General features: G+C 62.3%; 64 protein-coding genes, 1 tRNA gene, 1 pseudogene and 1 riboswitch (1 of these 67 cut by a window edge). Of the genes and pseudogenes, 30 read left to right on the top strand and 36 right to left on the bottom strand.

From position 1 onward, the window contains the following. The 4 genes from AC1DZP_RS09530 to AC1DZP_RS09515 all read right to left on the bottom strand — a co-directional run. Positions 1–252: the beginning of an ABC transporter ATP-binding protein gene (locus AC1DZP_RS09530; protein ID WP_477301823.1), read on the bottom strand. The gene continues 528 nt to the left of window position 1, outside the view; the window shows 252 of its 780 coding nt (coding positions 1–252); its start codon is at positions 250–252; its stop codon lies beyond the left edge, outside the window. Beyond that, on the bottom strand, positions 249–1,004 hold the full coding sequence (locus tag AC1DZP_RS09525; RefSeq protein ID WP_095091792.1) for an ABC transporter permease: 756 nt from the start codon (positions 1,002–1,004) through the stop codon (positions 249–251). Before AC1DZP_RS09525 ends, AC1DZP_RS09530 begins: the two co-directional genes overlap by 4 nt. A gap of 99 nt (positions 1,005–1,103) precedes the next feature. Continuing rightward, on the bottom strand, positions 1,104–1,712 hold the full coding sequence (locus AC1DZP_RS09520) for a YkoF family thiamine/hydroxymethylpyrimidine-binding protein (protein ID WP_095091410.1): 609 nt from the start codon (positions 1,710–1,712) through the stop codon (positions 1,104–1,106). After that, a riboswitch (TPP riboswitch) is annotated at positions 1,703–1,816 on the bottom strand. Its footprint overlaps the gene before it by 10 nt. Before the next feature lie 104 nt (positions 1,817–1,920). After that, positions 1,921–2,841 (bottom strand): LysR family transcriptional regulator, encoded by a 921-nt coding sequence (locus AC1DZP_RS09515; protein ID WP_457151271.1) that lies wholly within the window; start codon positions 2,839–2,841, stop codon positions 1,921–1,923. Between the two features lie 145 nt (positions 2,842–2,986). Here AC1DZP_RS09515 and AC1DZP_RS09510 point away from each other — a divergent pair, with 145 nt between their 5' ends. Further along, a complete protein-coding gene (locus AC1DZP_RS09510) occupies positions 2,987–3,724 on the top strand; it encodes an SDR family oxidoreductase (protein ID WP_457151272.1) in 738 nt (245 codons plus the stop codon). Positions 3,725–3,777: 53 nt separating this feature from the next. Here AC1DZP_RS09510 and msrA read toward each other — a convergent pair whose 3' ends face one another. Further along, positions 3,778–4,296, bottom strand: a complete 519-nt coding sequence (msrA, locus tag AC1DZP_RS09505; RefSeq protein ID WP_457151273.1) for a peptide-methionine (S)-S-oxide reductase MsrA — start codon at positions 4,294–4,296, stop codon at positions 3,778–3,780. Between the two features lie 135 nt (positions 4,297–4,431). Then, a complete protein-coding gene (locus tag AC1DZP_RS09500) occupies positions 4,432–5,976 on the bottom strand; it encodes a glycosyltransferase family 39 protein (protein ID WP_457151274.1) in 1,545 nt (514 codons plus the stop codon). 195 nt (positions 5,977–6,171) lie between these two features. Between AC1DZP_RS09500 and AC1DZP_RS09495 the strand changes: the two genes are divergently transcribed. After that, positions 6,172–6,879 (top strand): hypothetical protein, encoded by a 708-nt coding sequence (locus AC1DZP_RS09495; RefSeq protein WP_477301820.1) that lies wholly within the window; start codon positions 6,172–6,174, stop codon positions 6,877–6,879. Positions 6,880–6,996: 117 nt separating this feature from the next. Here the strand turns inward: AC1DZP_RS09495 and AC1DZP_RS09490 are convergent, their stop codons facing one another. The 5 genes from AC1DZP_RS09490 to AC1DZP_RS09470 are packed head-to-tail and all read right to left on the bottom strand — an operon-like array spanning position 6,997 to position 8,644. Further along, complete coding sequence (locus AC1DZP_RS09490) at positions 6,997–7,320, bottom strand: hypothetical protein (RefSeq protein WP_095091790.1); 324 nt, start codon at positions 7,318–7,320, stop codon at positions 6,997–6,999. Beyond that, positions 7,320–7,505 carry a hypothetical protein gene (locus AC1DZP_RS09485; RefSeq protein ID WP_477301818.1) on the bottom strand — a complete coding sequence of 62 codons (186 nt, stop codon included), beginning with the start codon at positions 7,503–7,505 and terminating at the stop codon, positions 7,320–7,322. The genes AC1DZP_RS09490 and AC1DZP_RS09485 overlap by 1 nt, the downstream gene beginning before the upstream one ends. After that, complete coding sequence (locus AC1DZP_RS09480) at positions 7,490–7,711, bottom strand: hypothetical protein (RefSeq protein WP_477301816.1); 222 nt, start codon at positions 7,709–7,711, stop codon at positions 7,490–7,492. The genes AC1DZP_RS09485 and AC1DZP_RS09480 overlap by 16 nt, the downstream gene beginning before the upstream one ends. 1 nt (position 7,712) lies before the next feature. Beyond that, the gene (locus tag AC1DZP_RS09475) at positions 7,713–7,937 is read right to left on the bottom strand and encodes a hypothetical protein (protein ID WP_477301814.1); all 225 of its coding nucleotides are present in this window, start codon (positions 7,935–7,937) and stop codon (positions 7,713–7,715) included. Beyond that, the gene (locus AC1DZP_RS09470) at positions 7,937–8,644 is read right to left on the bottom strand and encodes a glycoside hydrolase family 108 protein (RefSeq protein WP_477301812.1); all 708 of its coding nucleotides are present in this window, start codon (positions 8,642–8,644) and stop codon (positions 7,937–7,939) included. Before AC1DZP_RS09470 ends, AC1DZP_RS09475 begins: the two co-directional genes overlap by 1 nt. Before the next feature lie 81 nt (positions 8,645–8,725). Between AC1DZP_RS09470 and AC1DZP_RS09465 the strand changes: the two genes are divergently transcribed. Both AC1DZP_RS09465 and AC1DZP_RS09460 read left to right on the top strand, forming a co-directional pair. Continuing rightward, positions 8,726–9,799: an acyltransferase family protein gene (locus tag AC1DZP_RS09465; protein ID WP_477301810.1), complete on the top strand. Its 1,074-nt coding sequence runs from the start codon at positions 8,726–8,728 to the stop codon at positions 9,797–9,799. A gap of 531 nt (positions 9,800–10,330) precedes the next feature. After that, positions 10,331–12,313, top strand: a complete 1,983-nt coding sequence (locus tag AC1DZP_RS09460) for an acyltransferase family protein (protein ID WP_477301808.1) — start codon at positions 10,331–10,333, stop codon at positions 12,311–12,313. A 2-nt stretch (positions 12,314–12,315) separates the two neighbouring features. Here the strand turns inward: AC1DZP_RS09460 and AC1DZP_RS09455 are convergent, their stop codons facing one another. The 3 genes from AC1DZP_RS09455 to AC1DZP_RS09445 all read right to left on the bottom strand — a co-directional run bounded on the left by AC1DZP_RS09455 (position 12,316) and on the right by AC1DZP_RS09445 (position 16,566). Next, a complete protein-coding gene (locus AC1DZP_RS09455) occupies positions 12,316–13,503 on the bottom strand; it encodes an acyltransferase family protein (protein ID WP_477301806.1) in 1,188 nt (395 codons plus the stop codon). Between the two features lie 35 nt (positions 13,504–13,538). Beyond that, a complete protein-coding gene (locus AC1DZP_RS09450; RefSeq protein ID WP_477301804.1) occupies positions 13,539–15,653 on the bottom strand; it encodes an SGNH/GDSL hydrolase family protein in 2,115 nt (704 codons plus the stop codon). A 499-nt stretch (positions 15,654–16,152) separates the two neighbouring features. After that, a complete protein-coding gene (locus AC1DZP_RS09445) occupies positions 16,153–16,566 on the bottom strand; it encodes a hypothetical protein (RefSeq protein WP_477301802.1) in 414 nt (137 codons plus the stop codon). 513 nt (positions 16,567–17,079) lie between these two features. Here AC1DZP_RS09445 and AC1DZP_RS09440 point away from each other — a divergent pair. Then, complete coding sequence (locus AC1DZP_RS09440; protein WP_477301800.1) at positions 17,080–17,646, top strand: hypothetical protein; 567 nt, start codon at positions 17,080–17,082, stop codon at positions 17,644–17,646. Positions 17,647–17,844: 198 nt separating this feature from the next. Here AC1DZP_RS09440 and AC1DZP_RS09435 read toward each other — a convergent pair whose 3' ends face one another. The 7 genes from AC1DZP_RS09435 to AC1DZP_RS09405 form a co-directional block, all read right to left on the bottom strand. After that, positions 17,845–18,534, bottom strand: coding sequence for a hypothetical protein (locus AC1DZP_RS09435; RefSeq protein ID WP_477301798.1), 690 nt, complete (start codon positions 18,532–18,534; stop codon positions 17,845–17,847). Further along, positions 18,534–19,037, bottom strand: coding sequence for a hypothetical protein (locus AC1DZP_RS09430; RefSeq protein WP_477301796.1), 504 nt, complete (start codon positions 19,035–19,037; stop codon positions 18,534–18,536). Before AC1DZP_RS09430 ends, AC1DZP_RS09435 begins: the two co-directional genes overlap by 1 nt. Positions 19,038–19,040: 3 nt before the next feature. Further along, positions 19,041–19,748, bottom strand: a complete 708-nt coding sequence (locus AC1DZP_RS09425; RefSeq protein ID WP_477301794.1) for a hypothetical protein — start codon at positions 19,746–19,748, stop codon at positions 19,041–19,043. A gap of 259 nt (positions 19,749–20,007) precedes the next feature. Beyond that, a complete protein-coding gene (locus AC1DZP_RS09420; RefSeq protein WP_477301792.1) occupies positions 20,008–22,467 on the bottom strand; it encodes a phage tail protein in 2,460 nt (819 codons plus the stop codon). Continuing rightward, positions 22,467–23,087: a phage connector family protein gene (locus AC1DZP_RS09415; RefSeq protein ID WP_477301790.1), complete on the bottom strand. Its 621-nt coding sequence runs from the start codon at positions 23,085–23,087 to the stop codon at positions 22,467–22,469. The genes AC1DZP_RS09420 and AC1DZP_RS09415 overlap by 1 nt, the downstream gene beginning before the upstream one ends. A gap of 331 nt (positions 23,088–23,418) precedes the next feature. After that, positions 23,419–24,408: a Coat protein gene (locus AC1DZP_RS09410; RefSeq protein WP_477301788.1), complete on the bottom strand. Its 990-nt coding sequence runs from the start codon at positions 24,406–24,408 to the stop codon at positions 23,419–23,421. 42 nt (positions 24,409–24,450) lie between these two features. Next, positions 24,451–25,362, bottom strand: a complete 912-nt coding sequence (locus tag AC1DZP_RS09405) for a hypothetical protein (protein WP_477301786.1) — start codon at positions 25,360–25,362, stop codon at positions 24,451–24,453. Positions 25,363–25,825: 463 nt separating this feature from the next. Between AC1DZP_RS09405 and AC1DZP_RS09400 the strand changes: the two genes are divergently transcribed. Next, entirely contained in the window at positions 25,826–26,032 is a 207-nt protein-coding gene (locus tag AC1DZP_RS09400; RefSeq protein WP_477302211.1) for a DUF7674 family protein, read from the top strand. An 8-nt stretch (positions 26,033–26,040) separates the two neighbouring features. On the opposite strand, the gene AC1DZP_RS09395 is transcribed toward AC1DZP_RS09400, so the two are convergent. Continuing rightward, positions 26,041–26,613 (bottom strand): hypothetical protein, encoded by a 573-nt coding sequence (locus AC1DZP_RS09395; protein WP_477301784.1) that lies wholly within the window; start codon positions 26,611–26,613, stop codon positions 26,041–26,043. Between the two features lie 313 nt (positions 26,614–26,926). On the opposite strand from AC1DZP_RS09395, the gene AC1DZP_RS09390 reads away from it, so the two are divergent. Continuing rightward, entirely contained in the window at positions 26,927–27,247 is a 321-nt protein-coding gene (locus tag AC1DZP_RS09390) for a YMGG-like glycine zipper-containing protein (protein ID WP_095091384.1), read from the top strand. A 150-nt stretch (positions 27,248–27,397) separates the two neighbouring features. Here AC1DZP_RS09390 and AC1DZP_RS09385 read toward each other — a convergent pair whose 3' ends face one another. Further along, positions 27,398–27,721 (bottom strand): Bbp19 family protein, encoded by a 324-nt coding sequence (locus AC1DZP_RS09385; RefSeq protein ID WP_477301782.1) that lies wholly within the window; start codon positions 27,719–27,721, stop codon positions 27,398–27,400. Continuing rightward, positions 27,718–29,505: a portal protein gene (locus AC1DZP_RS09380; RefSeq protein WP_477301780.1), complete on the bottom strand. Its 1,788-nt coding sequence runs from the start codon at positions 29,503–29,505 to the stop codon at positions 27,718–27,720. Before AC1DZP_RS09380 ends, AC1DZP_RS09385 begins: the two co-directional genes overlap by 4 nt. 311 nt (positions 29,506–29,816) lie before the next feature. Here AC1DZP_RS09380 and AC1DZP_RS09375 point away from each other — a divergent pair, with 311 nt between their 5' ends. Further along, positions 29,817–30,434, top strand: coding sequence for a class I SAM-dependent methyltransferase (locus AC1DZP_RS09375; RefSeq protein ID WP_477301778.1), 618 nt, complete (start codon positions 29,817–29,819; stop codon positions 30,432–30,434). Between the two features lie 277 nt (positions 30,435–30,711). Here AC1DZP_RS09375 and AC1DZP_RS09370 read toward each other — a convergent pair whose 3' ends face one another. Next, complete coding sequence (locus AC1DZP_RS09370; protein ID WP_477301776.1) at positions 30,712–31,281, bottom strand: hypothetical protein; 570 nt, start codon at positions 31,279–31,281, stop codon at positions 30,712–30,714. A gap of 139 nt (positions 31,282–31,420) precedes the next feature. Here AC1DZP_RS09370 and AC1DZP_RS09365 point away from each other — a divergent pair, with 139 nt between their 5' ends. Then, positions 31,421–31,792 carry a nuclear transport factor 2 family protein gene (locus tag AC1DZP_RS09365; RefSeq protein WP_477301774.1) on the top strand — a complete coding sequence of 124 codons (372 nt, stop codon included), beginning with the start codon at positions 31,421–31,423 and terminating at the stop codon, positions 31,790–31,792. Between the two features lie 261 nt (positions 31,793–32,053). Here AC1DZP_RS09365 and AC1DZP_RS09360 read toward each other — a convergent pair whose 3' ends face one another. The 4 genes and pseudogenes from AC1DZP_RS09360 to AC1DZP_RS09345 all read right to left on the bottom strand — a co-directional run bounded on the left by AC1DZP_RS09360 (position 32,054) and on the right by AC1DZP_RS09345 (position 34,612). Next, positions 32,054–32,809: a phage terminase large subunit family protein gene (locus AC1DZP_RS09360; RefSeq protein ID WP_477302209.1), complete on the bottom strand. Its 756-nt coding sequence runs from the start codon at positions 32,807–32,809 to the stop codon at positions 32,054–32,056. 219 nt (positions 32,810–33,028) lie between these two features. Next, a pseudogene (locus tag AC1DZP_RS09355) lies at positions 33,029–33,746 on the bottom strand (terminase large subunit domain-containing protein); the annotation flags it as partial. Then, the gene (locus tag AC1DZP_RS09350) at positions 33,688–34,095 is read right to left on the bottom strand and encodes a hypothetical protein (protein ID WP_477301772.1); all 408 of its coding nucleotides are present in this window, start codon (positions 34,093–34,095) and stop codon (positions 33,688–33,690) included. The gene AC1DZP_RS09350 and the pseudogene AC1DZP_RS09355, both read right to left, overlap by 59 nt. Further along, a complete protein-coding gene (locus AC1DZP_RS09345) occupies positions 34,088–34,612 on the bottom strand; it encodes a hypothetical protein (RefSeq protein ID WP_477301770.1) in 525 nt (174 codons plus the stop codon). The genes AC1DZP_RS09350 and AC1DZP_RS09345 overlap by 8 nt, the downstream gene beginning before the upstream one ends. Positions 34,613–35,205: 593 nt before the next feature. Between AC1DZP_RS09345 and AC1DZP_RS09340 the strand changes: the two genes are divergently transcribed. From AC1DZP_RS09340 to AC1DZP_RS09325, 4 genes are all read left to right on the top strand, one after another. Further along, positions 35,206–35,475, top strand: a complete 270-nt coding sequence (locus AC1DZP_RS09340) for a hypothetical protein (protein ID WP_477301768.1) — start codon at positions 35,206–35,208, stop codon at positions 35,473–35,475. A 116-nt stretch (positions 35,476–35,591) separates the two neighbouring features. Then, a complete protein-coding gene (locus AC1DZP_RS09335) occupies positions 35,592–35,897 on the top strand; it encodes a hypothetical protein (RefSeq protein ID WP_095091377.1) in 306 nt (101 codons plus the stop codon). Positions 35,898–35,980: 83 nt separating this feature from the next. Beyond that, positions 35,981–36,292, top strand: coding sequence for a hypothetical protein (locus AC1DZP_RS09330; RefSeq protein WP_477301766.1), 312 nt, complete (start codon positions 35,981–35,983; stop codon positions 36,290–36,292). A gap of 170 nt (positions 36,293–36,462) precedes the next feature. Further along, the gene (locus AC1DZP_RS09325; protein WP_477301764.1) at positions 36,463–36,816 is read left to right on the top strand and encodes a hypothetical protein; all 354 of its coding nucleotides are present in this window, start codon (positions 36,463–36,465) and stop codon (positions 36,814–36,816) included. A gap of 112 nt (positions 36,817–36,928) precedes the next feature. Here AC1DZP_RS09325 and AC1DZP_RS09320 read toward each other — a convergent pair whose 3' ends face one another. Beyond that, a complete protein-coding gene (locus AC1DZP_RS09320) occupies positions 36,929–37,366 on the bottom strand; it encodes a VOC family protein (RefSeq protein WP_477301762.1) in 438 nt (145 codons plus the stop codon). Positions 37,367–37,457: 91 nt separating this feature from the next. Beyond that, complete coding sequence (locus AC1DZP_RS09315) at positions 37,458–37,931, bottom strand: DoxX family membrane protein (protein ID WP_477301760.1); 474 nt, start codon at positions 37,929–37,931, stop codon at positions 37,458–37,460. A 219-nt stretch (positions 37,932–38,150) separates the two neighbouring features. On the opposite strand from AC1DZP_RS09315, the gene AC1DZP_RS09310 reads away from it, so the two are divergent. From AC1DZP_RS09310 to AC1DZP_RS09290, 5 genes are all read left to right on the top strand, one after another. Beyond that, entirely contained in the window at positions 38,151–38,342 is a 192-nt protein-coding gene (locus AC1DZP_RS09310; protein ID WP_477301758.1) for a hypothetical protein, read from the top strand. Positions 38,343–38,380: 38 nt separating this feature from the next. Beyond that, positions 38,381–38,665: a DUF3606 domain-containing protein gene (locus tag AC1DZP_RS09305; RefSeq protein ID WP_245331371.1), complete on the top strand. Its 285-nt coding sequence runs from the start codon at positions 38,381–38,383 to the stop codon at positions 38,663–38,665. 102 nt (positions 38,666–38,767) lie between these two features. Next, complete coding sequence (locus AC1DZP_RS09300) at positions 38,768–39,211, top strand: GFA family protein (protein ID WP_477301756.1); 444 nt, start codon at positions 38,768–38,770, stop codon at positions 39,209–39,211. Positions 39,212–39,338: 127 nt separating this feature from the next. Continuing rightward, positions 39,339–39,575 (top strand): DUF982 domain-containing protein, encoded by a 237-nt coding sequence (locus AC1DZP_RS09295; protein WP_477301754.1) that lies wholly within the window; start codon positions 39,339–39,341, stop codon positions 39,573–39,575. 14 nt (positions 39,576–39,589) lie between these two features. Then, the gene (locus AC1DZP_RS09290) at positions 39,590–39,835 is read left to right on the top strand and encodes a DUF982 domain-containing protein (protein ID WP_477301753.1); all 246 of its coding nucleotides are present in this window, start codon (positions 39,590–39,592) and stop codon (positions 39,833–39,835) included. A 21-nt stretch (positions 39,836–39,856) separates the two neighbouring features. Here AC1DZP_RS09290 and AC1DZP_RS09285 read toward each other — a convergent pair whose 3' ends face one another. The 3 genes from AC1DZP_RS09285 to AC1DZP_RS09275 form a co-directional block, all read right to left on the bottom strand. Next, positions 39,857–40,147, bottom strand: coding sequence for a hypothetical protein (locus tag AC1DZP_RS09285; RefSeq protein WP_477301751.1), 291 nt, complete (start codon positions 40,145–40,147; stop codon positions 39,857–39,859). 156 nt (positions 40,148–40,303) lie between these two features. Continuing rightward, positions 40,304–41,380, bottom strand: coding sequence for a sensor histidine kinase (locus AC1DZP_RS09280; RefSeq protein ID WP_477301749.1), 1,077 nt, complete (start codon positions 41,378–41,380; stop codon positions 40,304–40,306). A 154-nt stretch (positions 41,381–41,534) separates the two neighbouring features. After that, positions 41,535–41,738 (bottom strand): hypothetical protein, encoded by a 204-nt coding sequence (locus AC1DZP_RS09275; protein WP_477301747.1) that lies wholly within the window; start codon positions 41,736–41,738, stop codon positions 41,535–41,537. 106 nt (positions 41,739–41,844) lie between these two features. Here AC1DZP_RS09275 and AC1DZP_RS09270 point away from each other — a divergent pair, with 106 nt between their 5' ends. From AC1DZP_RS09270 to AC1DZP_RS09240, 7 genes are all read left to right on the top strand, one after another. Beyond that, entirely contained in the window at positions 41,845–42,138 is a 294-nt protein-coding gene (locus AC1DZP_RS09270) for a hypothetical protein (RefSeq protein ID WP_477226866.1), read from the top strand. Between the two features lie 136 nt (positions 42,139–42,274). Beyond that, positions 42,275–42,565, top strand: a complete 291-nt coding sequence (locus AC1DZP_RS09265; RefSeq protein ID WP_477301745.1) for a hypothetical protein — start codon at positions 42,275–42,277, stop codon at positions 42,563–42,565. Positions 42,566–42,685: 120 nt separating this feature from the next. Next, positions 42,686–42,759, top strand: a tRNA-Gln gene (locus tag AC1DZP_RS09260). Positions 42,760–43,554: 795 nt separating this feature from the next. Further along, entirely contained in the window at positions 43,555–44,811 is a 1,257-nt protein-coding gene (locus tag AC1DZP_RS09255) for a glycosyltransferase family 2 protein (RefSeq protein WP_477301743.1), read from the top strand. An 11-nt stretch (positions 44,812–44,822) separates the two neighbouring features. Next, entirely contained in the window at positions 44,823–45,869 is a 1,047-nt protein-coding gene (locus tag AC1DZP_RS09250; protein WP_477301741.1) for an HlyD family secretion protein, read from the top strand. A gap of 1,238 nt (positions 45,870–47,107) precedes the next feature. Continuing rightward, positions 47,108–47,482, top strand: a complete 375-nt coding sequence (locus AC1DZP_RS09245; protein WP_477301739.1) for a CHAP domain-containing protein — start codon at positions 47,108–47,110, stop codon at positions 47,480–47,482. 130 nt (positions 47,483–47,612) lie between these two features. After that, positions 47,613–47,915: a CbtA family protein gene (locus AC1DZP_RS09240; RefSeq protein WP_477301737.1), complete on the top strand. Its 303-nt coding sequence runs from the start codon at positions 47,613–47,615 to the stop codon at positions 47,913–47,915. A gap of 210 nt (positions 47,916–48,125) precedes the next feature. Here the strand turns inward: AC1DZP_RS09240 and AC1DZP_RS09235 are convergent, their stop codons facing one another. Further along, positions 48,126–48,953: a DUF4344 domain-containing metallopeptidase gene (locus AC1DZP_RS09235; RefSeq protein WP_477301735.1), complete on the bottom strand. Its 828-nt coding sequence runs from the start codon at positions 48,951–48,953 to the stop codon at positions 48,126–48,128. 384 nt (positions 48,954–49,337) lie between these two features. On the opposite strand from AC1DZP_RS09235, the gene AC1DZP_RS09230 reads away from it, so the two are divergent. The 5 genes from AC1DZP_RS09230 to AC1DZP_RS09210 all read left to right on the top strand — a co-directional run bounded on the left by AC1DZP_RS09230 (position 49,338) and on the right by AC1DZP_RS09210 (position 52,801). Next, a complete protein-coding gene (locus tag AC1DZP_RS09230; protein ID WP_477301733.1) occupies positions 49,338–49,517 on the top strand; it encodes a hypothetical protein in 180 nt (59 codons plus the stop codon). Next, complete coding sequence (locus tag AC1DZP_RS09225; protein WP_477301731.1) at positions 49,514–49,798, top strand: hypothetical protein; 285 nt, start codon at positions 49,514–49,516, stop codon at positions 49,796–49,798. Before AC1DZP_RS09230 ends, AC1DZP_RS09225 begins: the two co-directional genes overlap by 4 nt. A gap of 1,498 nt (positions 49,799–51,296) precedes the next feature. Further along, positions 51,297–51,833, top strand: a complete 537-nt coding sequence (locus AC1DZP_RS09220) for a DnaJ domain-containing protein (RefSeq protein ID WP_477301729.1) — start codon at positions 51,297–51,299, stop codon at positions 51,831–51,833. A 279-nt stretch (positions 51,834–52,112) separates the two neighbouring features. After that, entirely contained in the window at positions 52,113–52,316 is a 204-nt protein-coding gene (locus AC1DZP_RS09215; protein ID WP_477301727.1) for a hypothetical protein, read from the top strand. 278 nt (positions 52,317–52,594) lie between these two features. Then, on the top strand, positions 52,595–52,801 hold the full coding sequence (locus AC1DZP_RS09210) for a hypothetical protein (RefSeq protein WP_457155303.1): 207 nt from the start codon (positions 52,595–52,597) through the stop codon (positions 52,799–52,801). 79 nt (positions 52,802–52,880) lie between these two features. Here AC1DZP_RS09210 and AC1DZP_RS09205 read toward each other — a convergent pair whose 3' ends face one another. Next, a complete protein-coding gene (locus tag AC1DZP_RS09205) occupies positions 52,881–53,120 on the bottom strand; it encodes a hypothetical protein (protein WP_095091359.1) in 240 nt (79 codons plus the stop codon). Positions 53,121–53,273: the final 153 nt, after the last annotated feature.

The following is a 53,273-nucleotide window of genomic DNA, read 5'->3' as shown; positions in this document are numbered from 1 at the left end:
CGGCATCAGCGCGTCACGCTGCGGCATAAAGGCGAAATGCCTGCCGTGGTCGTCGAGCGGCGTGCCGTCGAAGAACATCTCGCCCTCGCCGTGCTGCGCGCCGGTCAGAAGCTGGAACAGCGTCGACTTGCCAGCGCCCGACGGCCCGAGCATGGAGACGAATTCACCGGCACCGACGCTGAGCGAAATGTCGGCGAGCACGTCGAGCCGGCCAAATGCCTTGCGCACATGCCGCAGTTCGAGCCGGCTCATCGCCACGGCCCCGTCCCGGCGGGGTGCTGGCCGGCGGCCCGTTCCCAGGGCATGGCAAGGCGCTGCAGGAGCACCGTCAGCCCAAACAGAGTGAGCGTGAGCGCGGCGCTGACACCGACGGCGGCCAGCACCAGATCGGGGCGGAAATTGTTCTTGGCGTTGAGCATGTAGATGCCCAGCCCCTTCGCGGCACCGGCATATTCGGCGAAGATGGCGCCGACCACGGCATAGGTGATGGAGATCCTCAGGCCGGCGAAGAAATAGGGCAGCGCCGAGGGCAGTCGCGCCAACAAGAAGACGCGCCAGCGCCCTGCCCCCATGGCGCGCAGCATCTGCCCGATCTCGGCCTCCGTCGCCTCGTAGCCCTGCACCAGCGCCACCAGCATCGGAAAGAAGGTGACCAGCGCCACCAGCATGATCTTGGGCATCAACCCGAAGCCGAACCACAGCACCACCAGCGGCGCGATCGCCACCAGCGGCAAGGTCTGGCTGACAATGAAGACGGGAAACAGCGCACGCCGCAGCGGCCGGAAGAAGTCGACCAGCATCGACAGCGCAAAGGCCGCGCTGAGCGAAAAGGCAAAGCCGATCAGCGTGGCCCGGATGGTCGGAATGGCATTGTCGACCAGCGCTTCGCGATTGAGCATCGCCTGCTCGAACACACGCGAAGGCGCCGGCAGTGTCGTCGACTTGATGCCGGAATAAGTGGCATAGAGCTCCCAAGCCAGCAGCAGCAACCCGACCGAAATCATGGCCGGTGCTGCCTTGACAAGAAGGCTCGCGATCGGGCTCGAAGCGGCTGATGATGAGACCACGGGCATAACCTTTGACGGGGTCGCGAATGCGGCCGCTCAGCTGGCCGACGGGCTGTTCGCCGAGACCGTGACGTCGAGGGTTACGTGGCCGGCGCCTGGCCCGAAGCGGCAGAAGGCTTCGTCCAGCGCCGAAAAGATCGCGCCGGCATCCCCGCGCAATTTCGTGCAGAAATGCTTCGAGCGCTCATAGACGCCGGACTGCTTGAGAAAATCGATGCAGCCATAGATCTCTTCCATGTGGTCGTCGGTGCCCATCACATAGAGCGAGAACTGCGCTGCCGCCGGCTGGCCGGTCAAAGCCGCGCCACGCACCGCGGCGATTGCCGCATCCTTGCGCGGGCCGAGGGGGCCGACAGGCCCACCAAGCGCATCGGAACGGCAGATCGGATCATCTGGCTCGCCAGGGCAGCCGCGCGAGATGGTGGCTGACAACACGCAATGTTTGCCGCTGCGTGCCGCCGCCACGAACAGGTCTCGCATCGCCGGAAACAGCACTTCGGGCGGCCCGACCAGCAAGGTCGAGATGTCGTCGGTCTCGATCCTGAGCCGATCGCGGTAGGGGTCGAGCCCATCCAGCGCGCCAAGGATGACGCCGACGAAATCGTCGGCCATGGGATATAGGGAAATCTGTGCGCCTGAAAACATCGCCCGCCTCGCTCCGCTGGTATTACCCAGATCAGCTTCTAGGGTCTGTGGGCTTGCCGCCCCCTTCTCAGCCCCGACCGTACGGAGCACCCCTGTGGATGCGCGGGTTAAAGCACCATTCGAGTTGAAGCGAAAGCCGTTTTTTTGGTGTGCTCCTCCAAAAGCATTGCGCCAGGCCTGCGAAACCGGACCGTCGAGCGACAAACTTTCAACCAACAGGCGTTGTCTGGCGCCCAGTATGCGCATGGCGCAGGAAATCGACGAAGGCCCGTACGGTTGGTGCTGTATGACGCTGCTTCTGATAGCAGAGGAACCAACCGGGAAAGGCCGCGCACCAATCATCCAGCAGCGACACCAGCTTGCCGGCATCGATCAACGGGCGCACGAGGTCTTCAGCCCAAAAGGCGATGCCGACGCCCTGCACGGCGGCGGCAATCGCCATGTCGCGGCTGGAGACGACAAGCGGACCATTGACCACGACCGAGAACCATTCGCCGCCTCTGGCGAATTCCCATGCGTAGGGCCCGGCACTGCCCGGCCGGCGCCAATTGATACAGCGGTGCTGGAGCAGATCGGCCGGTGCCGACGGCGATCCGTAACGGGCGATATAGTCCGGCGAGGCCACGGCGAGTTGGCGCTGCGTGCCGCCAAGCGCCACCGCGACCATGTCAGCTTCGAGAAATTCGCCGAGCCTGGCGCTGACATCATAGCCGGCCTCGACAATATCGACGGCGGCATCGTCGATCGTCACATCGAGCACGATGTCCGGCCATACCTCATGAAAACGGCCAAGCAACGGCTCCAGATAGGTGGCGGCGGCAACGCTGGGCATATGGACGCGCAAGACGCCGGCCGGTGTGTCGCGCAAGGCCGTCGCATCGCCGACCGCCGCCTCCATCTCGGCCATAGCCGGCGCGAAGCGCGCATGCAGGCGCGCGCCGGCTTCGGTCAAGGAGAGGCTGCGGGTCGTGCGGTTGAGCAGGCGCAGGCCAAGCCGCGTTTCGAGCTGACGGATCGTCTGGCTGAGCGTCGACGCTGAAATCCGCAGATCCTCAGCGGCACGGGCGAAGCTGCCATGCGCCACGACAGCGGCAAAGGCTTTCAGCTCGGCATAGTCGCTACCTCGCATTATGCCAGATTCTCCAATGAGTATGATGGCATCCTATCGCATTTTCGGTATGGCTTCTGCTGCCTAGCTTGAGGACATGCCTCGAACGGCTGCAATCATCGGCATCGAGCACACCTGAATTTCCCTCTGAGCAGGAGCAACGAACATGCAGAAACTCAACGGAAAAATCGCTTTGGTGACCGGCGCCTCCTCGGGCATTGGCGCGGCAACCGCGCTGGCGCTGGCGGAGCAAGGTGCTGTCGTCGCCATCGCGGCGCGACGTCGGCAGCGTCTCGACGACCTGGCGGCACGCATCCGCGACAACGGCGGCGAGGCCTTGGCCATCGAGACCGACATCACCGACGAGGCGCAGGCCACAGCCATGGTCCGGCGCGTGCTGGAAAGCCATGGCCGGCTGGACCTGCTGTTCAATGTTGCCGGTGTCGGCGTCGCCGCCCCCTTCCAGAACACCACCACCCGCGAATACCGGGAGATGGTCGACCTCAACATTCTGGGTCTGCTCTACACGATCAACGCGGCGCTGCCGTCAATGAAACGGCAGGGATCAGGCCACATCGTCATCGTTTCGTCGGGCACCGGCCGCTACATCCACCCGTCGGTGGTCTATTCCGGCACCAAGCATGCGGCCAGCGCTATCGCCGAATCACTGCGCCGCGAAATCGGCAAGGACGGCATCCGCGTCACGGTGATCGAGCCGGGCGCGGTCAGGACCGAGTTCACCGCCAATATGCGCGACGATGTTCGGCTGGCTGTCGAGCAAAGGTTGGGCGACATGGAGCAACTGGAGAGCGAGGACATCGCCGCCGCCATGCTCTTCGCGGTCTCGCAGCCACCAAGGGTCAACGTCAATATCCTGACCCTCTATCCGACACAGCAGGCTTGATTCGCGACGGCGGCAAGGTGTGGATCGGGGCCTTGGCCCCGATCCTGTAAACCCTACGAAACCGCCTTCTCGCGAACCGGCAGCTTCCAGCCCGGCCTGACGAAGTGGCAGGTGTAACCGTTGGGGTATTTCTCCAGATAGTCCTGATGTTCAGGCTCGGCTTCCCAGAAGGGACCGACCGGTGCGACCTCGGTGACGACCTTGCCCGGCCACAAGCCAGAGGCGTCGACATCGGCGATGGTGTCTTCGGCGATGAGCTTCTGTTCATCGCTCGTGTAATAGATCGCCGAGCGATAGCTCATTCCGACATCGTTGCCCTGCCGGTTACGGGTCGTCGGATCGTGGATCTGGAAAAAGCGCTCCAGCAGCGTGCGATAGCTGATGACGGCCGGATCGAAATTGATCTCGATGGCCTCGGCATGGGTGCCATGGTTGCGGTAGGTGGCATTGGGCACATCGCCACCGCTGTAGCCGACACGGGTGGAGATGACGCCGGGATAGCGCCGTATCAAATCCTGCACGCCCCAGAAACAGCCGCCGGCAAGCACTGCGCGTTCGGTCGAAGTCGCCATATCACGTCTCCTCAAAAAGCAATTCCAGGAAAAATGCGTAGTGGTTTTCCGTCTGGAATTGCGCAAAAAGCAAGTTGGATCTCCCCATAAATGGGCATTGTCTCTTGCTTCGTCCAGCGGACCGCCCGACCTGCTTCAGTTGCCGGGTTGGGCGAGGCTGTCGATCACACTCGGCAGCTGCGGCGCGCCGGGCGGAACGGCGGCAAAGCTGATCGCCATCGGCGGCGCCTTGAGCGACCAGTCGAAGAGAACGGTTTTGACCGGCAGTTTGCCAAGCCACGCCTGCAGATAGGGTGGCACGTCGCGCCCGGGCCAGACCAGGAGTATGCCGTGATCGCGCAGCCGCTGCTTGGTGATCCAGGGGGCGTACTGCATGTTCAGCTCGGTGAAGATCGACGGCTTGTCATAAGCATTGAGGCCCGCCAGCGGCGCAACAATGTTATGGCCGCCGACGATGTCGAGCCGACCGGGCGTCGCCGCGTGCCAGACGGCTTCTGCCTCATCCGAGATCTTCTGCGCCGGCCAGCAGACGGCGTCCATGCGCCCACGCAGATTGCATTTCGTCCAGCGGATGCCCGCATAGGCACCAGATATGCCGATGATGCAGATGAGCGCGCAGATTACCAGCTTTCGCATCTCGACGGCGCCGAGACGGTGGCCCAGGAAGGCGAGCGCCACGACGCCTGCAAGATTGTACATCGGCGCGCCCCAGGCCTCGCCTGTGCCGGTGAACAGGGACGCCACCATGATGAGGATCGCCGGGCCAAGTCCCATCCACAAGAGATAGACGAGCGTACCGCGCCCGACCGGCTCTTGCGGCGGGGGCGAGCGCCGAAGCAGCCCGGATATCGCCAGCACCAGAAAAAAGCCGCAGAGTCCGGCCGCCTGGACGCCGATATAATAAAAGCGGGAGCGATGCGCCATCACCCACTGATCGCGCCAGGCGGCGTAGGTCAGCGGCAGGAAATCGACGCGGTAGAGCTCGATGGCCAGCGGCGCCGCGACAGCGACGAAAACCGCAAGCCCAAGCCATGGCCAAGGCGTGGCGAGCCGGCTGCGTGCCCGCGCGTCGGACAACAGCCAGATCGCGCCAAACAGCAACAGCAGGCCGGTCGAGAACTTGGCGTAGAGCCCGACGCCCGACACCAGTCCGAGCGCCAGCCACCAGATCGGCCCACCGCCGCGGCCCGCACGCCACAACAGCCAGCAGATAGCGGCCCAGAAGGGCATCTGCGCGTAGTCATGATTGAACTGCGGGGTCGGCCAGCCGAAGAAATAGAGCGACGGCATCAACAGCACGGCGGCCAGCGCACGCCTCTGCCCGAGCATGTCGCGGGCCAGCAGATAGACCAGGACGAACGTCGCCGAGATCGTCAACTGCGCCACGAGATATTGCGGCCAGCGGAACGATCCTGTCAGGAGATGGCTGGTCTCGAGCAGCCATGCCGGAAGTTGCGGATGCTTGTAGGTCAACAGCACCCATTCGCGTCCCCACATAAAGCCTTCGACGACATCGTTGGGCGGTGAGACGTTGATAAGCGCCGGTGCCACCGTCCAGCACAGGATCTGCATCAGGCACAAAAGCGCCAGCAGGTGCCATGGATGACGGATCAGACTGGACAAAACCGATGGGGAATCGACGCCGGCGGCGGGCAATCCCGCCGGCACCAAGTGATCCATGGATCCATCTATCCCCACCATGCGGCGCTTAAATCACATAGTCCGGTTTGACGAACAGCCCCAAAAATCGAAGCTTACGAAAAAGTATAGCTGTGTGCCATTGCAGCACCAAGATCGGGCAGGAGCATCGGCGCTCCTCTCCCCAGGCAGGACAGCGTTGCACGTCTGACCCTGTCTGAAAAAATCCGGGTCCCGATGCGCCACCACCATGCCGTCATCCACTACCGTGCGCTCGACTTCTGGATGGCGCGTGCGGCCGTCCTCGTCATCATCTGCCTGCAGCTTCTGGTCATCAACAACCTCTTCTTCGGGCCGCGCTGGCTGGCGCCGGCGCTGGAAGCCGCCCTGCTGCTGCCCTTGTCGGTGGCCACGGCCTGGACACAGGTCGCCACAAGAAAAGCGGTCGAGGATCACGAATGGCATGCGATCGGCCAGTTTCGCGTCATGATCCGCAGAACGGCCCTGACCATGACCGCCATCATCAGCGTCATGAATTGCGGCTCGCTGGTCCTGCTGGTGCGAGCCTTGCTGGAGGGGCACGCCGGCAACAGCGGCACGACGCTGTTGATCGACGCGCTCAACATCTGGGTGACCAACGTCATCGTCTTTGCCCTGTGGTTCTGGAGCACCGACCGGGGCGGGCCGCCGACCTGCGGCCTCGTCAAGCTCGCGCAGGCTGATTTCCTGTTTGCGCAGATGACGCTGAACGACCGTGATCTCCGCGATTGGCTGCCCGGCTTCGTCGACTATTTCTTCCTCGCCTTCACCAATGCGACAGCCTTCTCTCCGACCGACACGCTGCCACTCAGCCAACGCGCCAAGCTGTTGATGATGGCCGAGGCCATGATCTCGCTGCTGACCATCGCGCTGGTCGCGGCACGCGCCGTCAACATCCTTGCCTGATCGGGCCGGAACGCAAAAAGGCCCGCCACCTTGCGGCAGCGGGCAGGCTCTGGAGTGCTAGGGATCAACCAAGCATAGGGTCAACGAGCGGCGGAGGGGTTGGTTGCCGTTTGCGGTTCACTCCTGCACCCCCGGCTTGAACCTGCGAACGACAAACTCGAACAGGATGTCCGAGATCCACATGGCGCAGACGCCGATCAGGAAAGCCGCGGCAAGCGTGGTGGTGTCGTCGGCGGGGTCGGGCATCGGCAGGCCGGCGATCCTGACATAGGACACCACCGGCAGCGTCAAATAGGCCGCGGCAAGCGCGCCGCAGATCGGCGAAGCCACCATTTCGCGCAGCTTGTAGCGATGCCGCGACAGCGCCCGCAGGACGCCACCGGCAAGGCCGGCGGCGACGACCGGTCCCTTGATGCCGAGCAGGTCGAACAGATCGTGCATCACGACCTCCATCCACAAAGCGCCTGGCCCTTTTCATTGTGCGCCAGGATCGCCGCCACCGTCGCGCCGGAAAGGGTCGCCACTTCTGCCTTTGCCGGCCGGATGGGATGCTCGACCGCGCAGAACGACCCGCCAGCACTTGCGCAGCCGGCCAGCAGGAGCGAGAGCACTATGATCTTGACCATTTCGCCAGCCTCCCCCTGTTGTCGTCCGGCGTCCGGCCGGCAACGGCGTCGTCGATCTTCTGGGCTTGGCGGCGCGCCGCGGCGTCGGCGGCATCCTGCCTGCCCTTCTGGCTGGCCTTGCCTTTGGCGTAGGCCGTCCAGAGACCGGCGAGCGCGGCACCCATTGCAAGCAGATACGGCCACAACTGGCCAAGGAGCGCTCCCATCTCATTTCTCCTCGACCGGCGGCGGCGGCGCGACCATGCCGAGCGGACCGTCACGCACCGCGTTGATGATGATCTTGGCAAGGGCAATGGCGCCGCTGATCTGAAGCGCGGTGCGATCGGCGACGCCGAACATCGTCCAGTCGAAGCCGACCAGGGCGCCACCGCAGATGATCGCGATCAGCGTATTGAGCAGATTGTGCAGCGCGTTGGTGTTGAGGAATTTCATCAAAAGAGGCTCCCGAAAAGATCGGTGACGTGCTGCCGGAAGGCCGCGAGCGCTCCGGCAATGAGGACGAGGATGCCGGTCGCGGCAGCAGTCTTGACGGCCGGCGGCACGGGCTGGGCCGCCCGCGCCCCGCCAATGGGCTTTTCGACGCCGGGCGACGGCGCGGCCGGCACAGGCGCCGGCGCGGTCACAGGTGCCGCCGACATCAGCAAGGCCTGAGCCCGCACCGACGCGACGCGATCGGACCAGCCGCGGCCGAATGTTGCCCATGTCGGCAGCCGTTTGAGAAACGCCAGCCGCGCATCGCAAAGCCCGTCGATGGTGACGCCGGCCGGCCTTGCCCTGGCCGCGGCAAGGGTGGCCGGCCCGATCCGGCCATCCTGGGCGACGCCCAGGGCCGCCTGCAGGGTCTTCGCCGCCCTGCCCGGGCCGCTGTTCACGGCGAAATCGAACACGGCGCAGTCGACCCCGCCGGGCAATTCGGCGCCGAGCACCGCATCCCAGTAGTAGCGGCGGAAGACGGTAGCGACCTGCTGGTCGCTGATCTTGCGCAGGTCGGCCTTGGTGGCATTCGCCTTCACATAACGGCGGAAGTTGGCGAGCGTCACGCCCTTCATGGTGGCGCCGCCGGGGTCGACTGGATTGTCCGACCACCCGCCTTCCGATTTCAAGACGAGCGCAAGCGCCCGCGCAAAGTTGCGGTCCATGGCAGTTCCTTTCCGCCCTCTCCGGGCAGGTTGCTGAGTTTTGGAATTTGGCTATAGTTGGCGCAGGACGAGGGAAATAACTTGCTGAACAACAATGCGCGAATATTCGCGCTCGATGGGCTGCGCGGCATCGCCGCGCTGTCAGTCTTCCTTCAGCATTTCGCGACCGACACACCCTGGCATCCCCTCACCTTTGCCTGGTGCGGGCTCATCGGCGTTGAACTGTTTTTCGTGCTGTCCGGGTTTCTGATGGGCAGGAAGTATTCGACTGCCCCAATTTCAGGCTCGGCGGTGATCGACTTCTGGGTCAAGCGCGCGGCGCGCGTCCTTCCACTGTTCTTGATCTGCGTGACGGCAGCCTATGCCTGGCTTTTGCTGACAGGTCGTGGCCAGCCTTTTTACGGGTTGAAATGGGATGGATGGTGGCACCATTACGTTTTCTGGGCCGGCCAATCCGTGTTCTGGACGATCCCGAGAGAGATCCAGTTCTATCTGGTTTTTCCGCTGATCTGGTGGATTTGCCAGCGTCTGGGCAATGCTGCCAACTTCCTGCTGCTCGCGGCGGCGGCCATTCTCCTGGGAGCCGCTATCGGCACGCCCGTTCTCATGCAGGCCGCCCCTCTGTTTCTCGCCGGCGTCGTTGCCGGGCGTATCGAGCTTGAGCCGGACAAGTCGTACGATGTCCCATTGGTTGCGCTGCTGGTCCTCTACGTCTTGTCCTGGCCTGGCATGATCGATGTCCTGGAATTGCCAAGATCCCTTTTCGGCGGCACGCTGTACCTTGTCTATCTGCCTTCTCTCGTCCTGGTTTCGACAGCCTCCCCGCTTGCCCAGCGCCTGTTGGGGCGGGGCGTGCTGAAGTGGTATGGCGACATCTCCTATTCCCTCTATCTGCTCCACCTGCCCATCCATGTCGCGCTCAAGATGTGGACGCCAATTTCGCTTTTGCCCAAACCCATCTGGTTCGGGCTGACATTGATCGTTGTGACGATCGCCAGCTACTGTTCATTCCGCTACGTCGAGACGCCGCTGCGCAGACGCATATCGCGCCTGGCGCCCAAGCCACCGGCGCCTCAGCAACCGGTTGCCAATGGCGGTGTTCGATCCGGCCAGCCAGCACCGGAGGAAGCCTTGGGGGCGCCGGCGCTCACATAGCGGCGGACGTTGGCGAACATCACACTTGGATGGAACAACTCGGGTTGGGGAAATACCACTCTGAACCCGAAACGCTCGGCGAGTGGTCCAGTCACTCGGCCGGCTGGATTGTCGAAACCCTGACGCGCATTCCGATCAAGGCATTGCAGACCCTGTCCAGAAGCCACCGCTCGACGCGGCAAACCGGCCCCTGTCCATGGACTGGCTGCCGGCCCTTTCTCCAACGGTGTAGATGATGAAGCCCGAAATAACGAAGAAGATGTCGAACGCCGCCAGGCCCGAAATTGTAGATGTAAGGCGTTGTCCAGTGCCCCCGCGTCGGCATGAAGGGGTGAAGCACACGACTGACCAGGACCATCAATGACGCGACGGCGCGCAGGACCTGGACGTTCCGATAGTGCATAGCCCCGAAGTCTCCAAAGCCATCCTCTATCGGCGGCTGCCGGGCAATTACAGCATCGCACCACCGCCCGATGCGATGACAAGGTCATTGCGTTGGGGATTGGGGATTATCAGCACCCGGAAGGCGCAATGGATTGCCTGGAATATGGCCTTCGCGTAGAGACGATTTCTATGAATCAAATGGTAGAAGCCAAGTCGACCACGGATATTGGCAGCAGGTCGGATCATCGTTCAGATATCGACGTCTTGCGGGCGATTGCGGTTGCTGCGGTCGTGCTGTTTCATCTCGGCTGGACGACGGTTAGCGGCGGATTTGTTGGCGTTGATGTCTTCTTCGTAATCAGCGGATATCTGATATCACGCATCATCTGGACTGAGAGCGCGCAAGGTCGGTTCTCACTCAAGAATTTTTACGCTCGGCGCGCTCGCCGGCTGTTGCCAGCCCTGTTTGCAACCATCATCGTCACCTTCGTCGTCGCCGCTTTTCTGTTCATACCGGAGCAATTCCAGGACCTGTCGAGGTCAGCGATATTCTCTCTGCTTGGACTGGCCAACGTCGATTTCTGGATGCAGTCAGGCTACTTCGATTCCGGCGCAATTCTGAAGCCGCTGCTTCACATTTGGACGCTCGCCGTTGAATTGCAGTTCTACGCGTTCTGGCCCTTCCTCATCGCCATGGCCGTTCGAAAAAGCTATTGGGTGGCCTTCTCTTTGATCGCTGCAGCCTTCGCTGCATCACTTGCGGGTTGCCTGTGGATGATGGGGTACGATCCGACGGCAGCCTTTTTCCTCGTCCCATTCCGCGTCTGGGAGTTCGCTGCAGGCGGGCTGGTGTTTCTTACCGAGAGACGGCTGTCGAAAGTGTATGCGGACCTGCTCTATGTCGTGGGGCTGGCCGCGATCCTGTTTGCCATCTTCGGCTATTCAGGACGGACGGCTTATCCTGGCGTTGCCGCTCTCGCGCCCGTCCTGGGCGCGGCATTGATGCTGCTCGGCGGTCAAGGCCGGCTGGCAAGACAGGCTCAGTTCAGACCGGCTATCTACCTCGGCAAGATCAGCTATTCGGTCTATCTGGTTCACTGGCCGCTGGTTGTCTTCATGGTGTATAGATTTGGCGCCTTGGAAGTGTGGCAGATCCTCGCCTCGCTTGTTGCAACGTTGGCCCTTGGCGCAGCCAGTTACCATTTCATCGAAGTGCGCTATCGCAAGCCGCGCCCGTTGAAGTTGGGGAAGACGTTGATTTTCGCCTGCCTCACTGCCGGCTTCATGGCAGCCGCCACAGAGAGCTGGGCGACAGATGGGTGGGTCTGGCGGATGCCTGCTGCATTCCGTAATGCTTATGTTTTGGACCTGAGAAAAGAACACACATACACCTTTTCGAACTCCACTCCGTTGCTGACACCGCACGATTTCAAAACCACCAAAAGGCATCTTCTGATCATTGGAGACTCTCAGGGAGCGGATATCATTAACCTGCTCGTTGAGACTGGCGCGGCAAAACAATTCGAAATTATCTATCGCCAACTCGATTGGCGGTGTGGCGTACCGACCCTCCCTGTCGACCTGTCTGACAGGTATTGGAAATCAATAAACCCGTTTGCTGCAGCAGTTATGAAACCCTGCAACGAAGCGTACTCACTCATCCGGTCTACACCGGCATCGCTAGAGCATGCCGATCTGGTGATGATCGCGCTGTATTGGCAAGATTTCGCATTTCCATACGTCCAGACTTCGGTTGACGAAATGCGATCCCAAACAAGCGCTCCAATCTACGTTGTCGGCAGCAAAAATTTCACAGGCAGCAGCCTTCAGTTGCTTAATAAGCACGGCACCTTTGCAGGCATCGACGAGTACGCATTCCGAGAAATCAGCCCCGTGGCTAGAAAGATCGACACTTTCCTCAAGACGCTATCGCACGTAAGTTATATCGATCCGTTGGTTGCCGTATGCCCGCATAACCAGTGCGAAATATTTACCGACAAATCCGCGCCGGTTTTTTGGGATAGCATGCATTGGACGAAAGCCGGTGTGCAACTTATAGCGGCCAAGAACGGCGTAGCCATCTTCCCGTTTCTCGACACAAAGCAGGCGGCCGGCAAGAACTCACCCTAGGGTTAGGCGGCGACAGGCACTGCCGGCCTCTCGAGCTTGACCCCATCAATCTCGACACGCTTTTTGCCGGCGCGTCGCGAGGCAAAGCGTTTGCCCCATTCATTGGTCCAGTTCTCCCATGCGTGGAAAGTCAGCGTTGCGACCGGGACGATACACAGTAACGATATTGAGAGCGCAAGCGCATAGGCCTGAAGTTCGCTGAGCCCTGAGTGCCGAAGCCGTCCGAACAACGGAAAAAGAGCAGCAATAATCGGACCATGCACTAGGTAGACCGAATAGCTGATATCGCCTAGCCATCTCGTTGCCGCGTTGACCAGCGGCTTGATGGGGAACAGGTAGAGCCCAACCAGCAGGCAAAAAAACATCGGCCCTTGCCAATAGATAGCCGGGCCAAATGGCACCCTACCCGTGACAATCACATAGAACTGAAGCGGCACGGACGCCAGCAGGACGGCGCCGATCGCCCGTCTATGGGTCCATTCGCCGGCAATCTGAACCACATGAAACGCGATGATTCCGAACATGAACATCGGCGCCAGGTCAAATATCGATTGACGAATGTAGATGCCCGGGTCTGCCACTAGATCCCCGATGACCGAGCGAAAGACCGTGGCCACGACGAGCGCAATGACAAGCGCTCGGATCGCCAAGGTTACACTTTTGGTCTTCGCGTAAATGAAGGGGAACACCAGGTAGAACGCCATCTCAACACCAATCGTCCAACCCGCAAAGATGATGGAGGTCTGGTAGCCACGGCCTGGGATGAAGTTGAAAATAAACGTCAGGTTCGCCAGGATCGTTTTGAGATTGTAGGGAAGGCCGGCCGGGTTCCACCAATACGAAAAGATTACGACGGCATAGAACAGCGGAGCTATCCGAAAAAACCTCCGCAGCATGAAGCCGAGATATGGCCTCTGTTCGTTGTCGTGCTTCGGCATTGTGAGACAGAGGGAAAAGGCGCTCACAAGGAAGAACAGATTGACGCCCATGACGCCGCTTCGGACTAATGTTTCCGGCCACCATGAAAGCACAAAGCGCGGATTGGGCATCAGCGCGACGTGAGCCATCACGACCCACAAGGCGGCTATACCACGCAGCGCGCTGAGGTAGGGGAAGCGGTCCGACTTGCCCGGCGTCATTGTTTTTCCCAGATCGACCCACCGCCAAACCGTGATGTCCCTGCCGTACATGGATTAGAATTTCGACGCAAGATCACCGCCGGGCGCTAATGCTCGATGTCGCGAAGGTCGGTGACGATGATGGTTTTGCCTGCGCCGTTCGCGCGCGCCCCCATGAAGCCGCCAAGGTATGGCCCGGTGAGCGCCACGGTGCCAAGGCTGGCACCGCTGACGAAGACTTGAAGGTTAGACGTACCGGCCGCAAGGATAAGCCGCCATTGGCGGGCCACACCGCTAAAATCCACGGCGTTAAGAGCGGTCGTTGCGTATGTGGCGGCGCCTGTCAACTGGTAGACGTTGACGAAGCCGGAGGCATCCAGTCCGACGCCGACTCCCATACGGGCTGTAAGGGGGCCAGCACCACCAGAGGCTACTGTCGTGACGCCGTACAGGATGAATTGAGTGTCCTTCGCCATGTTTGAGTTGAAGGTGATGTCGAGCCCACCCGCTGCAAAATGCGGCGAGATCAGGAGATCGTCTTCAATGAAGGCGCTGTCTGGACCGGCCCCATAGTGCGTAATCGTCTGCAAGGCGCGATCCCTCCAAAGGTCACGGCTTTGCGCACCTCCGACGAATGCCTTCTTGGTTCTCGTCCTTCTCGATCTAACGTAGCTAAGGCCGAGGGAGGCTGTCCCGCCACCGGATGCCATGGTGAGCAGATGGAGCCCAACGGGAACGTCCCGCGCGATGCACACTTCGTGATCATGCACAAAGTCACCGCCAAAAGCGGCTGTCGACAGTTGGTTGATACCACCAACCGACACTTGATCCCAAGCGACGTCAACACCGTTCTTGCCGCCAGCCCAGATGGGATAGGCGATGCAGATGTCTAACCCCGGCACGTCGACGCGCACCGCAACCTTGAGGCTCTTGGCGTGGTCTATGGCGTCCGAGATTAACTGGAAGCCTGTCCGTGTGGCCGGCGCAGGGAGGGGCGCATTCGCTGGATCGATGGTAACGGCTCCCTCGATGGTCGATATAAACTGTTCAGGACCAGCAAGACCAGCATGAGGATGCAAGAAGGGGGTCGCCATCTGTAAGCCAATAGCCCGATAGGTGATTACCGTGGGGTGGCATCCATCCGGCACAAGGTCCGACACGCGGTAGCGGCCAGTGCGCACCCATGAGTTGATCAGGTCGTAAACCTCGATGAGAGGCGCATCGGTAGCCAGTGCCACGTCCCGCATGATCTGAACGTAGTTCTTCAGTCGGTTTGCCTTGTCGGGCGTCCCCAAGGCGGCAATAGCAAACATCGGATTGGGCGTCTGCAGGATCGGAATTTTGCCGTACTTGATGCAAGCATTGACAAATGTCAGCAGGTTTTTCCGATATTGATCCGGTGTGGTCGGGGGTATGTTCTGGCAGTCATTGATGCAGTGATTACAGATGACGATCTCCGCAGTGCTGACGGCCATCTTGGCTTCGAATGTTGAGCCGGAACCATCGGTGCCCTCAAGCATCTGCTGTGAACGGGAACCGCTGACCGCACGATTGGTGACCGTAACGGCAGAGCTAAAATAGTAATCCCGCAGCACGGATTGCAGCTTGTCCGGGGCGGGCTGTGGAGTAATCCCTCCAAGACCGCTGTCAACACCGAGCATAGTGCTGTCCCCAAAGCACTCAATCTGTGTGGACACGCCGTTCCACATGTCAACGGCCTTTGCCGCCAGCGCGGCCTTTGCGCCGCCGTAGGCAAGCAAAATGTTATTGTCCACATAGGCTTTGACGCTTTGCTGTGTGGGCACTTTTTGATCGCTGTTTGAGTGCATGTCATCTTCATCGACGATGTCAGATTTCAGCACCGGATCGGCATCCCCCGTAATGCTGAGGCTGGTAGTGCCGATGACTGGGTCGACAGTGTTAAACTGGTACGTTTTCGCGCCGTTCCCCGACCCCAGTTGCACGTAGACAGTGGTCCCCTTCTGCATAGTCCGCGACGTGCGCGCGTCAGCTGCGCGGTACCATACGCCTTCGCTGGCCGTGTAGATGCCATTGGTTGATTGGTCTGTTTGGTGGGTCACCAGCACCCGGTCGCCGACCTCGGTCAGCACGCCGTCGATGGTCTTCAGACCCGACAAGATGATGTTGCCCGTTGTTGCCAGGCGCACGGGTTCGCGTTCGCCGGTCAACAGGCGAACGGCGGCAGTTGCAGGTCGGGCCATAGGGCTTGCTCCATGAAAAAAGCCCCGCGAAAGCGAGGCTGTGAACATTGCGGATTGTGTGGCGGTTCAAATGCGGCCTGGCCCTGCTTTGAAACAGCCTGGCCCGGAATTACCGTGACAGTGCACTCAAGTCCGTTCGGCCGTCATTGTGTGCAGGCGGGAAGGCGAGGCAGCCGCCGAAATGAAAATTGCCGGGCGCCGATGCAATTAGCATACGCTTTATTAGTTCCGGAAAATTTTAACGAATCGTTGACCGCGCTGTCCCAGAATAGGACGGCGCGGTCAACCCCAACCGGACTGCGCCGGCGGCTCCGGCACACAGCGCCCCCCGCACTGTCGGAGCCGCTACTTACACTCCCTAATATACCAGCGATGGTTGAATCAACTGTTACCGCACGTGCTTTCCACGGCCCTTTCCCGATCGTTAAACTTTGATGGAACGCCGGGATTGGCTTGCCACAGCGGTCCCAGAGCCTTGCACAACCTCACTTGCGGAATTCTAGCGTGAGCGCATGGCGATGCTGTCCGCGCCCACCAAGTCGCCCAGCGCGTCGTCCGACAGGCAGCAGGACAGCACGATAGGATCGGCCCCTATCACCGGATCGGAAGTTTCGAAGGCATAGACGAGATGGGACGAGATCGCGCCTTGCCGCACGTACACCGTGGTGCTCCTCTGCAAGGTTCGCGGGTTGCGCGCGTCGGCTGCGCGAGGCCAATGGCCTTCGCTCACCATATATATGCCGTTCTGCGTCGCGTTCGTCTGGTCCTTGACAAGCACCCGGTCGCCGACTTGGACCGCCATCGCATCGATGGTCTGCAGGCCATAGAGGGCGACGTTCGCGGTGGTGGCTAGGCGCACGGGTTCAAGCTCGCCGGCCAACGGGTGAAGGGCGGCGGCAGCAGGATGGGCCACAGGCTTGCTCCATAAAAAAAGCCCCGCGAAAGCGAGGCTTCAGATGTGAGATTTCTGGCGACTAGCGCGGATGTGCGACGCCCCTTGCACGACGAGCATCCAAAGCGCCCGACCAGGTCCCAATGTATGGAACCGTGATCGGGGCCGAGTCTGTCGATCAGCACCTGGACGTCGAGCTTTGTCGACTTGCAGCATGCCGGTTGTCCGCAATTGACATACATTCTTTCGCGAGCGGCCAGGGTGTCGGCGAGGGTTTTGGACATGGCGAGCTCCATTGAGGGTCGCCGCAACAGGATTATATTCCTCACGTCGATGGTTGCTGGCAACGCTGAATCGTTTCCGGGCAACCAAAATCTCTTCTCGCTAGAGGGCATGTGGGACTTTGGTCCGAAAGATTGGCGGATTAGGTCTTATCTGCCCCCGGCAACAGTCTTATTCCACCATTTCCCGAAAAATTCAGGAAGAATCGAACAACTGTCGGCGTTGCCTCCAAGTTAGCAAAGGAGGACCATCATGCAGAAATTGACTTCAAGCCGGGTCATCTGGTTCGCGTTGCGTGCCTCAACCGCATTTGCCTTAACAACAGCTCCCTATCAACTCAGTCTTCACTCCGTTGCCAAGATCGAGCCTGCGGCAGCCTACGCCAAGGGCGAAGGCGGCGGTGGTGGTGGCGGCGGCGGAGAGGGCCACGGCGGCAGCTCCGGCTCCGGTGGCAACTCAGAATCCGGTGGTGGCGATGACGGCGGGAATTCCGGATCTGGTGGCGGCGATGATGGCGGTGGCGACGACCATGGTGACGACGATCACGGTGCCGACGATCACGGCGCCGATGACCACGGTGCCGATGACCACGGTGCCGATGACCACGGCGCCGACGATAACGGCCATCATGAACAAGAGCACGTGAACGCCGCTGGCGACAAAGTCGAGGTGGAAGGCAATAAGATCGAGGTCACTCATCCGGACGGCACCAAGGAAGAGATAGAAAACGGCATGCTTGAGACGAAAGATGCATCGGGCCGCACCATCGTCGAGCGCGCGGCTACCCCTGCCGATTTTGCCCGCCTGCAGGGGCTATGAACTAACCTCTGTCGAGGCGAGGCTGCGACAGCTTCGCCTCGCGATCAGAGCAGCCGGGCCATAGGGCTAAAATTAGTGGCGCGACCGCTTTGGTTCCGTTGCCACGGCGCGTCGATTAGACCGCTGATAGGCATAGTTGCGCGGTTTCTGATGTGCCCATAAGAAGACACCAGCCCATCCATCCTTGCCACATAGACCTCACGAGGCGTCTCCATCGCTAGGCCATTCGGCTGCGCCAAACCGGACAAGCGCTTTTGCCGTGTTGCTGCGCCAGGCAGCGTCGGCAGCTTGCCTATTGGCAGGGTTGCCCATCTTGGCGATCAGATTGAGCCCGCTCTGGAGGATCGACTCGAATGTGCTGGCGTCAGCGGGGTCGCTCTGCGCGATAGCCCTGAGCGAGGCATCCTGCACTGCGCTCCACTCGGCCAGCTCATAATCATCACGCCGCCCTTGCTGCCTTGTGGCCATGCGCAGCGAGCCGGGCGCGCGCATCGCCTCCTTCTGGCTGGCGAAAGCGGCGCGCTGGCTCTCGGGCATGGTCGGCAAGGCATCGTCGAACAGCGTGTCGAACAGGCCTGGTTTGACCACCCGGCCGGTGCGCGGATCGACCTGGCCGTACATGGCGTCATGCAGGCCGCTGCCATCGGCCGGCGCATTGGCCGTCACCTCGTCTTCCGCCTGCGCGATGCGGCCGTTGAAGCGGCGGCGCGCGATCTCGGCGTCGAACGCGTCCTGCCGCTCTTTCATCTGCCGGTAGCGCTCGGCGACGGCGGAAAGCTCGTCGCCAAAACCCTGCATCGCCCGGCCGACCGGCGAGCCGTTCGGGTATTGCACCGCATTGCCGGTCTCGAGCCGGCGCTGGGCTATTTGGAGAGGAATGGTCGCCATCAGTAGAGACCCCCGGTGGAAAAGCCGCCCGGTGGCGGCGGGAAGGCGCCCTTGCCGAAGGTCACCGCCTTGGTCGGGTCGTAGAGGCCGGAGAGGCTCGATCCGAGGCTGCGGCCCGCATTGAAGATCGACGCCGCCACCGCCTGCTTTCCGGAAAAGCGCGAAATGGCACCTTGCGTACCGAGATTGTTCTGGCGCAGCAGCGAGCTGTACTGGATCGCCTTGAGGTCGAGCTGGCCCTGCCCGGCGTTGGCCGCCAGCACCTCGGCCGGCGAGCCGGCCGTGCCGACGCCGGAAGCGCCGGCCAGGGCGCGCGCCTGCGCCTGCAGGAGATCCTGCTTGTGGCGCTCCTGGCCCTGTTCGAAGGCGGCGCTTTGCGCGTCGGCCCGCGCCTGCTGCTCGTAGGCCCTGGCTTGGGCGTCGGCCATCTGCTTCGATTGCCGGCCCTCGGCCAGCGCGCCGCCGACCGAAAGAGCGGTGCCGAGAAGAGCGAGTGTGCACATGGTTCAGCCTCGTTCGCCCAAGGGTTTGGTTGCGGGAAGGAATTGGCTTTTGACGCCACCGGGACGCCTGACGTCGGGGGGCCTGACTTCGGGACGCTTGACCGGCGCGCCGAGCGCCGGGCGCGGGTCGAGCGCGCCGCCGGGGCTGAGGAAGGTCAGCAGGAGCCTGTCGGCCTGCAGCGCCGGCCGGCTGAGCCGGGCGGGTGCTGCGGCACGCGGCCCGGCCATCGCGGTGCGGCGGGTGGTGGTCAGGTTCACCTTCAAATCGGCGACGCCGGCAGCGTCGAACAGGCCGTTGGCGGTGGCGATCGCGCGGGCCAGCGCATCGGCCTCGAACAATTGCTGGCGCAGCTCTTCGACCAGCCGGTGGACGCAGCGCCAGCGCTCGCCGAGCAGGGCCGCCCTCGCCTTGATCTCGTCGCCAAGCGCTGCGATGTCGGCGCGGGCTTCGCTCTGCGCGACCTCCGCGCGGCGCTTGCCGGCGGCGTCGATGGTCTTTTCCAAGAGCGCGATTGCCGCGTTGCAGTCGTCGAGCGCGGCGCGCGCGGCGGCAAGGTCGCCATCGCCGAACACCGCGCGGTCCTCGGCTTGCGCCAGCTCGGCCCGGCGGCGACGCGCGTCGTTGAGGTCGGTGTCGAGCAAGGCGATGACGGCAGCGAATTCGGCAGCCGTCCGCGCCCTGCCGAGTTGCTCGGCATGGGGGGATGTCATGGGGAGGTCCTTTTGGGGGAGTGAGGGGGCGATCCGCGAAGCGGAAAGGATCAACGCCGACGGGACAGCACCCCCCTCTGGCCTGCCGCCATCTCCCCCGCAAGGAGGGAGATTGGCAGTTCAGGCGTTGCCGCTGCGCCTACAACGTTGGCGATTGGCGAAGGCAGGGGTGCCGTCTGATCTCCCCCCTTGCGGGGGAGATGGCCGGCAGGCCAGAGGGGGGTGGGCGGGAATGCAACCTTCGGCTTGCGCCTCGCCGCTAAGGCTCCGCGTCGAACACCGGCGTGAAGGCGCGGATGGTGCAGGGCGTCGGGTTGACGTGGCGGATCCTCACCCTTCCCTGCCCTTCCCAGCTGTCGTCGATCGGCACCTCGACATTGCCGGTGAACAGCGTTGCCCCGCCGTCCGGCGCGACGATCGAGGGCACGCGCACCGGCTCCCAGCGGCCGCGCATGAGCGATTGCACTTCGAGCCCCGTTGTGTCGGTCTCGAGCAGCGACAGGATCACCTTCGCCACCTTCTTGCGGCGGCCGATGATCGAGCCGTCGCGGCCGCCGACATCGAGCTCCAGCGTGTCGGCGCTCGCCGCATAGGGCAGGCCGAGCTGCCATTTGGCGGATGCGGCCGACCCCGGCGGCAAGGTCACGGTGCCGCCGCTGCTGACGGTCAGGCCGCGATAGACCTTTGTGCCGGCCAGTACATCGACGGACTGGCCGGCGAGATGTAGCGCGCCGCCCACCGTGGTCACCGCCGCGCCGGAATAGGTGAGGCCGCAATCGACCTCGAAGGCGTCGGCGATAGCGCCATACTCGAAGGGCGCGGTCTTGATCTCGATGAAGCGCCTGGTGGCGCCGCCAATGGTGCGCTTGACGACCAGCCAGAGATCGTCGTTGCCGTTCTGGCCGGGCGTCACCACAGCACTTTCGACAAGCGCCCGTCCCAATCCGCCGAAGTCGCCGCCCAGGCGATGCCGGTGCATGCCTCGGACTTCCTGCGATGGCTGATGGGTATAACCGCCAAGCTCGCCATTGCCGAGCGGGAACCACAGCAGGGGATCGGGGTCGGTCTGGAAGGCCAGTTCGACAACGCCAAGCTTTGGGATATGCTCGGAGATCTGGCCGACATCATCGGAGGTGAAACGGCTCTGCGCGGTCTGCGTCAGCTCGGCGATCGATTTGCGCGAGCGGGTGACATAGAGGAACGACTGGCCGGCATCGACCGGACGGATGCGGGCGCAGCCGAAGGTGCGCGAACGCCGGTTCTTGAACGAGGTCGGCGTCAGCGCCTCGTCGATGCCCGAGCCCGACAGGGCCCGCACGCCGCCCGACGTGCCGATCAGCAGCGCGCCGTCGGATTCGGCGATCCAGACGATGTCGTTGGCCTGGCCTCCGCCGGCCTGCACGAACTCCAGCGCGTCGTCGTCCTTCTCGCCGAGCGCGAAATTGTCGAAATCGCCGGTGGCCGAGGCATAGACCGAGAATTTCCGGCTGAAGGCCAGGCGTTCCTCGTAGAGCGAGCCCGACTGGACGTACTTGCCGGGAACGAAGGTACCGAGCCGCCAGCGGGTGATCGGGCCGAGGTCAGGCAGAGCGAAGCCATAAAGCTGGATGGTGACCACGGTGGTGCTGGTGCGGGCGATGATCTTGGCCCAACGCCAGCGCCCGTCCGAGCCGAACAGGCGGACAGCGCGGCCGACATCGCTGGCCTGGAACCCGGTGCCGCCATTGATGCCGACGGTGGAGGAGGCCGTCAGGTTGAACGGCGTCTGGCTGGCGGCGGCGCGATTGAAGGTCAGTTCGGCGAAGTCGACATCGGTGGCGCCGTCGATCGCCTTCCAGGTGAAGCGATGGTATTCAAATCCGGTCTTGTTGACGAACTCGTAGAAGCGGGTTTCACCGGCGTTCCAGGCGATCTCGCTGGTTCGGGTGTCGAGCGCCACCCATGTCGTGCCATTGTTCGACCCTTCGAGCACCCAGTTCGTCGGCGTCCTGTCCTGGGTGCCGCCCGAGCGTGCGGTCAGCGTGTAGTTTTCGACGATGACCTGCGCGCCGCCGGCCGTGCGGTAGGTGACGGAACCGGTATCACCGACAGTGCCGACGTGGCTGACGCTGTCCTTGTCGAACACTTTCCAGGCGTCCACGGACCCGCCAAAGCCCGACACCGTGCCGCTTGGCGCAGCGTTGGATGTCATCGGCGGCGTCAGCGAACCGTAGTCGGACGGGACCAGCGCCGTCGCCGTGGCATTGATCGGGTCATAGGGACCGTCGAGGAACTGGTAGTCGCTCAGGGCCCATGCGGTCTGCGCGGTGCGCGTCAGCACCTTGGTCGGATAGGTCTCATGGGTGATCCACATCTGGTCCGCGGATTGCACGAACTGGAGGTTGAACAGGTCGGCCTCGAGATACGGCGTCACCACCTCGACCGTGCCGACGCGGGCGCCATAGGCGTACACGCGGATGTAGAGGTCGCCGAATTCGAGCGCGTAGGCCTGGTTGGCCGAAAAGATGAAAGGGATCAGCCGCGTCTTCTTCGTCGAGATCTTCACCTCGCCGGCAAAGTAGGTGCCGCCGCGCTTGCGGATGCCGCCATGCGGCAGCGTGACGAAGTTCTCGCATTTGGCCAGTGCCGCCCGATAGAAATCGAGCGAGGCGCGTGCGTGCAGGCGCGGCGAGATCTCACCGCGGGTGAAGACGTCCTGGACCGGATAAAGCGTCGTCATCAGCGCAAGATCCCGCTGTCGCCGGGCGCGACCCGGTTGTCGCCGCGCTGGTACGCCCAGGACGCGGTGTAGGAGCGGCCGCCGCGCTGGATGGCGCTGGCGTTGAGCGCGGCGTCAAGCGCCCGGTCATAGGCCGAGCGGGCTATGTCGATCAGGCCCGACTTGTGGGTCAGCGGATGCGCGACCTTGATGGCGAGCGCCGCCACCAGCACTTCGGTGAACAGCGCGTCCCAGTCGTTCGGATCGGTGAGGTTGGCGACATAGCGGATCGCCAGCGGCCCGGGCTGGTCGCTGTAGATGAGGTCAGCCTCCTGCCGCCACGAGATTGGCACGCCATCCGGTTCGCCATTGCGGGTCGGCGGCAGCGGCCGCAGGCAGTCGGCCGGCAACTCGTAGGCGAAGTTCAAGCTGCTCACGTCGCCGCCAGTGTCCGAGCCCGCCACCGTGGCGCGCAGGATCGCGAACACCCAGGCATATTTGGTCAGCTCCGCCTCCCGCGTCAGGTCGAAATGCAGGTTGATGAGGCGCGCAGCCTTGACGTCCTGGTCGAGACTGTCGATCGGCGCCTCGTCGAGCACGGCAAGCGCCATGTTGGCGATATCGAGTGGGGTGATGGCCATGGGGTCAGCGCCTCCGTGAACGGGGTTGATGGGGATATCTTCGGGAATGAAAAAAGCCGCTGCGAAGCGGCTTGGAGATCGGATGGCGATAATCAGAGATCGCGCTCGACGGCGCCCCCCTCTGGCCTGCCGGCCATCTCCCCCTCAAAGGGGGAGATCGGATGTCACGCCGGCCTTCGCCAATCTCAAACGTTGACGAAGACGCCCGGCTTTGAAACTGCCAATCTCCCCACTTGTGGGGGAGATGGCCGGCAGGCCAGAGGGGGGCGCGACGGAACGCAGCTTTGGAAAGGAGCGGGCGCAACGCCCCCGCCCCTCATCCTCGGCCCGATCAGGCCTCGGTCGTCTTCAGCGCAATAAACGTCATCGCCTTGACGCTCGACGCGGTGCGGTCCCAGTTGGCCGCCAGCGCCAGTTCCGCATCGGTGGCGAATTCGCCGGCCGAGGCGGCGTCGAGGAAGCGGGTGCCGGGAACATGCGGCACGAAGTGCCTTCGGCCGACCATTTCGGTGACGCCGCCGCCATGGCCCTGGCGCGGCTTGCGGTCGAACTCCAGCGGCCCGCCCTCGGTGTTGACCGGCAGTTCGTTCCACAGGATCGCCTTGTCCTTGAACATGAACGCGGTGTAGACGCCGGTCACCACCGGAATGTCGTCGTCGACGACGGCGCGCAGCCCCATGTAATAAGGGATCAGCGGCCCGCCCTGCTGCGAGGACGGCACATAGTCGATGAGGTCGGCGAGCTTCAGCGCCTTCATCTGTTTGGAGTGCATCCAGATCGTCTTGAACTTGTCGGCGCGGTCGCCCATCAGATAGGCGGCCTCGATGATGTCGGTGTCGACAATGGAGGCCCCGGTGGTGCGCACCAGATCGCCGCCGTCATTGGCGATGTTGTCGGCGACGACGCCTTTCAGGATGCCGAGCAAGGTCAGCTTGTTGGCGCGCTGCCAGTACTCGGTCTGCCGCTTGACGATCAGCTTCTGCGGATCGTCTCCCGCCAGGATCGAGGTCAGGTCCGGAACGCCCCACGCCTGGGCACGGACATTGCGGGCGGCGACCTCGCGACGCGAGCCGATCTTCTTCATCTCGATCGAATCGGCCGGATCGTCATTGACCGGCTCGGACGGGTCGTTGCCGAGATCCTTCCAGCCGGGCATGTCGACCGAGCGGCCACCCATAGACAGTTTCGAGGCGATGGCCGGGTCGGAAAACAGGATTCCGGCCTGGTAGATTTCGAGTGATTGGACATGTTCCTCGAACGCATATTGCGCATAGACGGAGGGAACGATCGCGTCCGCGATACGGGTGTAGGCATCTGCCATTTTTCTCTTCCTTTTGCGTTGGTTAGCGGTGATCTCTCAAAGTCAGCGAGGATTATTCGGCATCCACCGATCCGGGTCCTCACCGGCTTCGCGGGCCAGCCTCCGGGCACGGGCGGGGTCGCTTTTGACGAGGGCTGAAATCGCCGAAATGTTGCGTTCGCCGGCGGCGTTGCGCTTGAACGGATTGGCTCCGCTGAAAGCAGCACTGCCGTCGATCGTGTCTTCCGTGAACATCGCCTCGCCGATGGCGTGGAACGCCTTGGCGATCTGCGGATCGGTCAGCGCCCCGTCAGGCAGAAGGATGCCCTTCGCCTTGTAGGCGTCGACCAGACCGAGCTTCTTCATCGCCCGGTTGGCGACCTCGAGCCTCCGGCGAAAGCCGTCGCTGTCGGTCGGCCCCCAGTCCCTGACAAGGTCGTCATGGGTGGCCTCGACCGAGCGGGCGAGCGCGATCTCCTGTGCTTTTGCCTGCTCGGCCATGTAGCCGACGAACTTGTCGTGATAGGCCTGCGCGGTCTTCGGCGAGGCGCCGGCTTCAACTGCCCAGGCCTTGGACGCCTGGGCGAGCTCGTCCGAATAGGCGAAATTTTCCGGCAACCCTTCCGGGCGCCGGTACTCGACCTTTTCGGACGAGGTGACCGGACGCATCGCCTCGGGCAGCCGGGCATGAAACCGGTCCCAGTCTTCCCGGGATGCGTCGGGCTGGGGAATGCGCAGGCTCTCACCCTGCTGCCGCTCCAGCTCCGCATAGGATGTGAAAACCCGATCGAGGCTTTCAGGCTTGGTCCAGCCCTTGGTTTCAGCGAGCTTGCGGTTGCCTTCGGAAAGACCGTCAAACCAACTTTGGGCGACAGGCGCGGCGGACCCGTTGTCCGCACCTGCCGGTGACCATGCCGGGTTGCCCGCCGGCTGCGCACGCGCCGCCACGGACCCGGCGTCTGCCAGATCTGTCATGTGATGTTCCCTTCTTCTCCTTCTCCCTCTGTGGGAGAAGGTGGATCGGCGCGAAGCGCCGAGACGGTTGAGGGTTGTTGGAAGAAATGAGGCGTTGGAGTTTCCGCGTTCATACGCGACCAAGAGGCAAAGGGCGTTGCCAAGCTGGAACACCCCTCATCCGACCGAGCTTCGCTCGGCCACCTTCTCCCACAGGGGCAGAAGGGGAAGACCTTGCAAGCCGGATGACTTGGGGCGACAACGAACACATGCCCGCTAAGGACGGAACTCCTGATTTCACTTTCGACGGCTCGAACATGTTCGGGCCGCTCTTGCTTGCAGAGCCGTCATTTCGTGACGAATGGGACACGTTCCTGAATCAGTGGGGCGCTGAAGCGGAGAAACCGCAGTACCTCGCCTTGTCGCAGTTGGCGCACCACCTGATCGACAAACTAGAGGCCAAAGACACCAACCGCTCGACGCCATTTTTGATGTCGTCGAGCAATGGATTGTTGGAGGCAACCGCTCTGTGCGGGAGGCAGCGATTGTCGGACTGCTCGAAGACCTGCAGAACCAAGGCCTGCATCGAACCACCAGCCCCGACGACTTCATGTCATGGCTGCGGCCGCAGTCCGCCATCTGGTGGACGAAACTCCATGCGTTCTGGTCCGACGGCACCCCACTGGCCTAAGCAGGGCCCTAGGCGTTATCGCCCCAGTTCTCCCACAACACCGTAATCGTGCCGGTCACCGCGATCGTCCCATCGGCATCGATATCGGTGCCGGTGGGCAAGGCGAGGTTGAGATAGAGATCGACCGGCGTGGTGGTGCCATCCAGCGTCGCGGCGGCGGCGATGTCGGCGGTCGAGGCGGTGGAGAGTGCCGCACCGGCGCCGTCCAGCGTGCGCGCGGTGGCGGCGAGCACGTTGACCATGGTCGAGGCCAGCGTCGCGCTCGATGCCGCCGACGAGCCGAGCGACCAGGTGAGTGCCGCATTGTCATTGATGGTCGCCGCGCGGGGGCTGAGTACGGCGAACTGCAATCTTGCCGTGCCGCCCTTGATGCGCACCTTGCCGTCGGTGAAGTCGAAGATCTTCTGGCTGGCATAGGCCAGCGCGTCGGTGACCGGCACCGGCATGGCACTGAACGAAAAGACGGTGCGGAAGGCGCCGCCCTGCCCTGATGTGACGGCTTTCAGGCCGGCTTTCGGCGGGGCAAGGCCGGCGTCGCGGGCCGCGGCGCGAACAAGTGTGCGGGGAAGACCTCTGGTCATTGGTATGTCTCCATTGTTTGAGTGAGGAGTGGTGCGCGCAGCGCATGGGAAGCCAATTGCTTGGCTTTCCAAACGACGAACGCCCGGAGCGATAGCGAAGGGCCGGGCGCAGCCAGGCCGAACCGGCAAAGGCTGAATCATTCTGACAAGGATCGGCGCTACCGCCTTGTTCGCATGAGGTGTTTTCGGGCCTCGGTCCATCAACGCCCGAGAAACCCTGTCTTATATCGTGAGGCCTGGTGCCCCCGTTCCGCCGCAATGCGGCGGCACGTGGCGAGCGATAGGGATTTCAGGCATTCAAGGGAGACTTCATATGAACTTTCACAAAGCCATCGCCGCCGTGCTGATGACTGCAGCACTTGCAGGCTGCGCACAGACCGAAGGCCAGCAGAGAGCCGGAACCGGCGCGCTGATCGGCGGCGCCGGCGGCGCCCTCGTCGGCCAGGCCATTGGCGGCAACACCAAGAGCACGGTCATTGGCGCGGCCAGCGGCGCCCTGCTCGGCGCGGTTGTCGGCTCGGCCACCACCCCGCAACCGCAACGCCGCGGCGAACAGATGTGCCGCTACCAGGACCGCGACGGCCGCATCTACACCGCACCCTGCGACGACCGGTATTATAACGGCGACTATTGAGTATCAGCCCCCTTCTCCACGTTCACGGGGGGAAGGTCCCGGTAGGGGGATGAGGGGCAGCGCCATGTTGCGAAATGCTGGCACCGCCCCTCACCTGCCTGCCGGCATCCTCTCCCCGTGAACGGGGAGAGGGACGCAGCTTGAGCGTTCCTACCCCTCCTCCGCCCTTGCCGCGTTCTCCAGCGCCACCAGCTGCGCCTCGTCCAGCGTCAGAAATCCCATGATGTGCTGCACCACTTCGGCGCGTGCGTTGCTGAGCGCGCTGTGCAGCTCGAAGCCGTTGGGTGTGCGGGTCCGCGCCATCCACTCGCCATAGGATGGGCGCCTGTAGTAGCCGACCGTCGCCGCGAGGTCGGCCAGCACCATCTCGCCGTCGGTGCCGGAAAACACCCTGAGATACGCCTTGGCCAGCGCCTCGCGTGCCTTGGTTGGGCCGCCTGCCTGCGCGGAATGGGCGAAGCGTTTGTGGCTCATGCGCCGCCACCCGCAGCGCCCCGACCACCCGCCGCTCCCGATGTTCCCTGTACACCTTCACCAGCCGGCCCGGCGTGTCCCTGCAGCATGCCTTGCAACCCGTCGAGCAGCCCGCTGTCGCGCGCCTGCACGGCCGCCGGCACGGCATCCTTGGCCGCCTTTCCGGCGCTGGCGATCGCCGCCATGCCGGCCTGAGCCTGGCTTGCCTTGGCGCGGGCATCGCGCAGGCTGTCGACCTCTTGCCTGCGGCGGAAAATGCGCTGCGGGCTGCGGCCGGCGCCCTGCACGATCTTGATCGCCTCGTCACTGTCGATGTTGTCCATCACGCCGGGATCGAACTGCGCCATCTGCATGGCCGTCGTCACCACCTGGATGGTGTCGCGCGCCTCGGCCGAGCGGCGCAGCACGTCAAGCGGGCCGGTGAAGGTCGGCCGCACGGCCTTGCCGGCGAGGCTCGCCGGCGGCAGGAATCGGCTGTCTTCGTCATAGAGCCCCTTGTCCTCGAGAATGCCGAGCTCGCGGTCGAGATTGGTGGCAAAGCCGGCCTGGATGATCGAGCCGGAGGGCCCGAGCAGCGCGCCCTTTTCTTCTTGCCTGATCAGCGCTTCGGTGGCCGTCATCTGCGGGTTCTGCACCAGTGTCTGGAACAGGTTGACGAACATCATGTCGCGGATCTCGTCGGCGCGGCTCTGAGCGTAGTTGAAGGCATAGGTCGGGTTCTGCCCGGTCGAGATCGGCGCGATCAGCGGCCTGCCATTGTCGTCGATCAGGCCGGGATAGTTCTCGCCGGGATTGAGCACAGGCACATAGTCGAGCCTGGCTTTCGAGGCGGTGGCCGGATCGGTGATCTGCTGCAGCGCGCGCAAGCCCGACCGGCGCACGGCGTTTTCCTCGCGCACGGTGGTCAGCGCCTCGATGGTCGGCGAGATGCCGTACGGATCGCCCTCGTAGCGGCGCCAGTTGAAGGTCGACACCGGGAAGGTGCGAAAGCCGCTTTCCCGCACGATCTCCTCCTCGTCCTCGATGACGTGGTAGGAGGCAAACGCCGTGTCGAGATACTGTGTGTGGTCGCCCAGCCTGTACATCTTGCGCTCGTCGCGCGGCTGGATGCACTGGACCAGCGAGATCTTGGTCTCGCATTTGGCCGGATCGTCGACCAGCATCTTGATGCGCGCCGGCAGCTTTTCATAGCCGAGCAGCTGTGCGGCCTGCCGCGCGGTGCGCTGGTAGCGGCGGTGAAAGATGTCGACCTGGCCCCAGCGGTTGCGGCTGAGATAGCCCTCGACCACGGGGATCGAGGCATAGCGGATCAGCGTCGAGCCAAACCCTTCCTCGGCATAGAGATAGGCCGGGCCATAGCGCACGACATTGCGCAGGCAGGCCTGTGTCGCCGGCACGAAGTTCGAGTTGGCGGAGTAGCGCAGCGAAAACAGGAAATCGCGCAAGGATTCCGCCCATTCCTTTTCCTCGTCGGTCTCCTCGTCGTTCATTTCGGCGGTCGACAGGCCGTGCCATTTTTCCGACTGCGGAATGATCAGGCTTTCGAGGCCTGCAGCGAGCCGGTTGGCGGCCGAGTTGATGGTGTTGGCGTAGACCCGCGCGCCCCGCCGCTCCTGCCGCTCGGCCTGCGAACCCGCCCCACCGCCACGGCGGCCGCCCCATATGTCGGGCGCGTCGGGATCGCAGAACTCCGCCACCTGCTCCCACACCGCCTCATACTGGCTGCGCTCGCTCTCGAGCTCGGACTGGCGGGACAGGATATCGCGGGCACGGGAATCGGTCATGGGATGTCTCACTTGTTTGGCGCTGCGGGGCTGCCGATTGATTGGAAATGCAGAGGGACAGCACCCCCCTCTGTCCTGCCGGACATCTCCCCCGCAAGGGGGGAGATCGGACGTCGCGACCGCCTTCTCCAAGCGCGAACGTTGCAGGAAAAGTAAGGCCATGAAGCCGCCAATCTCCCCCCTTGCGGGGGAGATGTCCGGCAGGACAGAGGGGGGTGTGAAGGATCGCCAGCCTCTCAATCGCCCCTGTCATCTTTTGCCCACCTGGCGGTGCTACGAGTTTCTCGCGGCGGGTTTTGGAGGAGGTCGATGTGACGACGACAAGCCTTGCCGGCACCCTGAAGAACCGCGGCAAACAGGTGGCCAAACGCCTGCTTGGCTATGATTCCCGCAACTGGCTGCGCATCCGCCAGATCGAGGCGTTCACCGTCTTCCTCGAAGCCGGAAACCGCAAAGCCGCCGACGTGATCGAGATCTCGCCCGGCTGGAACCGCACCTGGCGGGCGATGTGCCCCAACTACCGCAGCGTCGATTTCCCAGCCTTCGACATCTGCAAGGACCGCACCGACGAGCAATATTCCATCGTCATCGCCGACCAGGTGCTGGAACATGTGCGGCGGCCGCTGGCGGCGGTGCAGAACATCCACGCCATGACCCGGTCCGGAGGCTGGGCGATGGTGGCGACACCCTTCCTGTTCCGCGTCCACGCCAGGCCGCACGACTACAACCGGTGGACACCGGCCGGCCTCAAGCAATTGATGGTCGAGGGCGGTTTTTCCGAAGCCAGCGTCAAGGTCCATGGCTGGGGCAACAAGGCCTGCGCCAGGGCCCATATCGGCGGCCCCGTCCGCGCCTACGGCCTGTGGCGCGATCTCAGCAACGACGAGGAATACCCGCTGATGGTCTGGGCCTTCGCCAAGAAGGGGTGAGCTATAAGCATCGAGGGGCGCGACAGCTCTCGACGGACAGCAGCGGCGAAGCTGCCAATCTCCCCCGCAAGGGGGGAGATCAGCTGACCCTCACCCCCGCCGTCTCACCAGCCGCGCATGCCTTCGCCAATACCACCACGCCAGCACGCGCTTCCTGAAACTGCGCTTCATCGCGGTCATGGTCTAAAGCCCCAGAAGCACGCGACGCTGGCCGGTGAGGCTTGCCGGCGCGAGGTCGGTCTTGATGGTGCTGAGCGTTCCCTGGCGCTGTTCGAGCTCAGCCCTGAGCGCCGCCTCGCGCGCCTGCACGTCCTTGTCCTCGGCCGTCGGTGTCGGCGGCAGCGGCTTCAGTTCCGGTGGTTTTTGAAACAGGCACATGGTTCCAGCCTTCTCTTGTCCAGTCATAGAGGAAAAAATCTTCGCCGCTCCTGCCGTAGCCAGGCAGCAGGCAACGTTGCGTGGCGCCGAGCCGGCCAAGCCAGCGCAACGCCAGTTCATTCGCAGCCAGCGCCCGCGCCTCGACCCGCCACGCACCACGCGCAGCCACCTGAGGCCCGAGCACGGTGTGAAAAAACACGGTGATCCCAGGCACGCAGCGCTTCATGCGGCGCGTGCCCCAGCTCCAGGCGATCCACAGCCCGCTACGCTGCTCGGCGGCGCCAAAGCCGGCCTCCGGATTGCCGTCGAGCTCGGCGACATAGGCAAACCCCTGCAACGCCGTCAGCGCCAGCAGCGCCGGCGACCACTGGTCAAGCTGGCAGTCGATCTCGGCGCGGTCTTCCGCGCGCAGGTTGGCGGCGATGTAGGAGAGATCGCGCAGCGTGGCGGGGATGATGCGGAGGGTCATGAACTGGCCAGAGCGATGGGGTGCGCTTCCGGCTTTCGGGCGGAGTCTCGAAGGCCCGCACACTTGACCGGCCCCGTCGCCGGTGACCTACTTCGGACATCGAACACGCAGGCTACCGACGACTGGAGGAGACGGGCGAATGGACATTCGATCGACACTGACGGAGCTATGCGATGCCTTCAACGCCCACGATCTCGATCGCATCATGGCGTTCTTTGCCGACGATTGCGTCCTGGAGATGCCGAGGGGGAGCATGCCTTGGGGCACGCTTTGCGAGGGCAAGCGCAACGTACGAGACGCGCTGGCGACACGCTTCGAAGGCTTGCCCGATGTCCACTACGGCAACGGCCAACATTTTGCGGATGCGGCCGCCGATACCGGCATCTCGAAATGGACCCTCACAGGCACCACCCGCGAGGGTGTGAGAAAGGAAGTCCATGGTTGCGACTTCTACACGTTTCGCGACGGCAAGGTGATCCGCAAGGATTCCTACTGGAAAATCGTGGAGTGACCCACGGGATCAATTCGGGACATCGCAGCTATTCCAAGCGGCGGAAATGATACGGACGGCATGGTGGCCGAAGCCTCGCCGCTTCGTCATCCCAGGGCGAAGCAGGAGCGAAGCGACGTCGCGGAGACCCTGGGATCCATGCCGTGACCTCGGCCGACGCATGCAGCGGCGCAGAATTTCTGTGCCGTCGCGACGCTTGGAAGTCGCGGCATGGATCCTCGGGTCAAGCCCGAGGATAACGAAGCACGTGGCACTTCGCCCTCACCTAAATTCCCCCAGCGGATCGCTCTGCCCCGCCTGTCGCCGCGCGCTCCTGAATTCCGCCGGATCGACCACAGCCTCCCGCAGCATCATCACGCCGTAACGAGTCGCCGCCATCAGATCGTCGCGCAGTTTTACAACCTGGCCGTCCCTGCGATGATAAAGCCGAAATTCCTCGAACCAGGGCGCAAGCGTCGAGAACACCTTGAAGCGGCCGGATTGCATGCGGTCGAGCATCTCCATCAACCCGGCCTCGACCGAGACCGAACCGTCGGCGAATTGCGCGTGGCGGGTCAGCATGTTCAGCCCGTGCGCCGAGTACTGCCGGGCGAGCGCCACGCCGGCCCCTTCCAGAGTTTCGCGGCGGCCGTCGCGCGGCCACGCCCAGGGCAGCCATTCGCCCCATGGCTTCAGGGTCAGCGTCTGCATCGCCGGCGTCTGCTGCGAAGCGCGGCAGGCTTTCGCGACATAGACGACATCGGCCTCCGTATCCCAGGCAAGCTCGACCGCGGCCGACGGATGGTCCCAGCCGAAATCGAGCGCCCCGATGCGCGGCCAGTAGCGCGGCAGCCGGAACGGCGTGCAGGCGATCGTTTCCTCGGCCACCGGAAAGATGCGGCCGGAGCCCAGCACAGGAATGCCGCGAGCGCGCGCCTCCCGCTCATGCGCCGGATAGGCGGCAACGATCGCCGCGCGCTCCTGGGGTGAATAATGCTCGGCATCGTCGATGGTCATGAAGGTGACGTGACGGGTCATGGCGAACTCCTGAATCAACTTGCGAGACGAAGGGGGTATCACGTTGTTAAGGCGCGATTTTCGGGCTTGGCGCGGCGGTTCTTTCCTTCTCCCCTTGTGGGAGAAGGTGGATCGGCGCGCAGCGCCGAGACGGTTGAGGGGTGCTGGAAGAAATGCCTTCACTGCCCAGCTGGAACACCCCTCATCCGACCGAGCTTCGCTCGGCCACCTTCTCCCACAAGGGGAGAAGGGAAGTCCTGCGTCCTCACCCCTTCCCCATTCCCCCCACCTCTTCCGCCGACAGGAACAACAGCACCACATCCGACATACCGAGCAGCGGGGTGAAGGTGACGATGGTGATGCCGCCAGTGGCGTTGGTGCGGGTCAGGCCTTCGGAATAGATGTCGAGCGGCGGTTCCTCGTCGAACCAGACGCCGTGCAGCGTCTCGCCCTGCCATTTCTCGCGGCCCTTTTCGAAGCTCTTGAACGACAGCACCGATTGATCGGCCTGCACGTCGCCGCCGCCGCCCCAGCGCACCACGACGCTGTCGAGCGCGCCCGGCGCGCCGCGTCCCATGATGGTGTGCACAATAGCGTCGGCAGGGATCATGCCGGTGCCCCAGGCCGCCTGGTGCTGCGGCGGGCCGACAAGCACGCGCTGAGGGTTGTCGCGCGTGCCCTCGCCGGTCACGCCTGCCGCCCACAGCCGGACCGCGCCGTCAAAGACCTTGCCTTGCCACCACGAGGGGTAGCGGCCGGTCAGGTGCATGGCCCATTCGGCGCCGCCGGCCCTGGTCTTGCCGAGCTGGTTGCCGGCCATGAACAGCCGTTCGCGGTTCTGCGCGCCCGCGGCATGGAACTCGGCTTGCCTGGCATAGGGTCGGTAGGCGGCAAGCTGGTTAGTGCGGCGCCTGCGGTCCAGTTCCGCCAGCAGCGCCAGATATTCCGTCTTCGCCATCGAGGTCTTCGAGGAACGGCTTGAGGGCGGCTTCGAGGCCGCGGATACGGCTGCGGATCTCGTCATCGCTTAAGCCGTCCAGTTGGTTGATGGAAACATGCAGACCCTTTGGCAAATCCTTGGGCAGCACCGAAAGCACGATCTTCAGATACTGGTCGGGCTTGTCGGCACGCACCTCGGCGATGACGCCGGCGCCATGAGTGCGGAAATCGGCGCGCACGGCCGCCAGGAAATCATCACCCAGCGTCTTTTTCGCGCGCTTCGGCCGGTGCCTGGCGGCGGGCTTGGTGGCTGGCGTCGCGGTCCGGCGCTTCGGCGCCCGGCGAGCCGACGGCGGTTTGTCAGCCATGCTCGCCCCCTGTGGTCTTTGCGGCGGCCGTCCTGGATTTCGCCACCGTGGATTTTGATCGAGCGGTTTTTTTCACCCTCGATTTCGCCACTTTGGATTTCGCGACTTGCGATCTCGCCACTTTGGATTTTGATCGGGCGAGGCGCTTGCGCGGCTTGCCGGCTGCCCGAGCCGACTTGGCCGGACCGGCCTCCGTCTCTGTCGCGCCGGCCGGTGTTGCCGCTTCGGATCTCGCCGCGCCGGAACCCGCCGCACCAGATTGGCCGGCAAGGCGCAGCCGCTTCATCAGCCGTGCCGCCCCTGTCGCCAGGTCGCTGCCACCCAGCGATCCCAGGCCAAATCCGAAGCAGCCGGCCGCATCCACCGGACCGCCGCGCACCATGCCGATCTGCACGCCGGGCGCGACCTGCTCGATAAGGCCGTGACGGGCTTGCGGCGCCGCCCCCTCGAACTCGCCAATGTCGCTGACGACCTCGCGGCCGTCATCGTCGGTGATGATGGTGGCGTAGCGGACCATGGGGAGTTCTCAAGGATTGCGAAGGGTCGTCAGGTTGGCAGCTTCAGCGCCTCGCCATTCTTGCAGCGTGGGCGATTGGCGAAAGCTGGGATGACAGCCGATCTCCCCCCTCGTGGGAGAGATGTCCGGCAGGACAGAGGGGGGCGCTGTCCGCCAACATTCAAGTGGTTCTCAAAGGCGCGTCGATAGACAGACGCCAGAAACAAAAAACCCGCCTCGGCGGCGGGTCGTTGGCGCAAATCAGCACCATGGACAAATATGTAGCATAGCTGCCCTCACCTCGTCAACGGTTTTCTGTGAAAAAATTCCTATACCGGTTTTCCCGATAAGAAACCGCGCAGGTTCTGGCGCACTGCCAAAGGACACCCAAAAACAAAAAACCCGCCTGCGCGGCGGGTCTGGAGGTCGTTGGCGCAAATCAGCACGATAGCCAAATCAACAGAACAATTGCCCTCACCGGACAACCCGGTCGGCATGCGAGCGGCGGCAAGGGCTGGACTTTTCGTGTCGGCTTTTCATAAGCCGACATCTGTGAGACCGTTAGCTGAAGCTCATGGAATGATTCGCGTCGTACGGCCTTGTAGGAGAGGGCGATGGACAGACCAACCATGGCATCCGTCTTCAGGGTGCGGCATGCGCCGGCCACGGTTTCGGGTGTGCGCAGCACCGGTCAGGGACAGGCGGATCCGATCATCCGCGTGCGCTCGCTTGGCGAGGCGATCCGCTTCGTCGCCCACGCCTACCCCCAATACGACATCAGCGCCGTCGCCATCGCCGCGGCAGATCCCTCGATCCCCCGCCTCGGGGGTCTGGAAGTGAAAGCGCTGTGGCGCGAATATGGCGAGCGCCTGACGCAGGAATAGGCATTTCCAGGCAGCCAGCTCTGTGATCTTTTGCGACCTCGACTACGCCCTGCCCTCACCGCCGGAGCGGAAACGCCGCTGGCGCGTTTTCGATCATAGCCACGGGAGCAATCGCCATGAACGTCGCCAATCTGCAACTCGAAGGCCTGCTGATGGCCGTCGCGTCGATCAACCACCTCCTGGTTCAAAAGGGGGTGCTGACGGCGGAGGAAATAGACCTGGCCTTGCGCAAGGCCGAGGCCGGCGAAATCAGCCAGGAGCGGTCCGAAGGCATGTCCGCGTCAAGCCGCGACGCTGTCAGCTTTCCGATACGGCTGCTGGAACTGGCCAATCAATGTCAGCCGGAGGCGGACATGCCCTCCTTTTCAAAGCTCGCCCGCATGGTCGGCCAGATCAAGGAGCCCTACAACGACCAGATGTGAGGGCGCCAACGCGCTTGAAAATCAACATGGCCCCTTGCCATGACGCGTTTATGTCCATCCATCGGGATCGGAGGGTGTTTGCGATGGGAGATCAGAAGGCACGCGAGCAGCGGTCGCCGCCGGCGGACAAGGACCTCTCCTATGAACGCGACGGCAGGGATGGTTACGGCGAGAACAACAAGTCGAAGCGCAAGGCCATCCCGCTGTTCAAGGCCAGATCCAATCGCCAGGGCCGCCATGGTGCGAAGGTCGCCGTCGACGGCATGACAGGCGAGGAGCGCGACGCCGACGAAGCCAAACTGCAGGCGGCCGACTTCAAGGCATCGAAGCCGTGGAAAACCAAGTCGCCGGACATTCCGCTTGGCGATTATCTGAAGAGGAAACGGAAAGACTAGCCAATGCCGGCTTCAGGCGGGTTGGCACGACCGCGCCCGGCTCCTCCCTCGGGGCGCAGGGTCCAGGGCCAGCGGATGGACCAACTATTTTGCCTTGCATGATCTCTCAAGCATCTTGCTTATGTTACACAGTTTTGCTTGGCTTCAATGCTGTTGATTTGGGGGGACATATGAGATTTGAATCGCGCCTTGGCGCGTTGCTTCTTGGCGCCGTCATGCTGGCCGGTTGCACAACACTCAGCGAGGGCGAGTTCAACAACGCCCAGGCCGTCCTCAGCGGCAGCCCGGCGATCAAGGCCAAAGTCATCAAGGAGTGCATTTCGGACCAGGCTAAACTGCCGCTGGCCGAGAGAAAGACCGTCGCCGAAGTCGTCAACGTCAGCCTGGAGCGCCAGCCGGCAACGACCTGCAATCGCCTTTGGAATGCCGTCGCCAGAGGACGCATAACCTATGCCGACTACCGCAATCTCTCGTCGCCATCGGCCGACAGCAGCAAGGTGATCAAAATCCTGCAAGGCCGGTAGCCGGCCTTCGGCCCGGCCAGGCTGCACCAATGGATGTCGCGCGCGCTTTAGCCACCTGGCTCGGGCCGCGCGCTGCCTTGCCTACGCCCGGCCCGGCCACCCCGAATTGCACTCAGCTGAGTTCTTGGGCGAGTCCGATGAGAAGCCCTTCAGGCCCGCGGATGTAGCAGAGCCGATACACGTCCTTATACTGGACCACTTCGCCGACGAGCTGCGCGCCGCGATTGCTGAGCCTTTCAAGCGTCTCGTCGATGTCGTCCACGGTGAACATGACGCGGAGGTAGCCCAGAGCGTTGACCGGGGCGTTGCGGTGATCCGCGACGGGACGCGGCGTGAGGAAGCGGGAGAGCTCGAGCCGGCCGTGGCCGTCCGGTGTGCGCATCATGGCAATCTCGACGCGCTGATCGCCCAGTCCAGTGACACGTCCGGCCCATTCTCCTTCGATCGTGGCCCGCCCTTCGAGCTCGAGGCCGAGCTCGCGAAAGAAATCAATCGTCTGACCGAGGTCATCGACGACGATCCCTACATTGTCCATCCGTTTGAGCGCCATGTGTCCATCTCCAAGGTTTCGTCCGGGCCGTAAACTCATAAGACTGCTTGCCAGGTGAGCAAGTGGTTGATCCCGGGCTAGCGACGAGCGCCTACGCCCGGCCCGGCCATCCCGGATTGAGCGACAGCACCCTGCCCGGGCCATGCACCGCCGCGAACAGCAGTCCAGCCATGAACGAAAAATGGTCGATGAAGAAGCCGAACTCGGCCTGGTTGCCGGCCCAGTGGCTGGGTCCATGGAAGGAAAAGCCGAGGAACAGCACATAGGCGGCGGCGACCAGGGCCGCCGGTGTGAAGAAGGCGCCGGTCAGCAAGCACAGCACGAGCGCGGCTTCCAGCAGCGCCGCGCACCAGGCCAGGAACAGCGGAAACGGAAAGCCGGCGGCGGCGATATAGCCGGCGGTGTCGCCCATGCCCATGAACTTGAAGGTCACGGCCATCAGGAACACGCCGGCGAAGATCAGGCGGGCGATGAGAAGCGCCGCGGTCTGCCACGGTGCCTGAATGCTTTGCGACTGAGTGGTTTGCGACTGAATGATTTGCGACTGAATGATTTGCGACGACATGGTCTTTTCTCCAGGATTGCAATGGGCTCCGACCCAAGGACGGGCGACCGGCGCCAAATCCGACACATCAGCCAGATTTTTTGTGGGAATCCCCCGATGCAGGCGCCCTGCCCCGGCGCCAAGACACCTCTAACCCGTTGAATCCACTGGTGCGGCAAAACCGATTTCACTTTGCCGGCTGATGTTATGATGGCGCCGCACTTAAACGGGGAACAGGACATGGCCAAGGCATTGACCATCGCCGCGCTGCAACATCCGGTGACGAGCGCCGCGTATGAACAGGAATGCAGGGAGATGCTCGTCCCGCATCTCGACGCGCTGCTCAACAAGGTCGAGGCCGCCGGCTGGGAGCGCGGACAGGCCGCGTCGGCGCTGATGTATCTCGCCGCCAAGCGCCTGACGCCCGCCTGATGCTATAGCGGCAACGCCGGCGGCACGGCGATATTGTCGTGGCCTTGGAACTCGCGACGGCCGATCTGTGTTATGTCCTGTTGATCGTGGAATCGGGCGCCGACGGCTGCGCGTTTCCACGGCAACAGAAAGCGAGGCCTGAAATGGCTGACGACAAGTCGAAGACGAAGCAGGACCGCAAGCTGGTTTCGAGCGAGGAGCCTTACGAGGTCGCTGCCTTTGCCCGGAAATACGGCATTCCGCCAAGCGAGGCGCAAACCATCATCAAGCGCTATGGGCCGTCGCGCAAGAAACTCGACGCCCATATGGCGGCCCGCGGCTAGGTCCAATGGGATCGGGATGGGGCTTTGTCCTGGGCGAAACATCTGGGACGATCTCCTGTCCCGCCCGACCCCGCAGCAGACTGACAAGATGGAGGTCGCATCATGTCCGACACCATACGCAGGACCGGCAGTTGCCTGTGCGGCGGCGTGCAGTTCGAGGTCCACGGCGCGCCGCTCAGAATCGGGCTCTGCCATTGCAAGGACTGCCGAAAGGCCAGCGGCTCGGTCTATTCGGCCTATGCCATCTGGCCGCGCGAGGCCTTTGAGACGACGGGCATCGTCAGTTCCTATGGCACGCGCAGCTTTTGCCCGACCTGCGGCGGTCGGGTCGCCTGGGTCGACGACAACGAGGCCGAGGTGATGATCGGCAGCCTGGACGTCGCGCCGACCGATCTCATGCCCGAATACGAGTTGTGGACCAGCCGCCGAGAGACATGGCTGCATGCCTTGCCCGGCACCGAGCAGTTCGAGCATGACCGGCCAACCCCGAACGCCGCCGAATTGCCGCCGCCGAGGCCCTTGTCGGATGCCGTTGCAGGCGACTGAAATTTTGATCTCGAAGGCAGGGAACCCTGCCCTGTTGCCGACGTTATCCGGCGCCTCGTTTTGTGCACGTCGTCCCGAAACCTCCGCGCACCTTTCGGGCGGCATGCACCAGTCAAGGAGACGACCGTTGAACGACAAGATGTTTCCCCATCCGATCAGACTGAAATTTAGCCCCGGGCGCGAGCGCGTGGTGCGCAGTGCCTGGGAAAGCCTCGAATGCCTCAGCGACTGGCCAGCGGGCCAGGGCCGGCGCTACCGGGCGGCGTGGCGCAGCTGCCGCGATGCACTGGATGGCTGGACGCCGCCGGAAAAGGCGATGCGGGCAATGGTCGACGCCGCGCGCGAAGCAAAACTCCTCCATTAGCGGGAAAACAGGACATGGCCGAGCCGATGCTGTCGACACCGATGCGGATCAGGCCGCATGGCTCGGACACGATCCGCGACATCACCACGCTGAAGGATGCCAGCGAAATCCTGATCGACTGGCCGCAAGCCGAGCGCGGCCCGTTCTATCAGGCCGCGCGCGAACAGATCGAAGCGGCGCTGGAAAACAAGGCGGGTGCCGCCCAGGCGCAGGAAGCTTTCATCGCCCTGTGCAACCAGGCCGGCGTGCTGGTCCGCTAATCCTTTCGGCTGCCGTGCCTCCTACTGCGCCGGCGGCTGGGCCGGCACTTCGCCCGGCTTGATGATCGGTGTCTTGCCTTCATCGGGGGCCGGCGTGGCCATCCCCTGATCGCCGGTGGCCGGCGGTTTCAGCACCCCGCCGCAGTCATTGAGCGTGTCCGTCAGATTGTCGCTGCCAGGCTGCTGTTTTGCGCCTTGTTCGGTCTGGACCCGGCATTTGTCGGTCTGCGACCCAGGGTCCTGCTGCTGGCCCGTTTGCGCCGCTGCCGACAGCGCCAGCAGGGTGAATGGCACGATGGCGAGGATTCTCATCTCGGCCTCCTTGTTCCCGTCACGGCCGCTCGCGGCGACCCTTCCCTTCACGGGGACAACGCCTGTCGATGGAAAAGGTTGGCCGTCGGCGAAGCCGGGTTGAGTTCAAGCCGATGCAGCGCCCCAAAGGTTAGGTGAACCGACCGGGCCGGACCCTCACAGGTCGAAAGACGACTCCGCGGCAGCCATTTCGGCGCCGAGCTGCGGAACGACGATCGATTCCACCGGCGCCGTCAGCGACCAGCTGACACGACCCGGGTTGCGCTCCAGGACCGCCGAGCCGTTCAGCGATTGGGGCGCGACCCGCTGCAGGACGACCGTGCCAAAGCCCTTGCGCGTGGCTTCGTCTTGCCGTCCCCCTGGCCGGTCGCCTTCAGGCACCGGCATCGTTTCGTCCCAGACGAGATGGATTTCCCGCTTGCCCGAAGCACCGGCGGCGATCTGCCAGGTGATCTCGAGCCTCCCGGCATCGACCGCCAGCGCGCCATATTTGGAAGAGTTGGTGCCAAGCTCGTGAAATGCCATGCCGAGATTTTGCACGGCGTTCGGCTGCAAGGTCAGCAGCGGTCCCGACAGCGATACCTGTCCCTCGTGGCCGAACGGCTTGAGCTGCTCCTGGATGAGGTCGAAGAGGCTGGCGCCCGCCCATTCCGAGTTGACCAGCAGGTCGTGCGACCGCGATAGCGCCATGATGCGGGATCGGATGAGCTCTTCGAACTCGCGCGGATCGGTCGAGCGCTTGCTCGTCTCCCTGACCATCGAGAGGATCACCGCGAACTGGTTCTTGACGCGATGGTTCACCTCCCGCAACAACAGCCTGATCCGGCGCTCGCTCTCCTTGGTCGCGGTGATGTCGCGGGCGATCTTCGAGGCGCCGATGATCTCGCCTATTGCGTTTCTGATCGGCGAGACGGTCAGCGATACGGCAATGAACCCGCCATCCTTGCGGCGCCGGATCGTCTCATAGCTGGCGACGAGTTGGCCATTGCGAACCCGGCTGATGATGTCGACCTCTTCATCCCTGAGGTGATCGGGAATGAGCATCAGCACCGATTTGCCGACAGCCTCCTCGGCGGTGTAACCGAACATGCGCTGCGCCGCCCCGTTCCAGCTGGTGATGATGCTGTTCAGATCCTTGCTGATGATGGCGTCGAAGGATGAATCGACGATAGCCGCCAGCCGTGCGTCGGCGGGAGGGTCGAGCGGACCGTTGATGCTTGCCAATTCTGTCATTGCCCACCTTCCCCCGTCACGTCGCCCTCACGGCGTGACAACGTTCCACCCCATGCCCAGCAATGCATGGTGGCGCGTTTGGTTGCAATCGACGGGCGACATTCATTGGCCGGCGGCGACAGCCACCGAAGGGCGCGGACCAAAAGCTTCGCAATCAGTTCGGTTCGGGGGCGACGTCGTCCGGGGCGTCAAGCGGAGGATCGGCGTCGGGATACCGTTGCGGACAATCCTCGTAGCGGTGGTCGCGGCCGCCGCAGAAGGAACAACACATGGCTTCGCGATCCTCGTCTCCAGGTGGCCATTGCGGGGTCTCGTAGGGTTTCCTGCCGTCCATCCCCAGCAATGCGCGACGCGGCATTTGGTTGCGCCGCAAAAAACGGCCAACTGGCTGTTGCGGAACCGCTGGAAGGGATGCGAGTTTCGGGTGACACGTTTGCTTGGTATGTGAAACGCTGAGGTACGCCATGCTCATCCGCCGAATTGCTTTGACGACAGCGGCCATGCTGCTTGCCGCAACCAGCCTCGCCGAGGCCCGGCCCGACACCCGCACGATGGGCTGCCAGGAGCTTCAGCAGCTGATCCAGAGCCGCCGCGCAGTGGTGCTGACCACCGGCCCCAACACCTATGACCGCTATGTCAGGCAATTCGGCATCGAATGCGACTGGCCGGAGGTGCCGACGTCGGCCTATGTCCCGACCCGTGACGGCAGCTGCCCGGTCTACCGCTGCGACCAGGCGATCGGCGATCTCCCGGATTGACGGCGACGGCTTGCCGCCAATTGCCGATCGCCAGTTACTCGATTAAAATAGGATCGCGCTGTTGCCGAACCGCTGGCGGGGATGCGAGTTTTGCGTGACAGGTTTGCTTGGTACGTGAACCGCTGAGGTAACCACCATGCCCATCCATCGAACTGCCTTGACGACTGTAGCGATGCTGCTTGCCGCGACCGGTCTCACCGAGGCCCGGCCCGACACCCGCACAATGAGCTGCCAACAGCTCCAACAACTGATCCAGAGCCGCCGCGCCGTGGTGCTGACCACCGGCCCCAACACCTATGACCGCTATGTCAGGCAGTTCGGCAACGAATGCGACTGGCCCGACGCGCCGATGTCGGCCTATGTCCCGACCCGTGACGGCCGCTGCCCGGTCCACAGGTGCGCCGAGCCGGTTGGCCGTCTCCCGTGACGGTGACGGCTTGCTGACAATTGCCGATCGCGGTTGCCGATCGCCGATTAGCCGATCGCAAGAGGATCGCGTTGATCCCGGCGCGCGAACCGGCTAGGGGTGTCGGCGCAGGTTGCATTTTCCCGCTTCGTCTAATGGTAGGACAGCGCCCTTTGAAGGCGTGAATCGTGGTTCGAGCCCATGAGCGGGAACCAAGAAAATCAACGACTTAGACAAAATTCGTGGCGGCGGTACCGATAAGAGACCCAATAAGCAACGCCGCAGGAAGCCGCTTTTGGGATCGCCGGAGCGGTTTTTGATAGCACAAACATGCTTAATGGTCCTGTCTTCGCTAGCGGTCTCTCGCGTCAATGAGGTTTTTGGCATGCTTTCGCAAACGATCAGGCGTCCGAGAGCGTGCCGTTGAGTTGGGACGTCGTTTTGCGTCACCTTTTCGCGAGCTTTCGGTAGTCCGGCCTTGGCGGCCTTGATGGGCTGAGTAAGTTCGGCCAACAGCGGATTCATCCCTTCCTGGGGTAGGAGCATCTTCTGCTTGGCCTGGCATCTGGATTAGGCCCTATCCACCAGTCGCTCCTTGGTGCGTGGACGGGCTGCCCTTTCACGGCGGTAACAGGGGTTCGATTCCCGTTGGGCGTACCAGACTTTCAATAACTTGAGGTCAATCCGCAATCTGCGGTCCCGACAAGAGACCCGAAAAGCAACCCACAGAATCCATTTTCTGAATGTTACGCAAACGACGGTCTTCGGATCGGTTCCTCTCGTTTTGCGCTAAACGCTGGCGTGGCGCGTCCTTGCGGCCACCACGTGCGCAAGCGCCAGCGCCTCCAGCCAGCAAGGGCAACGCCGACAATGTAGCCCGGCAGCAGCCGGCGACTGGAAGGGTGCGCTTCGTGGTCTATTAAGCAAGCCCGATGAATCCAAGCGCCGATAGTCGTGGTTTCAGCGCTTTCGTGCTTAGCTACCAAGTTACATTTCGGGAGATGGCCAGCATGCTCGCGATGGTGCAAACGCTGTCCGAAACCAATCTGTCCTTGCTTGCCTTTTCGGCGTTGATCTTCGACATACCGCGCTACACCTTGTCGCTGGTGTCATTGGTTCTGTTCGGAACATGGCGGAAGTCGCAGTACGGCCCAGTGCGCTCCGACCATCCTTCGGTGAGTGTGATAGTGCCGACGTTCAACGGCGGGGCTGGACTGCATCCGACAATCGCCTCGTTGCATCGCCAGACCCAACGGCCGGTCCAAATCATCATCGTCGACGACGGTTCGACAGACGATACGCGCGCGACCGCGGAGCAGGCGCGCGCTCTTGGCCTTGTCGACATGGTGATTTGCCATGGTACTCGCTGCGGTCGAAGCGCGGCGATCAACGCCGCGGCCAGGTTCGCAAGCGCTGACCTACTCATGACCGTTGATGCGGACACGATTTTCGAATCCACCGCGGTCGAGCGGCTCGCCTCGGTGTTCAGCGATCCGCGGGTGGGTGGCGCGAGCTGCAACATTGGGATTGTCAACGAGAGCGAATCGCTTTGGACCGGCCTTCAAAGCATCGAGTACCTGATGTCGATTAGCGCTGGGCGGTCCGTGCTCGACATCGTCGGCGCCATCGCGTGCCTTTCGGGCGCCTGCTCGACCTATCGGCGCGAGGTATTCCTGCGGCAGGGCGGGCTCGACGTCGGACCTGGTGAGGATCTGGAGTTCACGCTGCGGCTGCGACGACTGGGTTATGTGGTTCGCTTCGTCCCCAACGCGTGGGCCGGAACGCTCGGTCCGGTCAGTGGCGTCAGCCTGTTGCGCCAACGCGCCCGATGGGATCGTGATGCGCTGCGTGTCCGTCTGATGATGTATGGCGAGCTAGGATTGTTCCAAGGCCGCGAGCGCCTGAGGGACTCGTTGCAACGGCTGGACTTCATCATATTCGACCTCGTCCCGACCCTGAGCCTTCCGTTCTATCTGGCCTATGTGGTGCTGCTGTTCGGCAGCCAAGCGTTTACGTTCCTCGTCGCAATCTATGTCCTGCTGCTCTGGTTATCATTTTTCAACATGGCACTCGCCTTGGTTATGTTTGACCGATCGGCCAGTTTTTTTCGGCTGGGCTTGGCGCTGATCTTTCCATTCTACCAAGGTGTCTACCTGAAATGCGCCCGCTTCTTCTCCTATTCGTCGGAGATCATCTTTGCCACATCACGGCATGACGACTTTGTTCCACCGCGCGTCCGTCGTGCGCTGTTCGGAGGCCCCGTTTGAAGGAGGGTGTCATGAACATAACGGTCAACCGCCTCGATCCCAATGTGCCTGACCCGATCGAGAGCCGCCGGCGCGCGGCCGGGCGCCTTGTGCGGTTCGCATATGGCGCTACCGTATTTGGCATCCTTGCGTTCTTCGTCGTCTATTTCGGCGCGCCCTTGGTGTTGCTGAGCGGACCCGGCACCGTAACAGCTCCCCGCTATGTGGTCTCGCTGCCCCATATCGTACAGATCAAGACCATGAACGTGGTGCCCGGCGCTACGGTCAAGGCCGGTCAAGTGATAGGTACGGTCAACTCGCCACAGGTCGACAGCGTCATCGCAACCTACATGAACGCTCTGGCGGACATCGCGGTTCGCCGGGCCGAGCTACGGGTCAAACTCCGGGTGGCTCAGGAATCGCTGGCGTCCTCGCGCTCCTATCTACGGCTCACCGAGGAAACCATCGCACACATCGAGGAGATGTCGTCCGCCAGCCTCAGTTATCGCGTCGACATGTACCGCGAGCGAGCGCAAGCCCTCAGGACCGTGGTTTCGCAAGAAGCGGAAATCGCCGAGGCCACTGTTCAGCTTACCGACCTAGACAAATTCAACCAGAAGATTCGCGGTCACATGGATGCCATCGAGGGCAGTTTCGCAGGCGGCGAAGTCCTGGCGCCGGTCGCGGGGGTGGTCTCAACCAATGTCGCGTATGCCGGCCAGTCCCTGGTGGCGGGCGCGCCGATCGCCGAGATCCTCGATCCGACGAACATCTTCGTGGACTGGTACGTGCCCAACGAGCGTCTGGCCAATCCCACGATAGACGATCAGGTCCAGGTGTTGTTCGGCAACCGTCGAATTCCTGGGACGATAATCGACATTCTGCCGGTCTCGGATATTTACGCTGGCCGGCAGCCGCAGTTCGGCGACGACCGACAGGCTACCCAGATTGCGCGAGTCCGCTTCAACAACGGCGTGACCCCGCCGCCACTCAGCTCAACGGTTTACGTTCACATGTATTACACCCACTTCACCGCCCGAATCGCTAAGTGGTTGATCCAGCTGCTGCGACTCGACTGAACGGCAACACCTGATGCAAATTGAAACCGACCAGTCGCAGTGCCCCGCTTGTGGTGGCGCCCTCAAGCTGTTCCCGGTGTTCCATCATATGATGTGCGCGTATGTTGGCCCGGAATACGATTTTGTGCCATCAGCCGGTGGCTACGGCTGCCCAAAATGCCGACGCCTCATCCTATCGGGCGATTATGCCTGCGAGATTGTCGGAACAAGCGCGCGATGCAGCCGGTGCCACAAAGAGATGGTCGTGTCTTCGGCGGGCAAGGCTCCGCTGTGACGCATGAGGCCCCTCCGAATCTGCAAGAGCCTTAAGTATCGCATCCGCATAGGCATACCCTCGCCGAACATCGGGGGACTGGGGAAGCCCAGGCTGACGCGATAGCGGTGGATCATCGGTCCTGTTGTGACAGCCATTGTGATCGACCTGTTGGTGGTCCTCGGTTGACGGCAAGGCCCTAACCTACGCGGTCACACCATACGAGAACGGACCGTCTTACCCTACCTGGAGGCGGGGGCGGACTTTCGAGCCCGTCTCTGGCCGGCGCCTGTTACCCCAAAGCCCCCCGCCCAATAGGCGTCGGCCTACTTCCATCAGAGATGATCCTAGCTGCTCTCGAAAGTCGGTTTCCAGTCGCGGTTCCGTGCCTGCTGCTGGCCGGCGTAGTCGGGAATGCACGTGAAGAACACCGGGCTGCGGCCGCGACCCTCTGCCTTGCAATCCGAGCAGTCAAAGCGCCCGACCAGATCCCAATGCATTGACCCATGATCAGGCCCGAGCCTGTCGATCAGCAACTGGATATCGAGCTTTGTCGACTTGCAGCACATCGGGTGACCGCAATTGACGTACATCGTTTCGCGAGCGGCCAGAGTGTCGGCGAGCGACGCACCGCTAGCGGAAAAAGGCCCGCCACCGGATAACGATGGCGGGAGCTTGTGTGGCTGCTCGGGGAGTGACTGCCGAGCAGAATCAGAACTTCCACTTTCTGCAACGGGTTCCAGCCTCGCGCACAAAAAAGCCCGCCACCACGAGGCAGCGGGCCAGGGTCTTATGGAGTGCTGGGATCAACCAGCATCGGGTCAACGAGCGGCGGTGGGGTTGGTTGCGAACTACAAACGAGGGATGACGCTCAGCGCGGCGGCGATAAGCGAAGGCCGCCGCCCTGCGCGGTGTCCGATTTTCAAGGGGCCGGTATTGGGGTAAATTGCCCTAGGCTCATGCCGCTCACGCCGGGAGCATTATTATGCCTTGGGATAAAAATAGGGCTATTTCCTTTGCGCGAGGACATGCTGGTGCTGGCGGAAGTCATGGCAAAGGTCATTGTGCAAGATCTGTAAGGGAGGCAATTGAAAGCGGCGGCATAACGTTGGTTCCAACTGGTGACGCGAAAGATTACGGACGGAATCTAACAAACGCTGGATTTGTTGAGACAAATACAACCATGCCAATTGCTGGAGACGTTGTAGTTATACAGGGAATAGATGGGCATCTTTCCGGACACATGGCTATCTATGACGGTAGAATATGGGTTTCCGATTTCATACAAAATGAAAGCCTTTACCCAAATCGGGCTTATCGCCAAATAAAGCCTAAATATAAAATCTACCGTCACCCCTGAGAGCACGCCGATGGCGTGGTTTGAAGTGCCGCGAATGAGAGGCCTCAGTCTTCAGCCGCGGGCCTGAACTTCCGGACGATCATCTCGAACAGGATGTCCGAAATCCACATGGCTGAAACGCCAATGAGAAATGCCGCTGTCCTCGACCGCCAAAGCGCTCCGCGCGGCCTGGCGCCTATGGAAGCAGCTCGGAGCGTGGAACGCCTCGATCATAGCCGGTATCGCTTTCCTGATCGTGTTTGCGCTGGTCAAGGTGGCGCTGCCCGACATCAACGAGGTGCCGGAGAAGTTCTCGGCCGTGCTGTTGTGGCAGTTCCGCGTCGCGTCGATGGGGATCCAGCTCATCCTGTGGACGGTGATCGGGCTCTTGTTCGGCGTCGTGGCTGAGCGGAAACTCGCGGCCGCCAGCCAAGCCCGCCTCGCGCGCGCTTGAAATCCCATGCGGTGGCCGCCAAGGTTTCGTGCCCTGGCGGCCATTTTCTTTTTGGCCGTTTAGCCCTGGCTTTTGCCTATCGCAACCGCCGAGGCGCATAGCGAGTTTGGCGATTCGCAACCGGCAAGTCGGGGCACACGGATCTTCGAATCGTGCGCGGCCGGCTTAGCTATGATGAGTTCGGGCCGCACGGCCGGCACGACACCGCCACTATCCACTCGGCCGTAGCCAACCCTTGTCGAACACCTTTTTAGCACGATGACGGTCGACATGCGGCTCGATCAGCTTCTTGTACGCATAACTGACCTGTTGGTATTCGTCTGCGCAATCCTCGGCTCGTTCCTTCGGCAAGTATCCCTTATCGACGATGTAGCCGAACTGCTCCTTGTCGGCACCATAGGCTAAGCACAGCTCGTTGTAGAAGCGTTGCGCTGGCGTGCCATGTACGTCCGCAAATTTCGCCATTTGAGGTGGAGCTGTCGCGGCCTCCGCCTCGGTCTTATACGCGTAGGCGGTGCCCCCGACGATCCTGCGTGCCTCGTCCTTATGGAGTTCCAGCGTGATGTAGGCAGACACCTGATCAGCGGCGTCTTCCTCGCGTCCAAACACCGGCACCCGCAGCATCTCGAATAGGGCGTGGCCAAATTCATGGAAACAGGTATCCAACAAGGGACCCGTGACGGCGTCGTCGGGCGTGACGCCGGCCAACGTGGTGTTTGCGGGCATGGTTTTCCGGAGTTGCTCAATGTACTCGTAGCAAATCGTTATCACGTTGTCTTCATACCAGGCATTGGCGTCACCGTCGCATCCCTCCACCTTTACCAGCAAAGGGCGCGGCAGTCGGAACGGACTGAGAAATTGCTGCAACCTCTCCAGAAACCTGACTTCCTTCAGTTGTTCGTAGATCGGCTGATGCGCTGAATTCTTGGGAAGCACATAGCTCACGGTCACCCGGTTGGCTTGAGCGGCAAGTGCTGTCGTCAAGGTGTCCGGCGCGACTACCATCCAGGTGATAAGCAACAGCAAGATCACTCTCATCACGTTCTCCTTTATGCCATCGCGGCATTGTCGGACGTCTGCGCAGTGGCAGCCCTGCCCTTGTGTCTGGACAACCTCTGCCGTGCCTGCCTGATGCAGTCGCGGCCGACAAATGCTGTCGTTTTCTCACACACACGCACAATCTGGTTACTGATCAGATGACGCGCTAATCATCGCGCTGATCCTGGACGAGGGAAAGTAGGTCACTGTTAAGAGCGGCCGAATGGGCAGAGATTTATTCTCGAATGTCAGCTTGCTGGCGTCAGCGGCGGCCTTCGGGGAAATCATGCAGGACGCGACCGAACCAGTCGAGCCTCGGACCAGGTGACCAGGGCCCCAACCAGCGCGTGCCCTCTGTCCGCTCGCCTACGCGGGCGAAGGAAAATGCACAAGACGCTGAAGATGACGCCAGCAATGGCCGCTGGCGTTTCCGCTACGCTCTGGTCAATGGGCGATATTTGCGAGAAGATGAATGCAGTTGCGCCGAAGCTGGGGCTGCACGGCCCTTACAACGAAAGCCGTCGCCTGATGCCGATAAAAGATAGCACCGGGAGGGCCGCGTGAAACGCGCGTTTCTATTTGGGCTCGCCGCCCAGCTAATCTTCATTAGCGCGATCTTTCTACTTTTTGGTGATCTAATGCTACCAATGACGCGGTCTCCGGTCATTGGCGTTGTCGCATTGGGTTTGGGCGTCGCGAGCGCATTTTTCGCTTGGAAGGCGACCCTCCATTCGTCCTGGCTGGTCAAGATCGGGATGTGGATTGCCGGCTTCCTTGCTATCTACGTGGTAATCCCCCTCATCGAAGTCGTCGGCGTGCTGATCATTCCGGTTATTTCAGACTGAGACACTCCTCCATTAGCGGTAGCTTGTATTTCGCCTGAACTGGAGTCATCATGCAGGGTGGTTTCAAGGGGTGAAATGTCATGGAATTTGCCAGTTGCTATGACCAGAGCGGGATCGTTCTTGCGTTCCTAAACATCACTGCGGTGTTCACAATTCTGGCCACCTTTGCCGGTGCACGGTTGATTGCAATGTCAGGCGGGACGCCTCCCGAACAGATTCAGACCGCGTAAAAATCGCAAGCTCTCAAGGGAACTTGGGCAAGGTCCACCATTATCCGGTGCCAATCAGGCTGACCGTTGGCGAAAGCAGCTCACGAAGCGACGGCATGACGCGCTGGCCGCGGGCTGGCGAAAGGCGAGGCGATGAAGCGCGTTTGCCTGGCAGCGCTATTGGTAACGGCGGCTCTGTCTGCACACGCCGATGGCGAGCGCTGGGGCATGATACCGGCGTGCGATTCGGCCGTCAGGATGATGTCGGCACTCAGGACCGCTTCGGCCGTCAGCACAGTCAGGTCTGTTCGCCTATACGACGGCTATCGGCTCCTGCATGCCGAAGAAGATTTCGCCGCCCGTGTCGCAACGATTGAGTACGCGACGCGGGACGACCACGGCACATTTGTCCCTCATTCGGCCCGGTGCCTCTTTTGGCATCACCGCATGAGTGGGATGAGCATCGACGGAGATGTCGAGGGACAGATCATCGTGGACTGAGCCGTTCACGGCGGGTTGGATTTGTCGGAGTGGCTCGCGTCCAGGTTTGCTTGCAGGCTCCATCTTGCAGGCTCCAAGGGGGCACCGAGCTAGGCAGACGCCATCAAAAACAACGAGAGGCAGGCGCGACGGCGGCCTGTATCATTTTAATACAATCCCCAATTTGTAGACTCGCGCGGTGCACCGGCATTTAGCTAGTCCTGCGCGGGCCAAGGGGAAAAACGCCCGCTGCACGGGAGGAAGCAATGTCTGTGCAAAAGGACGATTATCGAACGAACAGGGCCGACTATGCGATTGCCGCGAAGCATGGCGCGGAAGGCGATCGCGATGAGCTGCTGGCAAGAAAAAAGACAACCTTGTGGCTGAGAGACAGGCGATCCGCCAGATTGACCGCAAACCCGTCGGAAAGCAGGCCAGGGCCGAAGGCTAGACCGCGCGGCTAGTGCATGTGCCCAAAAGTGGCCCGGTTTTGGGATAAACGAAATGCACAACACAGAGACCCAAACGCGTCGCCTGAATACGTTCAAATGCGACGCGCTTTGGCTGGCGATCGCGGCATCTAAACAAGGCTCGCGCCGCCGCTGACTGGTTATGTCAGGCATTTTGACGCTGCATTTACCATCTCAGGTCCACGGACCATGGTCCAGCTTGCGACAGTGCGGTAACAGGCGCACTCTTCGAAATGAACCCGACGACAAGGGCCTGTGATCGCAACTCTTTCGCGGCCAGGCCCTTTGTCTTATTAAGACCAATGCATTGCCTGACAACGATGTCGTGGGAGCACCGATTTGTTCGTTGATTACTATGAACTTTTGGAAATCAGTCCGAACGCCAACTCGGAAACGATAGAACGGATATTTCGTTATTTTGCCATGCGCTACCATCCCGACAACCGGGATACCGGGGACGAATCTCGCTTTAGTGAAATCATAGATGCCCACAATACGCTCAAAGATCCGGTCAAGCGCGCGCAGTACGACATCGAGTATAAAGAGCATTTGAACATTCGCCGCGGGTTGAGCGAGGAAGCCAGCAACACCAAAGGCATAGAACGGGATGCCGTCATTCAGGCCAAAGTGCTCTCGCTCCTCTATGTCAAGCGCCGACAAGACGTCAACAATCCCGGCATTGGCGATACAGAACTCGAACGCCTGGCCGACTGCCCGCGTGAACATCTGGAATTTCATCTTTGGTATCTGAAAGCCAAAGGCTGGATAGGAAGGATAGAGAACGGGACGTTCGCGATCACCGTGGAAGGCATCGATCGCACCCATACCGAACATCGTCGTGATCCCACTACCAGACTACTGGACCATACGAACTGAAGTGGCTGCTCGCCCTGGCTGCTGTACCACGCTGCCGAAGTGCCTCCGCGCATCCGGCGCTTCTCCGAGGCCGCGGGCAACATCACAAAAGCTCGCCCGAGTAGGCAACGCAAATCGGTTTTTTAGCGACCGCGAAACCAAGCTCGCACTTCCGCGTTGAAGCTCATCCAACATGGAGCTCGACGAATGGATTCGGCAACTGCGGCAGTAATGCTTTTGCTTTCGTGCAGCCCGGGGAGAGAAGCTTCCGTGTGCAAACCCATCGATACGGCGTCGACGATGTACACATCGCTTGACCAGTGCCGGGCTTCCCTGTCGCGGAGGCTGGCAAGCTCTCCCAACGGCGCAATCGTCGGAAGGTGCAAGTCGATCGACCCCAACGTCACCGCATCCCTGCCTGCGCAATATACGACGGTCGTGGTCAAGCGAGGAATTGGGCAAGGCACCGTGACGAGCTATCTCGTGCCACGCGAGACGAAATGAAAAGAGGCGGTGCCGGAAGCGCGTGGCCGCTTGGCCACCCTGAAGATAATCCAGCAAAGGCAAAACCGGGCGACCTGCATCATCGATAATAAAGCAACTCGCCGGGGCAGCCCCAACGCCCTCCCCAGCGAGCCAGTTGCTCCGCGTAGAACGAGAAATGGAGCAACTGGAGCCCTATACGAACCCAGGCTCCAATAAGTTTCACCTCCAGCCATCCTGAAACCATTTTGTCGAACTTGCGTTGACGACCGGGGGCCGTCAGACCCGGGAGATATCCCATGACCGTCAACTGCCGCATCTCGATCGACAACCGGCCGGAAGCCACCGATGCCGTCTTCCAAGCGGTTCCCCGGATCGGCGAAAGCGTTTCGCTGTCGATCAACGGAAATGCGCAGGACCTGCGGGTATCGCGTGTGGTGCATGTGACGAATGGCACGCTGGAAGGTGCGGCGATCGTCGTCGAAGTGACGACCAGCATCCTGTAGGGGTCGAGAGCAGTCGGGTCCCGGCCTGTCAGCCGGCGCCCGCTGCCGTTTGCGACCAGCTGACCAGCTCAGTTGCGACCTACTCCTTGTCGCCCTCGGCAATCCCATTGCCGTCGGTGGGCAGGATTCCAAAATCCTGCGACTTCACCCCCTGCTCCGCCGTCAGGAACCCGTCCGAGGCCAGACCGCGCCGCAGCAGTTCCCTGACCGCAGCCGAGCGGCTCGGCATGCGCTTGTCATATCGCCAGTTTTCCAGCGCGGCCAGTTCGTCAGCCGTCAGCATGATCTGCAGTCGTTCGGGGCGTTCCAGTTCAGCCATGGCGCTTCCTCGCTCAAGACTAAGAATACGTTGAGTTAGTATCTGTCTCACTCAGCTTATAATTATGATAGGCCGCATTATGCGTCAAGACCCTGCGATGGGTGAACGACGTATCCCACACATGATAAGCATCAAACGCGGGCTGCGCATTTG

The sequence above is a fragment of the Mesorhizobium sp. P2_F8 genome (assembly GCF_056403655.1).
This window is presented reverse-complemented; position numbering and strand designations above follow the sequence as displayed.

Bases quoted from the DNA above. Each gene is read 5' to 3' on its own strand.
- AC1DZP_RS09525 (WP_095091792.1), bottom strand. From the start codon at position 1,004: ATGATTTCGGTCGGGTTGCTGCTGCTGGCTTGGGAGCTCTATGCCACT.
- AC1DZP_RS09520 (WP_095091410.1), bottom strand. From the start codon at position 1,712: ATGTTTTCAGGCGCACAGATTTCCCTATATCCCATGGCCGACGATTTC.
- AC1DZP_RS09515 (WP_457151271.1), bottom strand. From the start codon at position 2,841: ATGCGAGGTAGCGACTATGCCGAGCTGAAAGCCTTTGCCGCTGTCGTG.
- AC1DZP_RS09510 (WP_457151272.1), top strand. From the start codon at position 2,987: ATGCAGAAACTCAACGGAAAAATCGCTTTGGTGACCGGCGCCTCCTCG.
- msrA (WP_457151273.1), bottom strand. From the start codon at position 4,296: ATGGCGACTTCGACCGAACGCGCAGTGCTTGCCGGCGGCTGTTTCTGG.
- AC1DZP_RS09500 (WP_457151274.1), bottom strand. From the start codon at position 5,976: ATGGATCACTTGGTGCCGGCGGGATTGCCCGCCGCCGGCGTCGATTCC.
- AC1DZP_RS09495 (WP_477301820.1), top strand. From the start codon at position 6,172: ATGCGCCACCACCATGCCGTCATCCACTACCGTGCGCTCGACTTCTGG.
- AC1DZP_RS09490 (WP_095091790.1), bottom strand. From the start codon at position 7,320: ATGCACGATCTGTTCGACCTGCTCGGCATCAAGGGACCGGTCGTCGCC.
- AC1DZP_RS09485 (WP_477301818.1), bottom strand. From the start codon at position 7,505: ATGGTCAAGATCATAGTGCTCTCGCTCCTGCTGGCCGGCTGCGCAAGT.
- AC1DZP_RS09480 (WP_477301816.1), bottom strand. From the start codon at position 7,711: ATGGGAGCGCTCCTTGGCCAGTTGTGGCCGTATCTGCTTGCAATGGGT.
- AC1DZP_RS09475 (WP_477301814.1), bottom strand. From the start codon at position 7,937: ATGAAATTCCTCAACACCAACGCGCTGCACAATCTGCTCAATACGCTG.
- AC1DZP_RS09470 (WP_477301812.1), bottom strand. From the start codon at position 8,644: ATGGACCGCAACTTTGCGCGGGCGCTTGCGCTCGTCTTGAAATCGGAA.
- AC1DZP_RS09460 (WP_477301808.1), top strand. From the start codon at position 10,331: ATGGATTGCCTGGAATATGGCCTTCGCGTAGAGACGATTTCTATGAAT.
- AC1DZP_RS09455 (WP_477301806.1), bottom strand. From the start codon at position 13,503: ATGTACGGCAGGGACATCACGGTTTGGCGGTGGGTCGATCTGGGAAAA.
- AC1DZP_RS09450 (WP_477301804.1), bottom strand. From the start codon at position 15,653: ATGGCCCGACCTGCAACTGCCGCCGTTCGCCTGTTGACCGGCGAACGC.
- AC1DZP_RS09440 (WP_477301800.1), top strand. From the start codon at position 17,080: ATGCAGAAATTGACTTCAAGCCGGGTCATCTGGTTCGCGTTGCGTGCC.
- AC1DZP_RS09435 (WP_477301798.1), bottom strand. From the start codon at position 18,534: ATGGCGACCATTCCTCTCCAAATAGCCCAGCGCCGGCTCGAGACCGGC.
- AC1DZP_RS09430 (WP_477301796.1), bottom strand. From the start codon at position 19,037: ATGTGCACACTCGCTCTTCTCGGCACCGCTCTTTCGGTCGGCGGCGCG.
- AC1DZP_RS09425 (WP_477301794.1), bottom strand. From the start codon at position 19,748: ATGACATCCCCCCATGCCGAGCAACTCGGCAGGGCGCGGACGGCTGCC.
- AC1DZP_RS09420 (WP_477301792.1), bottom strand. From the start codon at position 22,467: ATGACGACGCTTTATCCGGTCCAGGACGTCTTCACCCGCGGTGAGATC.
- AC1DZP_RS09415 (WP_477301790.1), bottom strand. From the start codon at position 23,087: ATGGCCATCACCCCACTCGATATCGCCAACATGGCGCTTGCCGTGCTC.
- AC1DZP_RS09410 (WP_477301788.1), bottom strand. From the start codon at position 24,408: ATGGCAGATGCCTACACCCGTATCGCGGACGCGATCGTTCCCTCCGTC.
- AC1DZP_RS09405 (WP_477301786.1), bottom strand. From the start codon at position 25,362: ATGACAGATCTGGCAGACGCCGGGTCCGTGGCGGCGCGTGCGCAGCCG.
- AC1DZP_RS09395 (WP_477301784.1), bottom strand. From the start codon at position 26,613: ATGACCAGAGGTCTTCCCCGCACACTTGTTCGCGCCGCGGCCCGCGAC.
- AC1DZP_RS09390 (WP_095091384.1), top strand. From the start codon at position 26,927: ATGAACTTTCACAAAGCCATCGCCGCCGTGCTGATGACTGCAGCACTT.
- AC1DZP_RS09385 (WP_477301782.1), bottom strand. From the start codon at position 27,721: ATGAGCCACAAACGCTTCGCCCATTCCGCGCAGGCAGGCGGCCCAACC.
- AC1DZP_RS09380 (WP_477301780.1), bottom strand. From the start codon at position 29,505: ATGACCGATTCCCGTGCCCGCGATATCCTGTCCCGCCAGTCCGAGCTC.
- AC1DZP_RS09370 (WP_477301776.1), bottom strand. From the start codon at position 31,281: ATGACCCTCCGCATCATCCCCGCCACGCTGCGCGATCTCTCCTACATC.
- AC1DZP_RS09365 (WP_477301774.1), top strand. From the start codon at position 31,421: ATGGACATTCGATCGACACTGACGGAGCTATGCGATGCCTTCAACGCC.
- AC1DZP_RS09360 (WP_477302209.1), bottom strand. From the start codon at position 32,809: ATGACCCGTCACGTCACCTTCATGACCATCGACGATGCCGAGCATTAT.
- AC1DZP_RS09350 (WP_477301772.1), bottom strand. From the start codon at position 34,095: ATGGCTGACAAACCGCCGTCGGCTCGCCGGGCGCCGAAGCGCCGGACC.
- AC1DZP_RS09345 (WP_477301770.1), bottom strand. From the start codon at position 34,612: ATGGTCCGCTACGCCACCATCATCACCGACGATGACGGCCGCGAGGTC.
- AC1DZP_RS09340 (WP_477301768.1), top strand. From the start codon at position 35,206: ATGGACAGACCAACCATGGCATCCGTCTTCAGGGTGCGGCATGCGCCG.
- AC1DZP_RS09335 (WP_095091377.1), top strand. From the start codon at position 35,592: ATGAACGTCGCCAATCTGCAACTCGAAGGCCTGCTGATGGCCGTCGCG.
- AC1DZP_RS09330 (WP_477301766.1), top strand. From the start codon at position 35,981: ATGGGAGATCAGAAGGCACGCGAGCAGCGGTCGCCGCCGGCGGACAAG.
- AC1DZP_RS09325 (WP_477301764.1), top strand. From the start codon at position 36,463: ATGAGATTTGAATCGCGCCTTGGCGCGTTGCTTCTTGGCGCCGTCATG.
- AC1DZP_RS09320 (WP_477301762.1), bottom strand. From the start codon at position 37,366: ATGGCGCTCAAACGGATGGACAATGTAGGGATCGTCGTCGATGACCTC.
- AC1DZP_RS09315 (WP_477301760.1), bottom strand. From the start codon at position 37,931: ATGTCGTCGCAAATCATTCAGTCGCAAATCATTCAGTCGCAAACCACT.
- AC1DZP_RS09310 (WP_477301758.1), top strand. From the start codon at position 38,151: ATGGCCAAGGCATTGACCATCGCCGCGCTGCAACATCCGGTGACGAGC.
- AC1DZP_RS09300 (WP_477301756.1), top strand. From the start codon at position 38,768: ATGTCCGACACCATACGCAGGACCGGCAGTTGCCTGTGCGGCGGCGTG.
- AC1DZP_RS09290 (WP_477301753.1), top strand. From the start codon at position 39,590: ATGGCCGAGCCGATGCTGTCGACACCGATGCGGATCAGGCCGCATGGC.
- AC1DZP_RS09285 (WP_477301751.1), bottom strand. From the start codon at position 40,147: ATGAGAATCCTCGCCATCGTGCCATTCACCCTGCTGGCGCTGTCGGCA.
- AC1DZP_RS09280 (WP_477301749.1), bottom strand. From the start codon at position 41,380: ATGACAGAATTGGCAAGCATCAACGGTCCGCTCGACCCTCCCGCCGAC.
- AC1DZP_RS09275 (WP_477301747.1), bottom strand. From the start codon at position 41,738: ATGCCGCGTCGCGCATTGCTGGGGATGGACGGCAGGAAACCCTACGAG.
- AC1DZP_RS09270 (WP_477226866.1), top strand. From the start codon at position 41,845: ATGCTCATCCGCCGAATTGCTTTGACGACAGCGGCCATGCTGCTTGCC.
- AC1DZP_RS09265 (WP_477301745.1), top strand. From the start codon at position 42,275: ATGCCCATCCATCGAACTGCCTTGACGACTGTAGCGATGCTGCTTGCC.
- AC1DZP_RS09255 (WP_477301743.1), top strand. From the start codon at position 43,555: ATGCTCGCGATGGTGCAAACGCTGTCCGAAACCAATCTGTCCTTGCTT.
- AC1DZP_RS09250 (WP_477301741.1), top strand. From the start codon at position 44,823: ATGAACATAACGGTCAACCGCCTCGATCCCAATGTGCCTGACCCGATC.
- AC1DZP_RS09245 (WP_477301739.1), top strand. From the start codon at position 47,108: ATGCCTTGGGATAAAAATAGGGCTATTTCCTTTGCGCGAGGACATGCT.
- AC1DZP_RS09240 (WP_477301737.1), top strand. From the start codon at position 47,613: ATGCCGCTGTCCTCGACCGCCAAAGCGCTCCGCGCGGCCTGGCGCCTA.
- AC1DZP_RS09235 (WP_477301735.1), bottom strand. From the start codon at position 48,953: ATGAGAGTGATCTTGCTGTTGCTTATCACCTGGATGGTAGTCGCGCCG.
- AC1DZP_RS09230 (WP_477301733.1), top strand. From the start codon at position 49,338: ATGCACAAGACGCTGAAGATGACGCCAGCAATGGCCGCTGGCGTTTCC.
- AC1DZP_RS09215 (WP_477301727.1), top strand. From the start codon at position 52,113: ATGTACACATCGCTTGACCAGTGCCGGGCTTCCCTGTCGCGGAGGCTG.
- AC1DZP_RS09210 (WP_457155303.1), top strand. From the start codon at position 52,595: ATGACCGTCAACTGCCGCATCTCGATCGACAACCGGCCGGAAGCCACC.
- AC1DZP_RS09205 (WP_095091359.1), bottom strand. From the start codon at position 53,120: ATGGCTGAACTGGAACGCCCCGAACGACTGCAGATCATGCTGACGGCT.